Here is a 56,462-nt window from a genome sequence, read left to right on the forward strand (position 1 = left end):
CCACCCCCCCCCCCCCCCCCTCCCCCTCCCCCCCCCCCCCCCCCCCCCCCCCCCCCCCCCCCCCCCCCCCCCCCCCCCCCCCCCCCCCGGGACCGTACCCGTCGTGCCTCGGCACGCCTCAGCTCATCAGGCGAGGCCCGGACCCCGCACCGGAATGCTGGTGAACGTCGGTGCCGGGGCGGGCTCGGTGAAGAAGTCGTTGCCCTTGTCGTCGACGACGACGAACGCGGGGAAGTCCTCGACCTCGATCTTCCAGACCGCTTCCATGCCGAGCTCCTCGTACTCGACGACCTCGACCTTCTTGATGCAGTCCTGAGCGAGGCGCGCCGCCGGTCCGCCGATCGAGCCGAGGTAGAAACCACCATGCGCGTCGCACGCGTCAGTGACCTGCTTGGACCGGTTGCCCTTGGCCAGCATCACCTTGGAGCCGCCCGCCGCCTGGAACTGCGCGACATAGCTGTCCATACGGCCGGCCGTCGTCGGGCCGAAGGAGCCGGAGGCGTATCCCTCGGGCGTCTTCGCCGGGCCCGCGTAGTAGACCGGGTGGTCCTTCAGGTACTGCGGCATCTCCTCGCCCGCGTCCAGCCGCTCCTTGATCTTGGCGTGCGCGATGTCGCGGGCCACGACCAGCGGACCGGTCAGCGAGAGCCGGGTCTTGACCGGGTACTTGGTCAGCTCGGCGAGGATGTCGTCCATCGGCCGGTTCAGGTCGATCCTGACGACGTCACCCGCCTCGTCCAGGTGCTCGTCCGTGGTGTCCGGCAGGAAGCGGGCCGGGTCCTTCTCCAACTGCTCCAGGAACACACCCTCGGCGGTGATCTTCGCGGTGGCCTGACGGTCCGCCGAGCACGACACGGCGATCGCGACAGGCAGCGAGGCACCGTGGCGGGGGAGGCGGACGACACGCACGTCGTGGCAGAAGTACTTGCCGCCGAACTGGGCGCCGATGCCGATCTTCTGCGTCAGCTCGAAGACCTTCTCCTCCAGCTCCTTGTCCCGGAAGCCGTGACCGGTGGGGGAGCCCTTTGCGGGCAGCTCGTCCAGGTAGTGCGCGGAGGCGTACTTCGCGGTCTTCAGCGCGAACTCGGCCGACGTACCGCCGACGACGATCGCCAGGTGGTACGGCGGGCAGGCGGCCGTACCCAGCGAACGGATCTTCTCCTCCAGGAACTTCATCATGGAGGCCTCGTTCAGCACGGCCTTCGTCTCCTGGAAGAGGAACGACTTGTTGGCCGAGCCGCCGCCCTTCGCCATGAAGAGGAATTTGTAGGCGCCGCCGTCGGTGGCGTACAGCTCGATCTGCGCGGGCAGATTCGAGCCGGTGTTCTTCTCCTCCCACATGGTGAGCGGAGCCATCTGCGAATAGCGGAGGTTGAGCTTGGTGTACGCGTCGAAGATGCCGTGCGACAGGGCCGCTTCGTCACCGCCCTCGGTGAGTACGTTCTGCCCGCGCTTGCCCATGACGATCGCGGTACCGGTGTCCTGGCACATCGGCAGGACGCCCGCGGCGGCGATGTTCGCGTTCTTCAGCAGGTCGAGTGCGACGAACTTGTCGTTGGACGACGCCTCGGGGTCGTCCACGATCCGCCGCAGCTGCGCCAGGTGGGCGGGGCGCAGGTAGTGCGAGATGTCGTGCATGGCCTCGGCGGCCAGGGTGCGCAGCGCCTCCGGGGCGACCTTGAGGAACGTACGGCCGTCGGCCTCGAAGGTGGATACACCCTCGGAGGTCACCAGACGATACGGCGTGGTGTCCTCTCCCAGAGGGAGCAGATCGGAGTACGCAAACTCTGGCATTACGGCCATTCCTCACTCGGCAGACAGCGGCTGGCCTCCCTTGGGCAGCGCACCCACCAGGGTAGAACGCCGCGCGGACACCGAAGCTGTGAGGTAAGGCTCAGTCCGGCATCCGCGCGGGAGCGGTGCGGGGGCGACACGGCGGAGGCGCGGCGGGGGCTAGTCGCGATCTATCGCGTTTGGGTACGCTGGGCCGGTGGACCTCGAAAAGCACCCCCAGCAGCCCGTAGCTCCGGCGGAGCCGGCCGGTATCCGCGCCTCCGACGCGGACCGTGACCGGATCGCGGACATCCTGCGCGAGGCGATGGCCGAGGGCCGGCTCACCGCCGAGGAGCACGCCGAGCGGGTCGATGCGGTCTACCGCGCCAAGACCATCGGCGAGCTGGAGCCGCTGGTACGGGATCTGCCTGCCCCCGGGGGCGCCTCCCGCTCGGCCGCCGAGCCCGGCTCGTTCGGCCACGAGAGCCCCACGGGCCCGGCCGAGAACCTGGTGGCGATCTTCAGCAGTTCGACCCGCAAAGGCCGTTGGCGGGTCGGCGGCCGTACGAACGCCTTCGCGCTCTTCGGCAGCGTGGAGATCGATCTGACCGAGGCGCTTTTCGGTCAGAGGCTCACGGTGATCAATGCGACCGCCATCTTCGGAAGTGTCGAGATCAAGGTCCCCGAGAACATCTCGCTGCGTGGCAGCGGCACGGGCGTCTTCGGTAATTTCGAAGTCGCCACACTGGAATCCGCGGACCCCGAAGCGCCAGTGGTGGTCGTCAACGGCTATTCGGTGTTCGGCAGCGTCGAGGCGAAGCCCAAGCGCGGGAAGTTCATTGCGGATCTCCAGGACCGGCTGCGCAAATACCTCGGCTAGGACCCGGCTAGGACCCGGCTGGGAACGGCGTGGTCCGTCCTGCTGCGAACTCTTCCGAACTGCTCTGAACTCCTTCAAGAACAAGCCATATTCCTGACCGGCCGCAATTCCGCAGCCCGGAACCAAGTGCCACTCAGTGCATAGGCGCGCGCACAGCGGGTAGGGAGTGCTGCATCGTCTCTCGCTCGCGAAGCCGCCGTCAGGAGTAGACCGTGCTGCAACTGCCGCATCAGCCCCTGCAGGTCGCCGCCCTCCCTCCCCAGCGCACCCCCGCGCGGGAGGACCAGGCCGGCCCCTGGCACTCGGAGGCGGTGTGCCGCCGGGATGAAGCCGGGCTGTTCTTCGCCCCGTCGAAGGAGCCGACTGCTGCCAGACTCGCGCGCGAGGAGTCCGCGAAGCGGGTCTGCGCGCGCTGCCCGGTGATGGTCGAATGCCAGGAACACGCACTCATGCAGCCGGAGCCGTACGGGGTGTGGGGCGGCCTCACCGCCGCCGAACGCCGCGTGGTGCTCGCCCGTCGCAGACGGCGCGAGATGGAACTCAAGGCATCATCCGCGTCCTCCGCCGCGACGGGCCGCATAGCCGCGGCGGGGTGACCGGCCGACGGGCTGCCGGGGGCCTGAACCGGTGCCCCGCGTCCGTACCGCGAAGAGGCGCCCCCACCGCACACGGGGGGCGCCTCTTCGTGTTCTGCTCCCCGAACCTCGGGGACGGGACCTACTTCGCGCGGTCGAAGTCGATCGCGCTGTAGGCACGCAGCTTCGACAGCCGGTGGGTCGAGTCGATCTTCCGGATGGTTCCGGACTTGGACCGCATGACGATCGACTCGGTGGTCGCCGTCTCCGCGCGGTACCGCACACCGCGCATCAGCTCACCGTCCGTGATGCCGGTCGCGACGAAGAACACGTTGTCGCCGCTGACCAGATCGTCGGTGGACAGGACCCGGTCCAGGTCGTGCCCGGCGTCCAGCGCGCGCTGCCGCTCGGCCTCGTCCTTCGGCCAGAGCTTGCCCTGGATGACACCGCCGAGGCACTTTATGGCGCAGGCCGAGATGATGCCCTCGGGGGTGCCGCCGATGCCCATGAGCAGGTCGACGCCGGTCCCCTCGCGGGCGGCCATGATCGAGCCCGCGACATCGCCGTCGGAGATGAACTTGATCCGGGCGCCGGTCTCCCGGATCTCCTTGACGATGCCGTCGTGGCGGGGGCGGTCGAGGATGACGACGGTGACGTCCTCGGGGGCGGAGTTCTTCGCCTTCGCGACCCGGCGGATGTTCACCGAGACGGGCGCATCGATGTCGACGAAGTCGGCGGCCTCGGGGCCGGTGACCAGCTTGTCCATGTAGAAGACCGCGGACGGGTCGAACATGGCGCCGCGGTCGGCGGCGGCCAGTACGGCGATCGCGTTCGGCATGCCCTTGGCGTTCAGGGTCGTACCGTCGATCGGGTCAACGGCGATGTCGACCTCGGGACCGGTGCCGTCACCGACGCGCTCGCCGTTGAACAGCATGGGGGCCTCGTCCTTCTCACCCTCGCCGATGACGACGACGCCGTTCATCGAGACGGTGGAGACGAGGGTCCGCATGGCCTTCACGGCGGCGCCGTCGGCGCCGATCTTGTCGCCGCGGCCGACCCAGCGCCCTGCTGCCATGGCGGCGGCCTCGGTGACCCGGACCAACTCCAGGGCGAGGTTACGGTCGGGGGCCTCCGGAGAGACCTCTAGCTGAGACGGCAGATGATGCTCGGACATCGGAGCGCACCTTTCTGTACGGCGACGACCGGAAGAGGGTGCTCTGACTCTATCGCCAGGTCGACAGAATGAGCAGACCGGGTCACGTATGAGCGGGCTGCCCCCGGGTCGGGCCCGTCAGGCCCAATGCGAACATGGACCCGTGGCTAGCAAGCGAGGCAAGCAGACAGTGCGGGACATGTTCCTGTCGATGGCGGTGATCTCCGCTGTGGCGGGGCTCGTTTACATCTTCATTCCGCACGACGAGAACGCCAACCCGGTCAAGGCGGTCGACTACCGGGTGGAGCTCCTGACGGCGCGGCGCGCGGCACCGTACCCGGTGGCCGCCCCGGACGGACTGGCCAAGGAGTGGAAGCCGACATCGGTCAGTTACGACCGCCGGGCGGGCAACAGCTGGCACCTGGGCTTCCTGGACCCGGAGGGCAAGTACGTCGCGGTGGAGCAGTCCACGTCCCCGGCGGAGAAGTATGTGACCGAGGTCAGCCAGGACGCCAAGAACACCGGGCGTACGCGGCAGGTCGCGGGCGAGACCTGGCAGCACTGGAAGGGCGAGAAGTACGACGCCCTCGTGCGCCAGGACAAGGGTGCGACCACGGTGGTCACGGGTTCCGCCTCGCCGGAGCGGCTGGCGGAGATGGCCGCCGCACTCAAGTCGTCCTGATGTCCTGTACGGGGCATCTGCCTCGTACAAGGCGTACGGAGGAGGCCCTGGAGCGCTTGATGCTCCAGGGCCTCCTCCGTACGCGTGGCGACGGTCAGACGGTCGTGACGACCTCGTCGTAGGCGAGGCGCGGCAGACGCGGGAACCAGGCGTCCTCGCCCGGCTTGCCGATGTTGACGACCATCAGCACCTTGTGGTCGCCGTCCAGGAACTCCTTCTCGATGCCCGCGGCGTCGTAACCGGTCATCGGGCCCGCGGCGAGGCCGGCGGCGCGGACGCCGATGACGAAGTACGCGGCCTGCAGCGCACCATTGAGCGCGGCGGACGACTCGCGGACCGGGCGCTCGGAGAAGAACGCGTCCTTGGCCTGCGGGAAGTGCGGCATCAGGGCCGGGAGCTCCTCGTGGAACTCGTTGTCGGCGACCAGGATGGCGACCAGCGGGGCGGTCGAGGTCTTCGGCTGGTTGCCCTCGGCCATGTGCTTGACGAGGCGCGCACGGGCGTCGTCGGAGCGGACCAGGACGACGCGCAGCGGCGACTGGTTGAACGCGGTGGGGCCGTACTTGACCAGGTCGTAGATCGCCTGGACCTGCTCCTCGGTCACCGGCTCGTCGGTGAAGGTGTTGGCGGTGCGGGCCTCGCGGAAGAGGAGGTCCTGGGCGGCGGGGTCAAGAACGAGGGACATCTGGCGTTTTACCTTCCGGGCGTACATGTGGATCAAGCAACGCAGGCCACGGTACGGGAGAGGTAGGTTAACTTTCAACTAAAGCTGGAACGGAGTGATCCGTTCCACAGTGAGGGCCTCTTATGCCATTCGCCGACAGGGGATCCGATCGCGGGCGCCCGCCTGCCTCGCGCCCACCTCGCCGTGGCCGGCCTCATCCGAAAAGCCGGGACAACCGGGAAGCCGGGCGAGCGGGGGAGCCGGAAGCCGGGCCGGCCGGGGGAGTCGGAAGTCGGGGAGGCCTCAGCCATTGTCGGCTGTCGTGCCGCCGCCGCTCTCCTGGGGGTCGGCCGGCCCCGCCAGGGCCGCGTCCAGCCGTGCGCGCGCGCCTTCCAGCCAGCGTCGGCACACCTTCGCCAGCTCCTCGCCCCGCTCCCACAGCGCGAGGGACTCCTCCAGCGTCGTACCGCCCGCCTCCAGGCGGCGCACCACCTCGATCAGCTCGTCACGGGCCTGCTCGTATCCGAGCGTGCCCGCGGCATCAGCCGTCGTAGTCCCGTCGTCCGTCATGCGCCCCACCCTACGTTCCGGCCCATCAGGAGCCTCCTACCTCGCCCGTCATCGCTTTCGAGCCGCCTCGGCGCCCGTCCGCCCCCGCACCGAACCCCCGCTCACTCACTCACCCGAACCACGAACTCGCCCCCCGAAACCCGCGCCCGAAGCAGATCGCCCGGCGCCCCCGCGTCCGTGGGAGCCCGCACCACATGGCCGTCCGTCCGCTGCAGCACCGCATACCCGCGCTCCAGCGTCGCCGCGGGCGACAACGCGACCACCCGCGCCCGGGTATGGGCGAGCTCCGAGTCCGCCCGGTCCAGCAGATGCCCCAGCACCCGCCGGCCCCGCCCGATCAGTGCATCGATCTCCGACGCCCGCTCGTCCACCATCCGCTGGGGATGCTCCATCGCGGGCCGACCCAGCGCATGGGCCAGCCCCCGCTCCTCCCGGTCCAGCAGCCCCCGTACCGTCCGCAGCGTACGGTCCCGCAGCTGCTGCACCCGGTCCAGCTCCTCGCCCACATCGGGCACGACCTTCTTCGCCGCATCCGTCGGAGTGGAGGCGCGCAGATCCGCGACCAGGTCGAGCAGCGGGGAGTCCGGCTCATGACCGATCGCCGACACCACCGGCGTACGGCACGCGGCGACCGTACGGATCAGCTGCTCGTCCGAGAACGGCAGCAGATCCTCCACGCTGCCGCCACCCCGCGCCACCACGATCACGTCGACGTCCGGGAGGTCGTCCAGCTCCTTCACGGCCTGGACGACCTGATTCACCGCGTGCACCCCCTGCACCGCCGTGTTACGCACCTCGAACCGCACCGCGGGCCACCGCCGCCGCGCGTTCTCCAGAACGTCGCGCTCGGCCGCCGAGGCCCGGCCGCAGACCAGCCCGATCAGCTGCGGCAGGAACGGCAGCGGCTTCTTCCGGTCGAGTGCGAAGAGCCCCTCCGAGGCCAGCGACTTCTTGAGCTGCTCAAGCCGGACCAGCAGCTCACCGATGCCGACCGGCCGTATCTCCGTGGCCCGCAGGGACAGCTGGCCGCGCGGCGCGTACCACTCGGGCTTGGCGAGCACGACGACCCGCGCTCCCTCCGTCACGACATCCGCGATCCGGTCGAAGACCTGGCGGAAGCACGTCACGCTCACCGAGATGTCCTGCGACGGGTCGCGCAGCGTCAGAAACACCACGCCGGCGCCCGGCCGCCGTGACAGCTGGGTGATCTGACCCTCGACCCAGACGGCGCCGAGCCGGTCGATCCATCCCCCGATGAGCCGCGACACATCACCGACGGGCAGCGGAGCTTCCGCGGACGTTTGGAGAGCCATGCGAGCGAGCGTATCCGCCCCCACCGACAATCAGCCGCCCCCGACAACAGCCACTCCGACTCGCCCCCGCCTCAGGCTGTGCGCCGCCCCCACTGCAGCGCCAGGACCACCAGCCCCACCGCCAGCCAGCACACCCCCACCACCTGAGCGCTCGCGGTCGCCTCCACGATCACCGCGATCAGCACCCCCGCACCCACCACCGGCACCAGCACATGCCGCCACCAGCTGGGCGGCCCCTCCATCCGGCGTACGGCGAACCAGCCGACCACCGACGCGTGCAGCAGCACGAACGCCGTCAGCGCACCGATGTCGACGACCGACACCAGATGGTCGAGACCGTCGGCGCGCCGGGCCGCCCACACCGCCGCCACCATCGTCACCGTCGCGGCGAGCAGGATCGCGACCCGCGGTACCCCGGACCGCGGGTCGACCTTGGACAGCAGCAAGGGCAGCCGCCGCTCCCTGGCCATCGCGAACAGCAGCCGCCCCGCGGCCGCCTGCCCGGCCAGTGCCGCGAAGGCTGCCCCGATCGCCTTGCTGACCGCCACCAGATCGTGCAACCAGGTCCCGACCGCAAAGTCCACCGTGTCGTAGAACGCCGACGCCTGCGCGGCCGGATCGGCGGCCAGCTCCGCCGACGTCATCGGCTCCAGCAGCGCTGCCAGATAGCCCTGCGCCACGAACAGCACACCCGCGAGCACCAGACAGAACAGCACCGCCCGCGCCACCTTCGACGAGCCCCCCGTCACCTCCTCCGCGAACGAGGCGATCGCGTCGAAGCCCAGATACGACAGCACGGCCACCGACACCGCCCCCAGCACCGCCGAAGCGGAGAAGCCGGAATCGCCGGTGAGCGGGGTCAGCCAGCCGCGCTGCGCACCGCCCCGTACAAGAGCCACCACCGCTGACACCAGGAACACCAGCAGTACCGCGATCTCCATCGCGAGCACCGCGAAGCCGACCCGGGCGGCAGCCCGTACACCCCAGAGATTCAGCAGCGTGGTGACGACGACCGCGAGCGCCGTCCACACCCACCGCGACACCGACGGCACGAGCGAGTTCAGCGCGATCCCGGAGAAGAGGTAGGCGACCGCGGGGATCAGCAGATAGTCGAGCATCGCCATCCACCCGGCGATGAATCCCGGTCCTTCCCCGAGCCCCTTGCGGGCGTACGCGAAGACCGAGCCCGCCAGCGGGGCGACCCGCACCATCTGGGCGTAGCTGAAGGCCGTGAACGCCATCACGACCGTCGCCGCGACATAGACCAGCGCGACCGCACCGTCCGATTTCGCATCGAGTGTGCCGAATACGCCGACAGGTGCCATCGGAGCGATGAAGAGGAGCCCGTAGACCACCAGATCCCGGAAGCCGAGTGTCCGCCGCAGCCTGCCTTTCTCCTGGTGCGCCCCCTCCGCCTCCGCGACCCCGCCGCCGCTGCCGCTGCCCGTCCCCGACATGAGCCCTCCGTCGATCGCGTACGCATCAGTCTCGCGACCCCGCCGATCTTCCGCGCGTTCGGCTCGGCCTTACGATGGGACGCATGACTGCTACGACACCCCGCCGCGTCCTGCTCGCCGCTCCCCGTGGCTACTGCGCGGGCGTGGACCGTGCCGTGATCGCCGTGGAGAAAGCCCTGGAGCAGTACGGCTCCCCGGTGTACGTGCGCCACGAGATCGTCCACAACAAGTACGTCGTACAGACCCTGGAGAAGAAGGGCGCGATCTTCGTCGAGGAGACGGCGGAGGTCCCCGAGGGCTCGATCGTGATGTTCTCCGCGCACGGCGTCGCGCCGACCGTGCACGAGGAGGCGGCCGAGCGGAAGCTCGCCACGATCGACGCGACCTGCCCCCTGGTCACCAAGGTCCACAAGGAAGCCGTCCGCTTCGCGCAGGACGACTTCGACATCCTCCTGATCGGCCACGAGGGCCACGAGGAGGTCATCGGCACCTCCGGCGAGGCCCCCGAGCACATCACGCTGGTCGACGGCCCCGAGGACGTCGCGGGTGTCGAGGTGCGCGACCCGTCGAAGGTCGTCTGGCTCTCCCAGACCACGCTCTCCGTCGACGAGACGATGGAGACGGTCGGCGCGCTGAAGGAGAAGTTCCCGCTCCTTGTCTCGCCGCCCAGCGACGACATCTGCTACGCCACGCAGAACCGCCAGATCGCCGTGAAGCAGATGGGCGCGGACGCCGACCTCGTGATCGTCGTCGGCTCCAAGAACTCCTCGAACTCGGTCCGCCTGGTCGAGGTCGCCCTCGGCGCCGGTGCGAACGACGCGCATCTGGTCGACTTCGCCGACGAAATCGACGAGGCCTGGCTGGAGGGTGTCTCCACGGTCGGCGTCACCTCGGGCGCGTCCGTTCCCGAGGTCCTGGTCGACGGTGTCCTGGCGTGGCTCTCGGAGCGCGGTTTCGAGGACGTGGAGATCGTGAAGGCGGCCGAGGAGTCCATCACGTTCTCGCTGCCCAAGGAACTCCGCCGCGACCTGCGCGCCGAGGCCGCGGCGCTCGTGGAGAAGTGACGGCTTCGCGTCGACGGCTTCCCGTTCCGGGAAGTGAGCCGGGCCACCTGCCCGTACCGTGGATTGCATGCAGATCTTCGGCGTGGACATCGGCGGATCCGGGATCAAGGGCGCTCCCGTGGACCTGGACCGCGGAGACCTGGCGCAGGAGCGCCACAAAGTACTGACACCGCACCCGGCCACGCCCAAGGACGTGGCCGATTGCGTGGCCGAGGTGGTCGGTCACTTCGACTGGTCGGGCCCGGTGGGCATCACGTTCCCGGGCGTCGTCACGGGCGGCTGCACACGCACCGCGGCCAATGTCGACGAGAGCTGGATCGACACGGACGCCCGCGGACTGCTCGGCGACAGACTCGGCCTTCCCGTCACCGTCCTGAACGACGCCGACGCGGCCGGCATCGCGGAGATGGCGTTCGGCGCGGGGCGCGGACGCAAGGGGACGGTGATCGTACTGACGCTCGGTACGGGAATCGGCAGCGCACTCTTCATCGACGGCAGGCTCGTCCCCAACACCGAGCTGGGCCACCTGGAGCTGAACGGCCACGACGCGGAGAAGCACGCCTCCACCAAGGCCAAGGAGGACGAGCAGCTGAGCTGGCACCACTGGGCGCACCGGGTGCAGAGGTACCTGACCCATGTGGAGATGCTGTTCTCGCCCGAGCTCTTCATCATCGGCGGCGGAGTCAGCCGCAAGGCCGACAAGTTCCTGCCGCTGATCGAACATGTACGGGCCGAGATGGTGCCGGCGGAGCTGCAGAACAACGCGGGCATCGTGGGAGCGGCGATGGCGGCGGCGAACACGGCGTAGGGCTCACCCGGCTGCCCCGCCCCGCCCTGCGGCCCCCGGCCACCGCTGGGGCGACGGGCCCGCCGTTTTATCGGCCCCGGTCAGCGCTGGGAGCGACGGGGCGGTTGGGCGGGCCGCGTCGTCTGCGAGGCGAGCAGCATCCGACGCTGACGTTGCCGCTGCCGCATCAGCCGCACCTTCCGTACGGTCGCGATGAGCCCGGCGATGAGTGTCCCGCCGTACAGCCACCCGGCATGTACGGCGAGCGCGGTGACGACCGCCATGGTCTGGCCGCCGAAGCCGCCCGTGCCGCCGGAGATCGGGATCACGCCGACGGCGAATGCGATCGGCACGATGATCGGCGCGGTCACCAGGTCCGCGGGCCGTACCCACAGCGCGGTCAGCGCGCTGACCGGCAGGAACAGCACCCCGAACACGGTCGATGAACCGTCGAGGACCAGCCGGTCGAGGCACGCCAGCAGGAACATGGAGGCGGCGGCGAAGAGCCCCGCGCCGATGCCGGTCAGCCGGGGATTCGGCAGCCTGCGCAGCGCGAGAACGGCGGGCGGCACCGGTCGGGACCGGCCCTCCGGCTTCGCGTCCATCACCCGATAGACGGCGGCGGCTTCGTCGATGGTGCCCTGCGGGGACAGCGAGGCCTGCCGAGACTGCCTGCGCTGCGGGGGACGTGTCCTGTGCTGCTCCACCGGGACAACGTAGGTCGACGGGCGGGAGGAAGCGGGTGCGGGACACGCGCTTTGGGCGACCTTAGGGGTGAGTTCGATGCCACACGGCCGAACGGGAACCGAATCGACGCCCGACCGGACCCGTGGTTACCCGGTCGCCCCCGCCCGTAAACTGGAGAATCGGCCCACCCGGGCCCGACGCATTTCCGCCCGTCCCACCAACTCCTCCTCCCCCTCCTCACTCCTCAGGAAGTCGCCAACGTGTCGCTCACGATCGGAATCGTCGGCCTGCCGAATGTCGGCAAGTCGACCCTGTTCAACGCCCTGACCAAGAACGACGTGCTGGCGGCCAACTACCCGTTCGCCACGATCGAGCCGAACGTGGGCGTCGTCGGTGTTCCCGACTCGCGCCTGAACAAGCTGGCGGAGATCTTCGGCTCCCAGAGGCTGCTCCCCGCGACGGTCGACTTCGTCGACATCGCCGGCATCGTCCGAGGTGCTTCGGAGGGTGAGGGCCTGGGCAACAAGTTCCTCGCGAACATCCGCGAGTCCGACGCGATCTGCCAGGTCATCCGCGCCTTCAAGGACGAGAATGTCGTCCACGTCGACGGCAAGGTCTCGCCCAAGGACGACATCGAGACGATCAACACCGAGCTGATCCTCGCCGACCTCCAGTCCGTCGAGAAGGCCGTCCCGCGCCTCACGAAGGAGTCCCGCCTCCAGAAGGAGAAGGTCGCGGTCCTCGCCGCGGTCGAGGAGGCCCAGAAGATCCTCGAGTCCGGCCAGACCCTCTTCGCCGCGGGCATCTCCGCGGGCACGGAGAAGGGCAAGCTCCTCCATGAGCTGCACCTCCTCACCACCAAGCCTTTCCTCTACGTCTTCAACGTCGACGAGGACGAGCTGGTCGACGAGGACTTCAAGAACGAGCAGCGCGCCCTGGTCGCTCCCGCCGAGGCGATCTTCCTCAACGCCAAGATCGAGTCCGAGCTGATCGAGCTCGACGACGACGAGGCCCTCGAACTCCTCCAGTCCATGGGGCAGGAAGAGCCCGGTCTCGCCACCCTCGGCCGCGTCGGCTTCGACACCCTGGGCCTGCAGACCTACCTCACGGCAGGCCCGAAGGAAGCCCGAGCCTGGACGATCAAGAAGGGCGCCACGGCCCCCGAGGCGGCCGGTGTGATCCACACCGACTTCCAGAAGGGCTTCATCAAGGCGGAGATCGTCTCCTTCGAGGACCTGGTCGAAATGGGTTCGGTCGCCGAGGCCCGCGCCAAGGGCAAGGCCCGCATGGAGGGCAAGGACTACGTGATGCAGGACGGGGACGTGGTGGAGTTCCGCTTCAACGTCTGATTGGACGTGAATAGCGGCCTGACCTGCGAGAAGGCAGGTCAGGCCGTTGTGCTGTCCGCAGTAGTCCGCAGAACCTGAAGCGGCTACGTGTCGTAGACCGTGGAGCGGTGTCCGACGTGTACGACCCACACCACTAGTTCCCCGTTGTCGATGGTGTAGAAGACGCGATAGTCGCCGACTCGTAGGCGGCGGCGCTCAGGCTGGGATACAAGTGCCGTGGTGTTGAAGCCGAAAGGGTCGCTCTCCAGCTCTGTCAGTTTGGCCAGGATACGAAGCGCCATGTCGCGAGGGATCTTGCGAAGCTCGGCCTGGGCCTCGGGTCGGAACACCGTGCGGTAGTCACTCACTGCGTGCCAGCGTCTCCCTCATCACGTCCTCGATCGGGACGCCGGCGGCCGGGCTCGCCATGCGTTCGTCGATGATGCGGTTGATCTCGCGCTCTTCCCACTCCTGGTACTTGCGCAGCACCTCGATCGAGACCACGGCGGCGACCTGCTTGCCGCGGCGGGTGATGACAGTGGGCATGTCGTCGCGGTCGGCCCGTTCGACGACTTCGGCCAAGTGAGCGCGTACGTCGCGGATGGACTCTATGGGCAGCGGCTGAGTCATGCCCCAAGGGTACCGAGTGTGCCATGTGTACACATGGGTGGCTGATTCCGGGACAGAGCTCCGGGAGCAGGGGCCCGTCATTTCGATGGGCGGGGACGGCTTGAGAAGCAGTGAACGTTCCTGGTCCAGGTTACGACCTCGATCATTCCGTGCGCGGGTACCGGTTCTGTCGGTACAGCGCCTCCGGTGTCACCTGCCCGTACGCGATGCGCACACGCGCGGTCTGCTCGAAACGACAACCCTGAGTGCACACTGGTGCGCAGACTGCCACCACGTCTTAAGGCTCGTTGACACGTCTGCCGAGGGTCACGAAGGCAATCACTAACCTCTATGTTGCTAACATTGTTGTTAGTGTCATGGGTGGAGGTCGACCAGACGTGGTGGATTTTGTAGGACGTCGCCAGGAGCTGGCGACGTTGGAGCGAGAGCTGCAGAAGGTGGCGGCAGGGATCGGCGGGGAGCGGCCCGGTCGGTGCGTGATGTTGCGTGGGCGGCGCCGGGTGGGCAAGTCGCGGCTGGTCGAGCGGTTTGCGGAGCGCTCCGGAGCCCCTTTCTTGTTCTTCGCTGCGACTGGTGCATCCCCCAGGGATGATCTGGCACGGCTGGCCAGGGACGCCCAAGTGTCGACGCTGCCGTTGGCGGGGCTGGTGGCCGCCGCGCGGCCGGAGAACTGGGATGCCGCGTTCGATGTGCTGGCCGCGGCGCTGCCTGCCGACCGGGCGAGCGTTCTGATCATCGACGAAGTGCCGTACCTGATGGATACCGACGGCGCCTTTGAAGGGATGCTGCAACGGGCCTGGGACCGGGTGCTGGAGATCAAGCCGGTGCTGCTGGTCCTCATCGGCTCCGATCTGTCGATGATGGAGGCACTGAACAGCTACGGACGCCCCTTCCATCAGCGCGGCCGGGAGATGGTGCTGGGACCGCTCAACCCCGCCGAGGTGGGGCAGATGCTTGGGCTGGATCCGGCGGAAGCCTTCGACGCCGCACTGGTCACCGGCGGGCTGCCGCTGATCTGCGCAGAGTGGCCGCGCGGCGCAGGGCTGTGGGACTTCCTCGGCGAGGCGCTGAGCGATCCGGTCTCGGCCCTGCTGGTGTCGGCCGAGCGTTCGCTGGCCGCCGAATTCCCCCCGCAGGTACAGGCGCGCAAGGTGCTGGCGGCCATCGGGAGTGGCGAGCGGACCTTCACCAATATCGCCCGTGCAGCCGGCGGGATCGGGGCCACGCCGCTGCAGCGAGCTCTGGAGCTGCTTACGGACAAACGGATCGTCGCCGGCGAGCTGCCTGTATCGCTGCGCCCGTCGAAGGACCGCCGCTACCGGGTGACAGATCCGTACCTGCGGTTCTGGCTGCACCTGCTCGGCCCGTCGATGGAGGAGATCGAGCGGGGGCGGGGCGATCTGACCTTGGCGCGCATCCGGGAGAACTGGACCAGCTGGCGTGGTCGGGCCGTCGAGCCTCTTGTCCGTGAGGCCCTGGCGCGGATACTGCCCGACGACCGGCTGCCCGCGGCCCCCGCAGTGGGCGGCTACTGGACCCGCACCAACGACATCGAGATCGATATCGTCGGGGCCGACCGCGCCCCCATCGCCAAGGAGCTGTTCTTCGTCGGCTCCATCAAGTGGCTGGAGCAGTCGCCCTTCGACCGGCATGACTTGGCCGCTCTGCATCGGCACCGGGCTGCCCTCACCGACGAACCTGTTCCAGTCGTGGCGGTTTCGCGTAGTGGAGTCGACTGTCCGGGGCTCGACGCCACCTACGGCCCCGGCGATTTGCTGACCGCCTGGCCGCTGTGAGTGGCGGATGGCAGGCGCGGCAAGGGAGTTGGGGAGCGCGATCAGGCTGAACAGGCGTTGCGGAGAAGTCCCTCGAACCTCGGCCCCTCGCTGGCGCTGTTGTGTAACGTTGGCGAACCTGAGCCCTCTCGTACTTTGTCGCGAATCCCGTGCTGGGATGGTGCTGGGATGGCGTCGCATTTCCGCAGGTCACGTGGGTTGTGGTGGAGTTCGCTTCAACGTCTAATACGTTCGGTGAAAGGCCGTCTGACCTGCGGCGGAGTGGGTCGGGCGGCCTTTGCGGTCCGCGCGGAGTCCGCAGCGTGCTGGACGGGTCCGGCACGCGGGGGAGCGGTTACGCCGCTTCGTCGACCTGTGGCTGGGCATCGGCGGACCGGTCCGCGTACGCCTTGTCGACGGCGGCCCGGGTCCGCTCTTCGGAGTCGGGCCACAGGTGGGTGTAGATGTTCAGCGTCATGGCCGCGTTGGTGTGGCCGAGGCGCTCGGAGACCGTCTTCACGGACTCGCCGTGCTTGATCAGCAGGCTGGCGTAGTGGTGCCGGAGGGCGTGGGGTCCGGTGCCCTTCGGTATGCCGGCCTTCGCGCAGGCGGGCCGCCAGGACCCGTCCATGAAGTGCGTGTAGACCACCGGCCCGCCTTGCGGCGCCTTGAAGATCCAGCTCTCGGGCCCATCGGCGGGGAAGTCCCGCAGGTGGGCCTTCATCGCCTCCACCGCTATGCGGGGGAGTGGGACCGTGCGGTGTGATCGAGCGGTCTTGGGCGGGCAGACGTACACGCCGTGCTTGGCGGTCTGCTGGACCTGCTGCTCGACCGAGACGGTGGCGTGCAGCAGGTCCACGTGTTGGAGCTGGAGGCCGAAGAGCTCGCCGGGGCGGAGCCCTGTGCAAGCGCCCAGCAGGACCAGGCCCCTGTAGCGGCCGGGTATCTCCTCGGCCAGCGTCCGCACTTGCTCGACGGCCAAGGGCACGACCTTTTTCCTCGGAACTGAGGGCAGCTTCGCGTCGGTGCAGGGGTTGTGCGGAATCATGCGGTCGCGGACCGCTGCCCGGAAGACGGCGTTGACCGTGTTGAAGACGGTGCGGGAGGTGCTCGCGGCGAGCTTGTGGGTGGTCGTCAGGCTGGTGATCCAGCTCTGCACGTCACCGGGCTTGATCGCGCCGAGTGCCCGCTTCTCCCATACGGGGTAGGCGTAGCAACGCAGGTGCTGGGCTACGGCCTTGGCCGTCGACGGCCGGTGCGGCTGGCTGGCTCGCCACTCCTCCGCGTACTCCTTGAAGGGCTTCTTCGCCGAGCGCGGGTCGACGTACTGACCGGTGACCACGCTGGTCGTGACTTCGTCGAGCCAGCGCTGGGCGTCGAGCTTCCGGTCGAAGTGGCGGGCGTGTTCCTTGCCGTCGAGATCGCGGTAGCGGGCGCGCCATTTGCCGTTGGGTCGCTTCTGGATGTTCGCCAAGTGGCTTCTCCTTCGTGCTGGTTGTCAGTAGTGGCCGCCGTCCTCGATATCGCTGGTGAGGGTGCGAGCGTCCCGCTCGTCGCCCATGAGGCGGAGGCACTGCTCGTTGATCGCGCGTGAGCTGTCGGGGTGGGTCTTGATGTGGTCGGCGACGGCGACCACGGCGCGATGCAGGCGGTCGCGGGCGTCGCGGGTTTCGTAGAACGCTTCGACGGCTTCCTGGACGAGCCGTCGGCTGTCGATGTCGAGCCCTTCCAAGGGCGGTGACATCAGCTCTTCGAGGGGGAGTTCGAAGACGCGGGAGAAGGCGAGCGCCTCATCGAGGTTGATCCGCCGGCGGGGCGAGCCGTTCTCGATGCGCCACACAGCTGTCTGGTTCATCTTCACGCCGGCTCTGGTCACCCGTTCGGCCAGCTCGGTCGTGCTCCACCCTCTGACCTCACGCTCCAGGGCCACGCGGCCCGCCACGTTGCCTTCGCTGTAGAGCAGCGGCACCTCGCTGCCCTCGGCCTTCTCGCCTGCCATCGAACCTCCATCACGACCATCGTTATCCAAATTGAAACATGAGCTTCCCGGTTTGGCTAACCGCCGATCATGGGGTACTGATTATGCAGATCGAATCGAAAGCTAGCCGAATGGGAACGCATGCGATACCTGACCACCTCCGAGGTCGCCGAGCGCTACCGCACCGCCGAGAGCACCGTCCGCTACTGGCGCCATCTGGAGAAGGGACCGCGCGGCATCAAGATCGGCAAGCGGGTGCTCTACCCCGAGGCCGAACTGCTGCGCTACGAGCGCGCGCTGATCGACGGCGGAGAGGACTGGGGCCTGGCCACATGAGCCGCCGACCCGTCCGGACACAGCTACGGCCCTCGGCGCGCCTACGCCGAGGGCCGGAGATTCCCCTGCACGTCGCCCATCCCTGAACGAACGAACCGGTGAGAGGCGAGGCTTTGCCCGTCTCGCCCTCCACCCGAGAGGAACGTCTATGAAGGACCCTACGTCCCCCGCAGCCTCGAACGCATCCGGTGTTGTCTGGCCACCGATCGCGGTCCCGGGCCAGGGTCTGCCTCGGAACCGCGAGCAGCGGACGGGACCACGCCCCGACACGGGAGGCGCGACCTCCGATGCTCAGAATCGGAGCACACCCGGTTCGCGACCTGCTCCGGTCAGCGCCCCGGCGACCGCGTCGGACAGCGCAGTCGATCCTGCTCCAAGCGGACCAGAAACCCAGGACGGCGGCGGGGCGGCAGGAGAAGGCACCGCGCTGCTGGACGACCTCCGCACGGCGATCGGGCGGTACGTCGTTCTGCCGAGCGACGAGGCCCTGACCGCCGTCACGCTCTGGGTCGCGGCCTCCCATATCCAGCCCGGCCTCCAGCACGCGCCGCGACTGGCGGTGGTCGGGCCGACCAAGGGGTGCGGCAAGTCCCGTCTTCTGGACGTTCTCTACGAGACCGTTCACCAGCCGATGATGACGGTGAACACCTCCCCGGCGGTCGTTTTCCGCGTCATCGGCAAGAACCCGCCGACGCTGCTGGTGGACGAGGCCGACACAATCTTCGGCCCCAAGGCGGGCGACAAGGAGGACCTGCGCGGCCTGCTGAACGCCGGGCACCAGCGCAACCGGCCCGCCTGGCGGATCTCCGGGCCGGAGCACAAGCCGACCGCGTTCCCTACCTTCGCGATGGCGGCGCTGGCCGGCATCGGTGACCTGCCGGACACGATCATGGACCGGGCGATCGTCATCCGCATGCAGAAGCGTAAGCCGGGTGAGCGAATCACCCCGTTCCGATCTCGGTACTCCGTGCCGGAACTGCACGCGCTTCGCGATCGGCTGGCCGACTGGCTGGTCCCGCAGCGCGGCATCGTCGCGGGCGCGGTGCCGAAGATGCCCGTCGAGGACCGCGCCGCCGACACATGGGAGCCGCTCGTCATCGTCGCCGATCTCGCCGGCGGGCACTGGCCCGCGCGGGCACGTGCGGCCTGTCTGGCGATGACGCGCAACGAGGTGGTCCAGGACGAGCAGACGACGCTGAAGACGCGGCTGCTGCGTGACATCCGCCGCGTCTTCGATCAGGAGGGCGGCAGGGAGGCTTTGCGCAGTCAGGACCTGCTCGCCGTGCTCATCCAGGACGCCGAGGCCCCGTGGGCGGAGTACGGCGAAGGGGCTCAACGCCTACCACCTGGCGAACTTGCTGCGCGACTTCGGTATCAGCCCGGCCAACTACCGTTTCGAGAAAGGCAGGCAGGCCAAGGCGTACGCCCGTAACCAGTTCGTGGACGCCTGGGCCCGATACTGCCCTGCCCCCGCCCCATCGGTACCCACCGCCGGGGTCCCGGCACGTCCGACCCAGGGCAGGCCGCTCGCCCCTCCGTCCGGGACGCTGCCCACCGGCACGCCGGGAGGGCCCGCAGGCCCCAGGCCCACGCGCTGACACCAGGTCCGCATCAATCCGTCGCATCCGTCCCCGCGCAGGTCAGCGCGGGGACGGATCTCCTCGGCGTTACGGATCACTCCGTACCTGCGGCTCTCTCCGTACCTGTGCTGACCAGCCACGCGACGGATGCGACGGATGCGACGACACCACCCCTCACGACTGACGGAGCACCACCATGCCCGAATCGAACGCTGACGACACCACCTCCCGCCGCCGCAGGAAGCTGTTCAGGCTCACCCGACGACCAGCAGCAAGCTGGAGCGAACGAGCCTCTAACGAGGCTTCGTCCGCGCTTGCCCCCACCCCAGGGGTGGCGGAGGACAAGGCCGAGCGCCAGGGGGCGCCCGAGCTGGAGGAGGGGGTGGCTGAGGGCTCCTGCCAGCCCGCAGCCGACTCCGTAGGTCCCCGCAATCCCCCGGCCGATGTCCCATCGCTCGTCGAGCAGCCCTCCTGGCGGGATCTCGACGCCCCCGTCCTGCCCGCGCAGATGAACCGCAAGCGCACCGTGGAGAAGCGCGACCAGGAGAAGACCATCCGCTTCACGCGCACCGCGGTCCAGGTGATCAGCGCCGCCGCTCACCAGCGCGGTCAGAGGTTCGCCGGGTTTGTCGGGGACGCGGCCCTGGCTGCTGCGCAGGGCAAGGCGGGGATGGTCGGCAGTCCGGAGGATGATCCTCTGCGCCCGCTGATCGAGGCCGTCGAGGCGCACACGGTCGCGCTGAACCGCATTGGCGGCAAACTCAACCAGATCACCGCAGCCATCAATCGAGGAACCGTGCCCGAGCATGCCGAGGCGGTTCTGGACCGCGTCGAGCAAGCAGCACAGAACAGTTTCCATCTCATCGACCAACTCCTGGCGGACGGCACGGCTCATGGTTCCTGACATCTCCACCGGTTCCGACAGCCGCGGGCTGATCGCCTACCTCTTCGGTCCCGGCCGCCGCGATGAGCACACCAATCCCCACATCGTCGCCGCCTGGGACATGGCCGGCGCCCCGGACCCCGGCCGCGACTCGGCAGCCACTTACTCCCAGCTCGCCAGGCGACTCGACCACCACGTCGAGCTCCGCACCCGCGAGCTGGGCGGCAAGAAGCCACCGCAGCACGTCTGGCACTGCCCGGTCCGCACCGCGCCCGGTGACCGCTACCTCACCGACGCCGAGTGGGCCGAGGTCGCCCGCCGCGTCGTGCACGCAACGGGCATCGCCCCCGAGGGTGACGAGAGGGCATGCCGATGGATCGCGGTCCGTCACGCCGACGACCACATCCACATCATGGCCACCACCGTCCGCGCCGACGGACGCCGCCCACGCACCCACCAGGACGGCCGTCGGGCCCAGGCGGAGTGCCGCAGGATCGAGACCGAGTTCGGCCTACGCCGTTTGAAGTCCGGTGACCTCACGGCCCCCCGAACCCCACCGGCGCCGAACGCGCCAAGGCCGAGCGCCAGGGCCAGACGGTGACCGCATGGCAGTGGCTGCGCGAGCGGGCGTACGCGGTCGCCGCCGCCGTGCACACCGAGGCCGACTACTTCACCGTGCTGCAGTCCCTCGGCATCAAGGTCAAGACGCGCCTCGGCCCCGAGAGCGGTGACGTGATCGGCTACAGCCTCGCCGCACCCGGCGACACGAACAGTGCCGGCGAACCGGTCTGGTACGGCGGCTCGAAGCTCGCACCCGATCTCTCGATCAACCGCCTCCGCGAACGCCTCCCCGACCAGGAGGTAGCCGACCACCCCCGGTATGCGGCGGACCCTGCCGAGCAGTGGCAGCACGCCACCGCCGCCATGTTCAAGGCACGGACCACCCTCGATTCCGACGACGATGCCGCCGCCCAAGGCCACCTCGCCGCCTTCGGAGAAGCCCTCTACAACATCGCCAGCGCCACACCCGGCCCGCACCGAGCAGAGCTACGCGCAGCGGCCTCGGCGTTCAACCGCGCCCGCCGATCCGCCACTCGCGCCGACCACGACGCGGCCACCGCCCTGCGCCAAGCCGCCAAGGAACTCGCCTACGCCTCCAATGAACCCGGCGGACTCGCCATCGCCCTGCTCTTCGCTACCGTGCACCTGGCGCGCGCAGCCGCCAAGTGGCACGAACAGCGCGGCCACGAACAGCAGGCCGCAGCAGCCGACGAAGCCTTCCGCCACCTCCAGGCCGGCTACCAGCAGGCCGCCGCACCCGTCCTGGCGGACTTGGCCCACCGCGCACCACGAGCCGCAACCGCCCACCGCTTCGAGCAGGACGTTCGCGCGGCCCTCCCCGACCACGCCGACCGGATACTCGCCGACCCCACTTGGACTGCCCTGACCACAACCCTCGCCCACGCCGAAACCGCCGGCCACAACCTCCGACGCCTCTTGGCCGAAGTGGGCACCCAGCGGGAACTCGACAGCGCGGAGTACCCCGCCGAGGTCCTCAACTGGCGCATCATGGCTCAGCCGGGCAAGCGCGTTCAGGCAGCACGCAGGCGAAGCACCGTCACCGGCACATCGTCCATGCCCGCCGCGCCACACCTCTCAGCCACGCCAATGGCCATGAAGCCCGAAGAACGTACTCGGCACCACTGACGGCCAGGGCAGATGCTCTCGCCACGCCCTTTTAGGAGTAGTTCCACTCTTCGCTGGGCAGCGAGTGCCACAGGTCGAGCCAGTCATGGAGCAGGAAGAGCGGTCGGGACAGGACGACGTCGCCAGCTCGCTGGGGCCGGATCGCCAGGCCGAGCTCGGCGAAGACCGGATCGGCGGCGGGGCTGTACATCAGGCTGCCGGGCCGCAGTGTCGTGCGGTGGATGAGCCAGTCCTCCACGTGGGAAGGCGCGCAGCCGGTCAGCGGGGCCGCGTCCAGTCTCACCTGGGGGCCGGTGAGGGCGTCCACGGCGACACACCCCAGGCGGCCTTCATAGAAGAGGGCTCTGACCCCACTCTCGGCGAAGTCGGTGTAGTCGAGCTGTTGGTCTTCGCCGTGATGGGAGTAGGACGAGACTGCCGGTCCTTCGCCGAGGGCACTGGTGATCTCCTCCAAGGTCATCCCGAAGTGCAGGGGGCCGACTCCTACGTACGGAGTGAACGTCCACTCGGCGCGCTCCTCCTCCCTGGTGATTCGCCACGGGCCGCGGTACCCCGTCTCGCTCCCCGAAGTGGCCACGGGCTGCTCCGGTGCCGGCTCGTGCGGAGCAGCCGCTTGTGGGGGCGCGGTCCGGTCCTCACGCCGGCGGCCGAGTCGTTCCGGAGCCGCAGTGTCCTCGGGTTGCTCTTCAAGCCAGCGGATCGCCTGCTCCTGGCCCTCCCCGAAGGGGTCCTCCGCCAGAGCATGTGCCTGGTCCAGGGCGGCGAGGTGTTCCTTCTCTGCGGCGACGAGACCGGTGACGTTCTCGCCCCAGGCCGCCAGGCGCTCCCGAGCGATCCACCGGTAGTGCGAGTCTGCGCTCACGGCAAGGACCGCACGAGCGGCGGGTGCGTACCGGGGGACGGACGAGGCGAGGGCGGGGTCGGCCAGGAGCAGGGCGGTGGCCGCGAGCGCGGCCTCCCCCACCAGTGGATCATCGGCGTCGCAGAAATCCGCGATGCGGTCGTGGAGTATTGGCCGTGCTGCACGGGCGGCGGCCAGATCCTGCGCCGCCCCGATACCGTCCTCGACGTTCAGGCGGGCGATGTCGGCGAATGAAGCCAGCCAATTCAGCAGTTCGGCGCGGAGCGGTCGGCGGCCTGCCCTGCGCTCCCACCGGTCTTCGGCGAGAGTGCGCGGATCGTCGAGAAGACTAGCGACGACCAGGGCCGCCGGGGCGGTTGCTGGAAACACCCGCGCCTGATTGAGGAGCAGCCGGTACAGATCTCCGACCGCCCGCACCCGGCGGGCCGGGTCGGTGGCGAGCACCGCACCGAGGATGTCCGGTGTGTCGGGCACGCCGTGTCGGCCCGTGCAGAAGTGCGGCAGCTCCTCCCAGGCGGTGCCGGCGAGCTCGGCCTGCGCTGCGGGTGGCAGGGAGCTGGCGGGAGAATAGGGAAGGTCCGGGGTTTCGTTGATCACGGCCGCAGTGTTCCAGCCGACTCCGACATCAGGGGTGCCGATCCCTGCCACAGACCGCAGACGGCTCACGCTCGAGCAACACTCTGATGCCCTCGCTGCTCGCGACAGCGAGGGCATCAGTCGTCAGACAGCGCGGGCTGTGGGTAACTGCGAGGCCCATGTCGTGAGTTCGGTCAGGTGCTCAGGTTGCAGCCCGAGATGTGGGTCGGGCTGAACGATGAGGGTCGGCGCTCCCTCGGCGGTGCGCTCCGCCGCCCAGGCGTGGTCAAGGCTGGTGAAGTCGTCGTCGATCCAGACGGCGGGAGCTCTGCCGAGCCAGGTGTCGACGTGGTCGCGTTTCCAGAGGTAGCCGTCGGGGTGGCTGGTGGTGATCTGGGGGCGAGGCAGGTCGAGGTATGGGAAGTCGGGCAGCCCCAGGAGAGGGCCGATGATCGTGGTGGCGTCCCTGCGCCAACTCGTGCACCACACGGGGGTGACGAGCCCGCTGGTCAAGAGGCCGCTGAGAATGCCGCCGTGGCTCGGGTCGAGCCAGATGGGCACGGGGTCGTCGGGGTGCCGGCCGGCGGGCAGGACGGTGTGGCGGACGTGGGTGGGCGGGGTGCTGCCGTCGGCGGCCGGGAATGGGATGAGGACGCCGTCGATGTCCAGGAGCAAGTAGGGCAGGGGCATCATTTCCTCCGGTGGTCAGCTTTTGCGGGCGGTGATCAGGAGGGTGGTGGGCCACGGATCGCGGCGCGGGTGCCGCAGCTCCACCGCCGAGGTGGCGCGCAGGCCCGCCCGGGAGAGGTGAACTCCCCATCGGCGGGCGTCGAACTCCCATCGAGCGAGGGGCAGTCGGGTGCGGTCGGGCATGGTGACGTAGTCCTCGCGCGGACGGTCGTCCGTGGATGGATGTCTTCCGGCCCGTGCCGGGTGAGGGACGGAGAAGGCCAGGACACCACCCGGTTTCAGGCTTCGGGAAATGGCGGCGAGGAGTAGCTCGGGGGCGACGAGGCCAACGGCGCCGAAGACGGAGCGGATCGCGTCGAAGGTCCGGCCGGTGGCCTGCAGGTGGTGCAGTGCGTGACCGGCGGCGAACGTGGCGCCGTCGATGTGGCCGTAGTGGGAGCGGGCCCGGCGTACCTGGAGGCCGACCAGGTCCACCCCGGTGACGCGGGCCTGGTGGTACTTCGCGAGGTGGGCAACGTTGTGGCCGGGGCCGCAGCCCAGCTCCAGGACGTGCTTGCCGCACAGGTCCCGGCCCAGGATCTCGGCGCCGGGACCGATGCCCGCGTGGGTGCTCCACTCCATCCGGGCAGGCGCGGTGAGGGCGTGCGCGGGGGCAGCGGCCGTGCGCTGGGCCGCGTGGGCGTACCAAGGGGAGACCTGGGCGAGCACCTAGACCTCCAGGAGTTGGACCACGTCGTTCAGGTGGCGGCGGACAACGGGGATGTACGCGGGGTCCTTGGCCGGGTCGTTGATCCAGCGGATGGCCTGCTCCATGAACCACTCCACGGCCCACATGCGATGCCAGCCCAGTGCCCATGCCTCGGCTGCCAGGCCGCCCCGGGCTGCGAGGGCGTCCTCATGACCGCCTGCGGTGACGTACTGCTCCAGGAACACCCGCAGTCGGAAGGGGCTCGGCACGTCGGTGGTGCCGTGGTAAGAGGCGAGGTCGATCAGGCCGGGTCCGGTGAAGGCGCGTGCGAAGTCGAGGAGGTGCCAGCCGTTCTCCCCGATGTGGACGCTCGTGGGGTGGAACTCGGAGTGCACCCAGCCGAACGGGTCGAGCGTCGCCCCCTGGACACGCGCCTCGGCCGCGGCGGAGATCTTCCCCAGTGCGGTCTCGATATCGTCGCAGTCCGTCCATCGGTCGGTTTTCCGCAGCCGTTGGAGGTGATCGAGGGCTCGGCCGGGCAGGGCAGAGAGGCCCGCACCGTCGAGGAGGGGCAGACCGCCCGCCGGGCGGGCGGCGTGGAGCATGACGGCGGCGGCGACGCCGTCGAGGTCGTCTGCATCCCGTACGGGGGTGCCGAGGTCGTCCATGAGCATCCCGATCCACTTGTCCTGCATGGCGGTGGCGTGGAGCGCGGGGACCGGGAGCCCGCGCTGGTATGCCCCCCGCAGGGCCTGGGCTTCGCGGTCGAAGGGCTCCTTGGCGTACTTGAAAACGGCCGTGGTGCCGTCGGGGAAGGTGACGCGTTCGACGCCGGACATGCCCCAGACACGAATCTCGGCACGCTCGGGGAGGGGCTTGCCGACGAGGGTGCACAGGTCGTTAAGCAGGGTGACGGACAGGCTCTGATCCATGAGGGTCTCCAGGGGCTGGTGGGCTCCGGGGCTGGCGCGCGCGAGCTGGCCCGCCCCGGAGCCGTACTGGGTGGATTACTCCGCTGCGGTCACGCGGTGGGCGTAGACCTGCTCGATCCAGCCCGCCTTGAACTCGGCCAGGTCGTCACGGAAGTTGGCCATCGAGGCACCGTAGGGCGCGACGACGCCGCCGGACTGGTCCGGCACGGACTGGCAGCCGTGCACGAGCCGGCCTCCGAGCGCGGCGTGGGCCTTGATGGACTCGATCCGGCGGTGCTCGTTGAACCAGCCGCCGTGGTACACCTCGTCCAGCATTCCGCCCGTCGCGTCGTCCAGGTCGAAGACGACGGACGTGGCGGCGGGGAAGAACCAGCACGGGCCGACGTTGGAGATGTGCCCGTCCAGCTCGACCTTGTTGAGCGCCATCAGCGTGGCCGCCTCGCGCAGCATGCGCAGGTGGTCGGCGGTGATCTGCGGGAGACCGAGGCCGGCCAAGTGCTCCTTGCGGAAGAGGTACGAGTACACCCCGTACGCCGTCGCCAGCACGCGGGCCGCGTCGGAGGTGGACTCGCCGTGGTTCTTGATGAAGTCGAGCGCGAGCTGCTCGACCGCGCTCTCGGCCGTCTCGTCCACGTCGAGGAGCTGGGCCTTCACCAACTCCCAGTCGGAGACGAGCCAGGTGCTGGACCCGAAGCGGAAGAAGTACTCGGCCGGGTCGATGGTGATGCGCCGGCCGTCCACGTGGATGCCAGGCAGGCGGTTCCAGCGCGGGTCGAACGCCTCGGGCAGCTCGACCATGATGGTCGCGGTGTCGATGGTGGTCACCGTGTCTCCGTCTCTGATCGTCCGGGCCGGGGCACAGGAATGCCCGAGCCCGGTAGGGCGTACGGAACTTGGGGGCCGCCCGGCCCGAAAGTGGGGCGGCTGTCGATAAGTGAACCGCCCGCTACGCAGAGTGGGTACGGTGTGACCGAGGTCAAGCGGTATACACGGTTTACGGATCCGGAGCGGAGGCGATCGTGCCGACACCGACCAGCGCCAACTCCCGCCTGCGCGACACGATCAACGCCGCCGGGTGCACGTACGACGCACTCGCCAAGGACGTACGCCGCATCGCCGCCGAGAACGGCGAACTGCTCCAGACCAACAAGTCGGCCATCTCCCACTGGGTGGGCGGTGCCCGCACACCGTCCGGCCAGGCAGGCCAGTACCTCGCCGAAGCCCTCTCCCGGCGGCTGGGACGCGTCGTCACCCGAACCGAGGTCGGCCTCCACCCACCCGACACGGAGCCGCCACCGGACACCGACCCCGTCACCGCGGTCACCGACCTCGGTCGCGCGGACGTCGAGCGCCGCCGCTTCCTCGCCATCGCCGCGTTCACCACGGCCGGCGTGGCCATGCCGCTCCTGCACGACCACGAAGCCACCTCGCGGATGCTTCGTGCCCGCACCGCCCGTTCCCTCGTCGGCAGCGACGACATCGACGTCGTACGACAGATCACGGCAGCCTTCAGCGCCGCCGACGAACGGCTCGGCGGCGGGCACGGCCTGACCACAGTCACCGCGTACCTCGCCGACACGGCAGCCCCCATGCTGCGAGGCCGCTTCCCCACAGAAGCCTTACGACAGGCCGCCTTCGGCGCCGTCGCCGAACTCGCCTACCTCGCAGGGTGGAAACACCACGACCTCGGCCACGAAGGCGCCGCCCAGCGCTACTACCAGGTCGGCTATCAACTCGCCTGCGAAGCGGACCCCCACGGCCACGCCGCATGGATGATGCGTGCCCTCGCCCATCAATCCCTCAGCCTCAAGCAACCCCACCATTGCGTGGACCTCGTCAAAGGCGCGCTCGCCCGCGGCCTCGGCCACGTAGACGGCCAGACCGAAGCACTCCTCCACATCACGCACGCCCGCGCCTACGCAACCGTAGGCGAGAACCCATTGGCCGCTCGCGCTCTCCTCGCCGCCGAAGACGCACTCCTGCGCGAAGACGGGCCCCAGCCCAGCTTCTCCCGCGTCAGCGGCCCCGCCGCCGGCACCGTGGCAAGCCACACCGCACGCACGCTGACCGACCTCGCCGACCACATCGGTACGGAACAACAGCACCGCGACGCGCTCACTCGCTGGGACCCGGAGAAATACAAGCGAGTCCACGCCCTCACCCACGCCGACCTCGGCGACAACCTCGCCGCCCAAGCCCGTGCCGACGAAGCCGTTGCCGCCTGGACCCAGGCTCTCGTCCTCATGGAGGGCATGACCTCCGACCGCACCCGCAAGGCGATCACCTCGATCCGCTCGACGCTCGCGATCTACCAGCGCCGCCGCGTCCCCGGAGCCGCAGATCTCGCCCGCCGAGCCCGCGAGGCCCTCACCTAACATGCCCAACAACCTGCCCGACGAAGGGAACCCCGTGGCCCAGCAGACCGACAACCGCCCCCCAGCTCTCAAGCCGGCGCTCGACTCGATGACGTTGCTGGTCGCGGCCGTCATCGTCCACGACAAGGCCACCAACCGCGTCGTGCTCCTCCAACGCAGCGAGAACGCCAAGTTCGCCCAGGGGATGTGGGACCTCCCCGTTGGCAAGAGCGAGCCGGGCGAGCCCATTACCGAGACTGCGGTCCGTGAGCTCTACGAGGAGACTGGCCTCACGGTGAAGCCGGAGGCCCTCAAGGTCGCCCACATCATCCACGGCGCCTGGGGCGTTGAGTCCCCCAACGGCTTCCTCACAGTCGTCTTCGCCACCCACGAATGGACCGGCGAACCCGAAAACCGCGAACTCCGCAAGCACTCCCAGGTCCGTTGGGTCGACGCCAATGCCATCCCCGAAGCCTTCGTCGACACCACGGCCAGCGCTCTCCGTCTGTACTTGAATGGTGGTACCGAGGTCTCCCTGGCCGGCTGGTCAAAAGATTAAGCACGACAGGTCCAGTTCGATACGTCCCCTCGCCCGTACGACAGGCTCCAAGACCAGGACCGATCCGGTTGTCCGTCAGGCTCGACCTTGCACCCGCAGGATCGCCGATGCGCTCACCGGCGCCGTCGCGGCTGGCGAGCGACGGGCTGGAGGGAAGACGTACGCCCGGGTCGACAGTCGCCTGGTCGCTGAGGTGCTGCCAGGTTCCGGGAGGCGCGGGATGCTCACCGCTGCACAGATGCGGCAAGGCGCCTCAATGTGCCAGCCATCACTCTCGGTGCATTAATCGTCGCATACTGTTCCGGGCTCGCTACCCTCCACGTGTGAATGATGAGCGGGGGCAGAGCCCCAACGAAGTGATCATCTGGGGCTACAAGTACACATGCAACATGTGTGATTCACACATGGATGACGAGACTGCAGAAGCCGCAGAAGAACGTCGCGCCGAGCACCGCGAACGAGCACACAGTGGCATGAAGCCCAACGCGGGCGACCTGATCGAGAAGTTTGAACCCGTCGGGAACCAGTACCCGAAGAGTCGTCGAGTGGGGGCGGATGGATCATCCTCGTCATCCTCGTGATCGGCTTTCTGGCCGCCAAACGGTGACCACGCCCCGGCGTAACTGAGGTTCCCTCGGTGTGCGGGAGGTGCTGAGTAGCTGGTCAGAGTGGCCGCGGCCCTTCGGAACCCCCCATATCGAGGTGGCCGCGGCAAGCACCGACACTGTGGAGTAGAGGGAGGGCTGGCTGTGGACTGGCACACTGCCAGTCCGCAGGGCACTCGTAAACGGCCGTCGGGAGCCAACGTATCCCAACGGGAAAGTCCCAGGTCAGGGCCCTGGACGAGGCTCCGCCGCAGGTCAGGATCAGTCCGCAGACATTCTGCTTCAACGTTTAATTGAAGCTTCAACTAAATTGCGCGTCCTGTAAAGCCGCAGGTCAAGAGGGGTCCGTCAATCCGAGACGGGCCCCTTTTGCGTCTCCATCGAAGGCCGGACGGTGCTTTGGTGCTGGATGTTGTCCCGGGAGCGGGGCCTTCTGTGGAGGTGTCAGACGATTTCGAGGTTGGCCATCATTCCCATGTCCTCGTGTTCGGCGTTGTGGCAGTGGAAGAGGTAGCGGCCGCGGTAGCCGTCGAAACGGGTGATGATCTCTGCCGATTCGCCCGGCCGCAACGAGATGGTGTCCTTGAGGCCCGCGTCGTGGCGCAATGGCCGACCGCCGCCGCGTGCGAGTACATGGAAGCCGACCAGATGCAGGTGGACGGGGTGGTGGACGTCGGCGATCAGCCGCCACACTTCGACATCGCCGAATCGGACGGTCACATCGGAACGGGCGGGGTCGAACGGCTTCCCGTCGATCAGCCATCCATGGCCTCCATGCATCCGCCCGGCGCGGAAGGAGATCTCGCGCACCCTGGTGGCGTCCGACCGCCGCCAGGTCGGCAGATCCCTGGAGAGCACGCGCGGGATGCGGCTCCTGTCGGTGACCTTGCGTGCGACCCGGAAGGCCATCACGTCGCGGGTACGCCCGGAGCCCAGCCGGTTGACGACTCTGACGCGGGCACCGACCGGGACGCCGGCGAAGTCGATGATCACGTCGTAGCGTTCGGCCGGTGCCATCGGCAGGAGCCGGTGGGTGACCGGTGCCGCGAGCAGACCCTGGTCGGCGCCGATCTGGACGAGATCGATCCGGCGTCCGTCGTCGGTGAGCACTTCGAGTTCGTAGTGCCGGGCGTTCGAGGCGTTCAGGATGCGCAGCCGGTACCGGGCCGCGTCGACCTCGTGCACGGGCCACGGGGCGCCGTTGACCAGGATCACGTCACCGAGCACTCCAGCGAGATAGGGCTCGCGAACACCCGGCCGGTTGCGCAGGGTTGGGTCGAGGGAGGGGTAGTCGAGGCTGCCGTCGGCGGCGAACGCACGGTCGGCGATCATGAGAGGCAGTTCGTGCCGCCCCGCGGGCAGGCCGAGCGCGTCCTCGGTATCGTCGCGCACGATGTGCAGTCCTGCGAGGCCACGCCAGATCGCGGGGGCGGTGAAGTCCATCCGGTGGTCGTGGTACCAGAGCAGCGTCGCCCGCTGATTCAGCGGGAACGTATAGCCCCGCGTCGGCCCGGTCACCACCGCCCGCGGATCGTGCATGGCGTCCCTGCCGTGCGCGCCCATGCCGCGCCCACTCATGTCGCGCGTGCCCATGCTGTGCCCGCCCTGGCCGGTACGGGTGGCGTCCGGCCATCCCTCGGGCAGGACGAGATCGGTCGGGTATCCGTCGGCGCTTGCCGGGGTCCGTCCACCGTGCAGGTGCACCACCGTCGGCACCGGCAACTCGTTTCGATGCCTCACGGTGATAGGCCGACCGCGGCGCGACTCGATCGTCGGTCCCGGGAAGGTGCCCCCGTACGTCCACATCGGCGTCCTGACACCGGGCAGTATCTCCACGGTCGCCTCGCGCTGGGTGATCTCGTAACGGTTGGCGCTGCCCGCCGTGCTGACCGGCGCCAGCACGGCGGGAATGGGCAACGGCACCTGGAACGCGGGCGGCAGCGGCACGGCACTGCGCAGTTCGTCACCGGTGAACGACGGGCGGCGGGCCAGCGCGGCCGCGGTCGCCAGCCCGGTGGCCGCCGTCAGCCCGAGCGCCCCGCCGATGCCCAGCGTCTGGCGCCTGGTCACTCCACGGGCATGACCGGACCGGCCGTCATCCTGCTCACTCATCGTCATCCCCCTCATGCCCCTCCTGCTTCGACTCCGTCATGGTCTGCACCCGTTCGTGCGGGGAGCGCGGTCGTGGCCGCAGTGGCCGGCGCCATACGGTGATGAACACCACGGCAAGCGCGACGACGGTGGCCACCCCCAGTGGCAGATGCAGCCACAGCGCGCCTTCCATCCCGGCGAAGTACTGCACCGTCTCGGCAGCCACCAGGGCCGACGTGGCAAGGAACGGCCAGATCTGACGCAGCCGAACCCAGACCACGATCGCCGCGATCAGCTGCACGTAGCTGACGGAGGTGGTGACGTTGGCGCCGAACTCGTGCCAGCGCAGGCCGTCGTAGTCACCGCTCAGGAACAAGCCGGCGAATACCGGCTGGCCGAAGATCGCAACCAGATGCACGCTGACGACGGCCCGCAGCACCCACCCGCTGAGCCTTCTCCGATGCGCGCTGCCGGAGGAGACCGGCATGGTCGGGTGGGACTTGTCGACTGCGGTGGCCATGGGCGTACTCCTCACTCTCTTCTCGATTCGGGATCGCCCACGACGCTATGACCAAAGAATCATTCTGTCTAAGATCAATATCGCTATGCAGCTATCTCGCTGGAGGCATGACCTCGGTGCCGCCGCGGTCCAGGACGCGAACGAGGAGGGCCATGGATCTGAACGCACTCAGGCAGTTCCTGGTGGTGGCGCGGCTGGAACACCTCAGCCGCGCAGCCGACGAGCTGCACATCGCCCAACCGTCGCTGAGCCGCACCATCGCCCGGTTGGAGAGCGAACTCGGCACCCCACTGTTCGATCGGGCCGGCCGACTCCGGCTGAACGACACGGGCAAACTCTTCCGCGGTTACGTCGAACGCTCCCTCGGTGAGCTCGATGCGGGAAGGCGAGCCGTCGCCGAGGCCACCAGCGAGGGAGTGGGCGCCGTGAGACTGGCGTCGGAAACATTCCTCACGCTCACCGGGCCGCTGGCGGCCTACAAGCGAGCTCATCCCATCATCGAAGTCGAACTCAAGTGGACGCCGGCCGAGGACATGGCCCGCCGCCTGCGGGCCCAGGACGTGGACCTGTGCCTCGCCTCACAGCCGATCAACGCCGATGGTTTGGAGGCGATCCAGCTACTCGATGAGGCGGTGGGGGTGGCCGCGCCACTCGGTCATCCGCTGGCCGGCCGTACCTCGGTGAGTATCGATGAACTCGCCGAACAGCCCCTCGTCACCGCCCGCAAGGGGCACTGGCAACGACGACTCCTCGACCGGCTCTTCGCCGCCAGGGACCTCAGACCGAAGATCGTCTGCGAAGTCGACGAGCCCAGCGCCATCGCTGACCTGATCGGCGCGGGACTTGGCGTCGGTCTTGTCCCCGCCATCGCGCGGCGTACTGCCACCCGCACCCCTCTCGTCTGGATCACCGTCGACAGCCCCGACTGCCGCCGCACGCTCACCCTGTACTGGGGCGTCGACAGCCACCTCTCAACCGCCGCCCGCCTGATGCGCACCACCATCACCAGCTGGAACTGGAACACCCACGAACCGCAGGAGGAACTCGGGTGATCGCCGGCCTGTCGTCCACGGGCGGCGCCGGCACCGCTGCCGGGAGACCTTGCAGAACGCCATCCGGCCCGCGCCCCGCATAGGCCGCGCAGGGCTGCGGGGATGGCGCCGGAGCCGATGCCGATCAGTTCTGCGCGGGTGTCGTCCGACGGGCCGGTCGAGTCGTCGAGCTGCTGGATGAGTCTCTCGATGTGGGTGGTCATGGGTGGTTCCGGCGCCAGAACGTGGGGAGCCACCAGCAGAGCACCGAGCGGTCGGCGGGCCACGGGGCGCGGTCCTCGGTTGCCCAGTCCTCGAAGGAGTCGCGCGTCAGGTCGATGGGACGCCAGGCGGCGTCGAGCGGCTCGTCCTCGGCCGGCGGGCGGACGTACCGCCGGCCGTGTTCGTCGCAGGCTCCGAAGTCCTGGTAGTTCCGCTGGGCTTCGATCAGGGAGACCTTGTTCGCTCCGCCGTCCATGGTCGGCCAGCGGAACTGGACCCCGTCGTCCTCCCAGAAGCAGACGGGGCAGATCTCGTACGAGCCGGGCATCGCGTCCAGTACGCGGTGTCCGCAGCAGGGACAGGGGTAGAAGTCGCTCGCCTGCGCAGTCTCGTTGCAGGCTCTGCGGGTGCGCCATGGATTTCTCTGCCGCGGCGCCCCCGGCCAGTCCGCAGTCAGTCCGCAGGACACTCGTAAACGGTCGTCGGGAGCCAACGCATGCCAACCAGGAAAGCCCAGGTTAGAGCCCTGTAGGAGGCTCCGCCGCAGGTCAGGTTCAGCCCGCAGACATTCCGCTTCAACGTGTGAGCGGACGAAATAACACCACGTTGGTGGCCTGGCAAACGTGCAGGTCAGGTGGGGTCGGCTCTTTCGGGGGTTGGCCCCTTCCTCGCAGCCCGCTATCACTATTGAAGCGTCCGCTGAGAGTGCCGTGATCCACGAGAGTGCCGTGATCCACGTCTCGGTCGCGGGATTCGATGCCGTCCAGCCCACCGAGGCGGATCTGCCACGGCCGGTCCGGGTAGCCGACGGTCCCGAGCGGGAGCCCTCCTGGGGCGTCGTCCACGCCCTGTCGCGGGCCGCCGATGGGCGTGCCATGTCCGTCCTCCTCACGCCCCACGTCCCACAGCCCGACTGGCCGTCCGGATGGCTCACTGTGACGCGGATGACGGAGGAGGGCCAGGACGAGGTGCGGGCGCACGTCCTGCGGTGCCCGGCGGACGCGCCCGGATCCTGGCGGGGCGTGTACACCCACGAGAGCGTCCCGGCCGAGCGCTTCTTCACCTTCACCCAGGACGCCTTTCCCCGGCTGCTGCTCGCCGACTCCCTGCGCCTGCGGCACTTCAAGGGTTCCTATGTCGAGGAACTGCCCTGGCTGATGCGGCTGCCGGGGGCCCTCGACGACCACTTCGCCCGGACCCTGGCCGAGCGCGGCGGGGACCGGAACCAGGTCATGCGCAGGTTCAAGGTCCTGGACCTGGAGATCTCGCCCGAGAGCCCGAACACGAAGAAGAACGCGAAGGCGTGGGAACAGCGCAACGTCGGCCACGGGGGCCACCTACCGTTGCGAGCGGCACGGAAAGCGACTGTGGGACCGCGACCGGGTGCACTTCTCCCTGCCGGTCCCCGAGCGCGACGACCGGATCCTGGGCGGGATCTTTGTGGGGCATCTGGCGACCTGAAAGGGGACGGTGGCCTCTCTCCGCCGTCGGACACGCGGGTGGTGCGTCGGGCCGTGGCGCTCCGTATGGCAGGTGGGGTGCGGTGCTGAGATGGCGCCCCGTGCTGGGATGGCGCCGGGGAATCTGATCCCTCGTCACCCGTCATCACCCCTGCTCACCTCTACCGTGCCGGGCCGGTGGGGATGCGGTGGTGCATCACGCGGCGCCCAGGGCGCCACAGCGGAAGATGCGGCGGTCCACGGGATTGCCCCGCAGGATCGCCTCGCGCAGATCCTGCAGCTCGCGGCTCAGATCCAACCCCAGCCGCGCGGTCATTCGTGCTCGCGCCGAGGACAGCACTCGCAGCGCATCCGCGCGACGGCCGCACTCGTAGAGAGTGGCCGCACGGAAGGCCAAGAGCATCTCGTGTTCCGGATGGTCCTCGGTGAGCCGCGCGAGCTCCGCGGCCAGCGACCAGTAGTTACGCAGCTTGAACTCCGCCGCGACACGCAGCAGTTGCGCCGAGATCAGCAGTTCGTCGAAAGCGGTGCCGATACCTCGGCGTGTCCGCTCGGATGCGACGTCCTCCAGCACCGCCCCCCGCCACTCGGCCAGGGCGGACGAGGCGAGTCGTGAAACCTCCTGCGGCTCGGTGCCCCGCTGGGCCCGGTTGACCAGCTGAGTGAAGCGGTGCAGATCCACCAGCTGCGGATCGCCGGTCAGGGTGTACGTCGAACCGCTCCGCACCAGCCGCACCGACCCGTCGCATCCGCCCTGGCGAAGGCTCGCCCGCAGCCGGCAGACATTCACATACAGATCGGCCCGGGACCGCGGTCGTTCGTCCTCGTCCGACAGCAGCTCGATCAACCGGTCCATCGGGAGCGGCCGGCCCATCTCCAGCAGGAGCAGACCCAGCAGCAGACGCTCGCGGCGGCGACCGATGGCTCTGGGGCGCCCGTCTACGGTCCACTCAACTCTGCCGAGCACTCGAAAATGCGACCCCGTGGCAAGCATGGCGGCAATGATGCTCAGCTCGTCATGTTCCTGGCAAGGTCTTGGCATCCTCCCGACAGGCCCCATCTATCACACTGCTCTCCCGTGCAACCGCGCCAGGGGGTCGAAACTTGCCTTACGTCATTGCCGGTCTGGTGCTCGTCGGAGCCGTCGCCCTGCTCAACCTCGTCCTGCTCGTGGTCATCCTGCGCCGCTGGCAGGAGCTCGAAGTCGTACGCCGACGCGACGACTTCGCATCCCAGGGGCCGCAATCCGGAGACGGACTCCCGGACTTCACCGCCACCGCGCTCAGCGGCCGGACCCTGACCCAGGACGACTTCCGCTCCGGGGAGCTGCTGCTGGGCGTCTTCTCCCGCGACTGCCCGTCCTGCACCGACAGCCTCCCCGACTTCGCCGAACGGGCCGACCGGGCCCGGGCAGCAGGCGGCCGGGTCCTGGCCCTGGTGATCGGCGCCGAAGCCGGCGAGAGCAGCCTGACCGCCCAACTCGTCGGACCGGCGGACGAGGTGGTACCGGAGCCCGAGGCATCACCACTGTTCCGCGCCCTGCGCGTCCCTGCCTTCCCCACGATCCTCAGCTACCAGGACGGCGTTGTCGCCGCTCCCTCCGCCGCCGGCCGCGAACCGGTATCGGCGGCCTCCTGAACCCCGGTGCGACCGCGGACCGCGGTCGCACCGCGGAGTACGCACATCCCATCCACACAGGAAGAGGAGAACCATGCGCACACTCAAGGCCGGTGCGGGCCGCCTGATCGAGCGGATTCTGCCCAAGGCCGAAGCCGAGGCGGGCTGCCCGCCGGACTGCTGGACCGAGTGGAGCACCAGCGCCCAGCGGTGCCGCCGCTGCTGCTACACGGGCGCGTGCGGGGTCAGCTGCGGCAGTTGGGACTACTGCTGAACAACCACGGGGCGGGCCGCGTGCGGCTCGCCCCGTGCCCGCCGGTCCAGGACCCATTCTTTCGGAGTCACCCTTGTCCGACCTGCTGCTCGTCTGCCGCCTGACCCTGATCTGCGTGCTGGCCGTGGCCGGCCTCGCCAAGCTGCGCGACCGCCGCCGATTCGCCACGGCACTGGGCGACCTCACCTACCTGCCGGCCGCAGCCCGGCCGGCTCTCGCCGTCCTGGTGCCCGTGGCCGAGCTCCTCGCCGCCGTGCTCCTCGCCCTGCCCCGGACGCTCACCGCGGGCCTGGCCGTCGCCGCCGCCCTGTGCGCGGCATTCAGCGCCGTCGCCGTCACCACCATGCGGCGCCGCAGCTCCGCCGGCTGTCCCTGCTTCGGCAGCAGGACCACCGTGCCCATGGGCCCCTGGCATGTCGCCCGCAACGCCACACTCACTGTGCTCGCCCTCCTCGGCGGCGCCATCGCCCTCACCCACGGCACCACCACCCCCCTCAGCGCCCCCGCGCTCGCGCTCGCCGTCGCCACCGCCGGCTATCTCACCGCGTTCGCCGTCTTCACCGACGACCTCGCCTTCTTCTTCTCCGCCCGCACCGGCCAACGCTGAAAGGACGATCACGCAGTGAGCTACGCCATCGCCGGCCTCGCCCTTCTGGCCGCGGTCACCCTCCTCAACGCCCTCCTCACCTTTGCGGTCATCAAACGCTGGCGCGCCACGATAGCCGCCCCCGCCCCGGCCGCCGCGGTCTCGGGCCCCCCGGCCCTTGCCGTACACGAAGGCGACCCCACCCCCGCTTTCACCTTGCACACCCCCCGAGGCGAAGTCAGCGAATCCACCCTGGCCGGGCACCCCGCCCTCATCTGTTTCCTCCGCCCCGACTGCGGGCCCACCAGGGAAAGCCTCCCCGAGATCCAACGGTGGACCGAGGCGAACAGCCCGTCAGGCGCGCATCTCGTCGTCGTCATCAGCGGGCAGCCCGCCGACGCCGGTCCCCTGCTCGAAGCAGTCGGCCCGCACACCGAACTCACCGCCACCGAACCGCCGAACGGTTCCGTCGCCGGCGCCTTCGGCGTACGCCACCACCCCACCTTCGTCCTCCTCGACGCCGACGGGACCGTCACCGGGACAGGCATCGGCCAAGGTTCCCTGCCCGCGCTCAACCTCCTCACCGCATGAGCAGGCAGTCCACCTCCCGGACGGCCGAATTCCTGCGGGGCCTCACCGCCGTACTCGCCCTCACGCTGCGGGCCTGCCCCGGGGCCCTCGCCGTCCGCGTCGCCACCGTCGTCATCGCGGGTACGGCCCCCGTAGCCGCCTCCTGGCTGCTCAAGTACGTGGTCGACAGCCTCACCGCGGACGACTTCCGCGTCGCGGACCTCAACTGGGCCGCGGCCGGCATCGGCCTGCTCACTGTCCTCCTCGCTGCCGGCTCAGCCGTCTCCTCGTACGCCGACGGCCGTATCCGCCGCGCCACCTCCACCCAGGCCCAGAGCGACCTGCTCAAGGCCGTCAACCGGCTCAGCGGTCTGTCCAAGCTCGAACAGCCCGCCTTCCACGACCGCCTCCAACTCGCCATCCAGAGCGCGCAGGGGGCCGAGCGCATCGTCGGCGCGGCACTCCAGGGCACCCAGGGGATCCTCACCATGGCGGGCTTCCTGGGAAGTCTCCTGCTCATCAGCCCCACCCTGGCCGCCGTCCTCGTCGCCGCGGCCGTTCCGGCCCTCTTCGCCCACCTGGCCAACAGCCGTCATCGCGCGGACATGTTCTGGCGCACCAGCAATCTCGCCCGCCGCCAGATCTTCTACCGAGGGCTCCTCACCGACACCCAAGCGGCGAAAGAGATCCGCCTCTACGGCCTCGGTGACTACTTCGCGCAGCGCATGCGCGCCGATCTCGACAGCATCAACGGGCAGGAGGAGCACCTCGACCGCCGCCTCGCCACCTACGAGACGGCCCTCGCCGCCCTCGGAGCCGGCGTCTCCACCGGCGCACTCGTCTGGGGCGTGCACCAGGCCGCCACCCATGCCCTCACCGCCGGTGACGTATCCCTCCTCGTCGCGGCCCTCGCCGGCATGCAGACGGCACTCATCAGCCTGGTGGGGTGCATCGCCCAAAGCCACCAGACGGCCCTGCTGTTCAGCCACTACCTGCATGTCACCCAGGTCCGGGACGACCTCCCCGCCCCGGCCGCCCCGATCGCCCCACCGCCGCTGAGTCGCGGCCTCGAACTCCGGGACGTCTGGTTCCGCTACTCCGACGACGGACCGTGGATCCTCCGCGGCATCAGCCTGACCATCCCGCACGGCACCAGCCTGGCCATCGTCGGTCTCAACGGGGCCGGCAAGAGCACCCTTGTCAAACTGCTGTGCCGCCTCTACGACCCGCAGCGGGGCAGCATCCACTGGGACGGCATCGACCTCAAGGACTTCCCGGCGGACCAGCTGCGCCGGCGAGTCAGCGTTGTCTTCCAGGACCCGATGGAGTACGACCTCACCGCCGGGGAGAACATCGGCCTCGGTGACCTCGGCTCTCTCCACGACCACGGGCGCATCCACGCCGCCGCCGCCGACGCGGACATCCACACCGCCCTCGCCCGCCTCCCACAGGGGTACGACACCATGCTCAGCCGGATGTTCTTCCCCGACGACACCGAAGACACCAGCCCTGGCGTCCAGCTGTCGGGCGGCCAGTGGCAGCGCCTCGCGCTCGCCCGGTCCCTGATGCGTTCCGAACGGGATCTCATGATCCTCGACGAACCCAGCACCGGCCTAGACGCGGTCGCCGAACGCCACGTCCACGACCGGCTCACCTCACTCCGCCAGGGCGCGACGAGCATCCTTGTCTCCCACCGCCTCAACACCGTCCGCGCCGCAGACGCCATCGTCGTCATCGCCGACGGAACCGTGCAGGAGGCAGGCACCCACGAGCAGCTCATGACCGTCCACGGCACCTATGCCGAGCTCTTCACCACGCAGGCCGAGGGCTACGAGGAGACCGTCCGGTGAGCGTCGCGGTCCCGGTGCTCCTCGCCCTCGCGGTACTCCTCTTCCTCGCCGCGGCCCTGACACTGGCGCGTCGGCGGCTGCTGGCCGTGACCGTCCGCGGGCACAGCATGTCGCCGGCCCTCATGCCCGGCGACCGGCTCCTCGTGCTCCGCGGCGCGCGCCGCGTCGCCACGGGCCGGGTGGCCGTCGTCGTCGCCCCCCACCCCGAGCACGGCTGGCACGGCCCCGCGGGCACCACCCCCGACTCCTGGTACGTCAAACGCGTCGCCGCCGTCGCCGGAGAGCCCGTACCGCACTGGGCCGGCCGATGCCCCGGTACCCACGTGCCGCCGGGCATGCTCGTCCTGCTGGGCGAGAAGCCGGGCTCGCGGGACTCCAAGCAGTGCGGCTACTGCCCCGAGGACAAGGTCATCGGGGCAGTTCTGCTCCGTCTGCGGGCCGCTGCGGCTTCTGGTGCACCTTCTTCGCTTCCTTCTTGAGGCCGGGACGTACCGTACTGGGAGGTGCTGGGATGGCCCGCGTCAGAACGACATCTGTGCAGGTGGCAGCTCTGTGCTCGGCATTCCGCTTCGATGCCCGACGCGCTTTGGTCGCGACGGATCGACGATGAGCACCGCCTCGTCCATCTGGTCACGGACAAGGCGACCGTCATCCTCGCCACCCGCTGTCACTACTGACCGCGGAGCGGTTCCGGGTGGGAGGGCGGCGCCCGACCGGTCAGGAAGGCGCGCCGGCCAGGACTTCCACCTTGCCGGTGTCGAGAGAGTAGTAGGCGCCGACCACGGCAAGGGCGCCCCTTCCCACGAGTGGGGCCAGGTCCTGGTTGGAGCGCAGGTCGGCCGCGGTCAGCTTGACCTGGGCGCGGGCCATGGTCTCGACCGGGTCGGCACCGCCTTCCCGGACAGCCTGCTCGTACGCCGGCCGCAGAGCCTTGGCGATCGCCTCCAGGTTGCCGGGCAGCGGTTTGCCGTCACGGATGGAGTTGTACGCCGCCTCGACGGCGCCGCAACGCTGATGCCCGAGGACCACGATGAGCGGAGTGCCACTCGTCATGGGCCCGTACTCCACGGAACCTGTGACCACCGGGCCGACCGCCTCCCCGCCCGTGCGCATCACGTACAGGTCACCCAGCCCGGTGTCGAAGAGGAGTTCAGGCGGCACCCGGGAGTCGATGCACGAAAGGATCGCCCCGAAGGGTTCCTGCTTCTGGGCAACGAACTGGCGCCGGTTCGGATCCCGGTCGGGGTGTCGGAGGTCTCCGCTCACCCAGCGCTTGTTGCCGTCCATCAGTCTCGTGAATGCCGCGGCGGGAGTGGTCGGCCGCGCTTCCGGCGAAGTACTGGTCGCCAATGGGGTGGCGCTCGTCGATGAGCATCCCGCAAGTGCGACCGAGGCGACCACGAGTCCGCCGGCGAGCAGAGTCCTGCGATCCGGATGTCCCGCCCTGTCCATCGGTCGTTCCTCTCAGTCGGCTGAGACGCGTCCGTACGTCCTGACCCGGGTGATTGTTCAGCGCGGTGTGGGAGCCCGACGGCAGGCGCAAGCGGGCGCGGGCTGCTGTGCCACCGACGGCCCACAGAACCGGCCCGGGCGGCGGCATGAGCGCCTGATGTGTGATGTGGGCCTTGCGCAGCGTGAGCCCGCGCCGGCCCCGGCCTGCTTCCGCGCCGGGTGTACTCGTTGCCGGTAACCGGTCAGGTGCGCGCTGTTCCTGGGGGCGCATGGTGCGAAGGGCGGCGGATTCGACTCCCCCCGGCGTGCCGATCGATCCGCCCCTGTGCGCTCGTCCGTCCAGGTGGCTAACCGTCAAGATGCTTGTGTCATATTTCATTTGTGTGGGTCACTTGGGTGACCGAACCGGTGGGCCGCCCATCCCTCTCCGGGGGAACGCGGAACCGTTCTGTTCGCCGACCGTCCATGCGTGACGGACCTCGGCATCGTTTGCTCCGGATGGCCGCGATGGGCGCCCCTGTAGAGGACTTGGATCCGACCAGTCGCCCCTGCCAGGTAGCGGCAGGGGCTGGTGCGACAGCCCCCGGCCTCTGTAAGGGAGCGGTGCGCGAGCCATCCGCGCACACCGAGTACCTCGTCATCGAGGCCACGAGCGTGGCCGCCGGCCGCGGCGTCCGGGGCCCGCGACCCGCGAAACGGCTCATCACGGCTCCAAGCACCCTGCGCGAGCTCGGAGTCAACTCCCTTATTCGGAAGTTCAGTTCAAACACACGGAGGACGACCATGCCAATCAGTCCGAACCAGGGTTCCACCGGTGGCGGTACCACCGTCACCATCACGGGCACCAACCTCACGGGCACCACCGCTGTGCTCTTCGGCACCAAGCCGGCGACCGCCGTCACCAACGTCTCGCCCACCCAGGTCACCGCTGTCTCGCCGTCCGGCTCCGGCACGGTCGGCGTGACGGTGACCACCCCGGGCGGAACCAGCAACCCGATCCCGTTCTTCTATGTCGGCGCCCCGTTCAAGTCCGGTCTGAGCGTGAGCTCGGGCGCCACCGCGGGCGGCAACACCATCACCATCAGCGGCACCGGCCTGTCCACCGCCACGGGGGTGTCCTTCGGCGCCAACACCGCGGTGCCGACGGTGCTGTCGGACAGCCAGATCAGTGTCGTCGTGCCCGCTGGTGCGGCAGCCGGGCCGGTGGGCGTCAGTGTGACGACCGCCGGAGGCACCAACAACGGTCTGTCGTACACGTACATCGACGTCCCGACCGTCACCGGGGTCACTCCGGCTTCCGGGCCGACGTCCGGCGGAACGGCGGTGACCATCACGGGCACCAACCTGACCTCGACGAGCCAGGTCACGTTCGACTCGGTGCCGGCACCGTTCTCGGTCATCAACGCGACGACGGTGTCCGCCGTCACCCCGCCCGGCGCCGCCGGTGCGGTCGACGTCGGTCTCTCCAACCCTGCGGGCACTGCCACGGACGCCGGCGCCTTCACGTACGTGACAGGCCCCGGCATCTGATCCGTCACGGCTGCGGCACCGACTGCCGACGCGCAACAGCGCCGGCGCCGGTACCGCTTCCGGATGCATGACGCCCGCCCCGGTCCGGGTCGTTCCGCGCCCGGCCTGGCGGGCAACCAACAGGCACCACTCGCTCATCGCCGCCCGGCCAGGAGGTCCGGGCGGCGCCCCGATCACCACATTCCGATCTCCGCATCCCGTCCACAACGCCCCGATCGCATCCCGCAGATCACATCACCCGACAGGAGAACGGCTTTGGAGAGCTCCGACAGCGCGATGCCCCGCGCTACGCGACCGTCGGCGGCCGCGGCGGCCCCCGTAATCACCGTGAGCAGTCCTTTCTCGGGGCTCGCCGGAACGGTCGTCACACTGACCGGCACCGGATTCACCGGTGCGACCGCGGTCACCTTCGGCGGTACTCCCTCCGCTTCGTTCACCGTGGTGTCCGCGACCGCGATCACCACGGTCGCCCCGGCCGGCGCGGGCACCGTGCAGATCACGGTGACCACGCCCGGTGGAACCAGCAACGGCGTTGGCTTCAACTACACGATCGCGACGCCCGCGATCAGTTCCGTCGTCCCCAACCAGGGGTCGGTCGAGGGCGGGAACACGGTCACATTGACCGGAACCGACTTCACCGGGGCCACCTCGGTTCGTTTCGGTACCGTGGCCGCCGCGTTCCTTGCCGTCTCCGCGACGCAGGCCACCGCGGTCGCCCCCGCCGCGCCCGTCGGCACCGTCAACGTCACGATCACCACTCCGGGCGGCACCAGCGTTGGGATTCCCTATACGTATGTCGCCGTTCCGGTTCTGAGCAGTGTGACTCCGGCCCAGGGGCCACTCGTGGGTGGGAACAGCATCACCTTGTCCGGGACCGGCTTCACCGGAACGACCTCCGTCCGCTTCGGGGTGAACACGGCGAGTTCGTTCACCTTCGTCTCGGCGACCCAACTGACCGCCGTTGTCCCCACCGGCGGTCCGGGTCCGGTTGCCGTCACGGTCACCACGCCCGGTGGTACCAGCACCCAGGCCGTCTCCTATTACTACCTCGCCGCACCGGTGATCAGCGGCGTCACCGCCGGGTCCGGGCCGGTGGGCGGCGGTATGCCCGTGACGCTGACCGGTGCGAATTTCCTCCAGGCCACGGCGGTTCGCTTCGGTGCGACGGCGGCGACCCCTTACACCATTTTCTCGGCCACGGAGATCAGAACGGTATCGCCGCCCGATGTCTCCGGTACCGTCCCGGTCACCGTCACCACGCCCGGTGGCACGAGCAATGGTGTGGCCTACCTGTATCTGGCTGCCCCGGTCGTCACTGGTCTGGTGCCCAACCAGGGGCCGTTGGCAGGCGGAAACACGTTGACGCTCACCGGCGTCGGACTGACGTATGCCACCTCAGTACTGTTCGGTGCCGTGCCCGCCGGCTTCACCGTGGTCTCCGACACCCAGCTGACAACCACGGCACCGCCCGGCGTGGCGGGCGCAGTCACCATCAGGGTCGTCACCCCCGGTGGCACCAGTGTCGGCGTTCCTTACACCCGACTCGGCCCACCCGGCATCTGAGCGGTCCGGCACGCGACTTGGGGAGAGATGCCGGCCGGTGTGGGCGGGGAAGCGGCTCGACGGGCAGTCCGGTCGGCTCGGCGAACCGGTTCGGTGGGTTTGCGAGGGAGTCCGGCCCATGGACAATCGCGGCCATGAGCGAAGAGTCGATACGGAACTACCTGGTCTCCGTCGAGAGCCGACTGGCGGCCGACGGCTGCGCCCCGCGCTGGGAGGACTGGGCCGGGGTCCCTGTGCTCGTCGGACGGCGGGCCGACTTCCGGATGCGCTGGGCGGCCACCAATCTGCATCTGTTCACCGTGGCCGCCGCCGTGCCCGAGGTCACCGTGCCGGTCATCGACACGTTCACCACGCAGGTGCTCGCGTATGCCAAGAAGAACAAGGGCGGCCTGCCCGTCGGGATGCAGACCGGCGTCGCGTCCTTCCCCGTCCTGGTCAGCGACCGGATCGATCCGGCCGCCATGGCGTGGGCGGAGGAGAAGCAGCGCAATCAGTTCGCCTGCTTCGCGCGGCCGGTCGTCGTCGACAGCGCGCAGGGCTACGTGGGCATGTACCGGGGGAAGCCGGCCCTGGGGCGGGCCTACGCCTCGCACCTGATCGAGAAGGGCGCCCGCTACTTCCAACCGCAGGGCTGAACCGCCGAGGGCGGGGGCGTTTCAGCCGGCTCAGTCATCACGGTCAGGGCTGCAGGACCCTCAACTCCTGTACGCCCACCGGCTTCTCCGCGTCATCCGAAGTGACCGTCAGCCGCACCTGACGGGCCGGCGCCCCCGACCGGTACGGCCGCCAGTCCGTGCCGTTCACCGATGTCTCCAGGCGGTAGGAGGAGAAGCGTGCGTCCGTCCACTCCGGCTCGATCGAGGTCACCGGGGCCGCGCGCCCCAAGTCCACCGTCAGTGCGCCCGACGCGCCGTCCGGGGACCAGGACGTGGCCGGGCTGCCGTCCACCGCCGCGGCCGCGTACAGGCCGGGGGTCTCGGAGGTCGCCGTCGCCGGGCGGCAGCGGGCCGCGTCCGTAGTCCGGGCGAGGTCGGGGCGGCGGGTGGCGAGGGCGAGCGTGCCGGTGAGGAGGCGGGGGCCCGTGGGGGTGTGGACGGTGAAGGGGGCGCCGGAGATCAACCGGACCGTCGTCGTCAGGGGGCCGATCGCGATGTCGTACGTACGGCCCCGGTATCGCAGCCCCGTCAGAGTGACGCCCTTTCCCAGCTGCGGCGGCAGCAACGGATCGAGGCGCACCCCGTCCTCCCGCAGCCGAAGACCCGTCAGACCGTGCGTGAAGACCTGGAGGAATCCGCCCTTCCCGGTGAGGAAGTCCTGGGCGGGGGAGCCCGACAGCGGGTCCTGTGCGCCCGCTTTCGCGCCCCGGGCCTCGCTGAACAGGGCGTACGGGCCGCGCATGAACGGGCGCACGGCACGCTGGAGATAGGTGTACGTTGCGCAGCCGGCCTCCCCGATCATGGCGGCGTCGATCGCATGGACCGAGTCCGTCATCGCCGGGCCGTCCGGATCGGTGCGCGCTGCGTAGTAGTCGAGCGTGGATGCCCGGGCGCCCGGCTCCATCGGCCACTCGAGCGGGTAGATCAGCAGCACCGTGTCGGCCTGTTTGATCGTCGAGCCGTTGTAGCCCGCGTACTCGAGGAAGAGTTTCCGCTTCGGGTCGTACGGGATGCGCAGACCGTCCGCGACCCGCGTCCACTCGGCCGGTGCCGGGTGCCCGAGCAGTTGCGCCGCGCGGGTGGCGTTGCGCAGGGCCGTGGCCGCGACCGCGTTGGTGAAGACCTCGTCGGTGACGCCGTTGCTGTACTCGTCGGGGCCCGCGACGTCCTTCACCGAGTAGCTGCCGTCGCCGTTCGCGGTGGCCCGCGAGGCCCAGAAGTCGGCGATCCCCCGAAGCAGCGGCCAGCCGTGTCCGGCCAGCCAGTCGCGGTCCCCGGTCGCCAGGTAGTACTGCCAGACCGCGAGCGAGACATCGCCCTGGAGGTGGTTCTGGGTGAGGCAGTGCGGGGGGTCCCAGCTCTGGCACTCGGTCCGGAGGTTGCCCTTGCTCGCGCTCGTCCACGGGTAGAACAGCCCCCGGAATCCCAGCTTCTGGGCGTTGGTACGGGCAGCTCCGCGCGTGCGGTAGCGGTACTCGACGACGGAGCGGGCCACTTCGGGGCGGGTGGCGAGCAGCGCCGGGTACATCCAGGTCTCGGCGTCCCAGAACACCAGGCCCGCGTAGTTGTCGCTGGTCAGACCGACCGGAGCGATGCTGTCGCGGGACCCGGTCCGGGTGGAGGCGAGCAGTCCGTACTGCGCCGACCGCAGCCACCTCTGCAGCTCGGGACTGTCCGGTACGGAGATGTCGGCCGACCAGGCCTGTCGCCAGGCGGCGGCGTTCTGGGCGAAGACACCGGACCAGCCGCGCCGGGCCGCGCGCCGGGACGCCTCGCCGGCGGCTGTGCGCGGGGCGGACGAGGTGAGCGCGGTGTCCACTCCGACGTACTTCTCGAAGGTGTACGTGCGCCCGTTGCGTACCCGGACCGTGCTGCGCACCCGGTCGGTGCCGGGTACCTGCGCCGACGTCGATCCGCCGGTGCGCATCGTCTGGACGATCGCGCCCGCAGTTCCGGTGCCCTGCGTGCGGAACGTTCCGTCGTCGTTGAGCGTGATCCGGCGTGCGCCCCGCGGGTCGAGGCGGCCGGTGACGGTCGCCGTACCGCTCCAGTGCGGTGTCATGCGCAGCCGCACGGCGCCGGTGTGCGCATCGGACCGGTCGGCGAGCACCTCGTACGTCAGGTCCGTCGTGCGCCCGTCGGCCGTGGTCCAGCGCAGCGACGTACGCACCAGGCCGCAGCGCAGGAACACCGTCTGGCGGTAGTGCGAGATCCGGCCCGGAGGCGTGGCGGAACCGTAGGTCTCGTTGCCGACGCGTACGTCGAGCGTCGTCCAGCTCGGCAGTGCGGCGATCACCTCGCGGCCGGCGGCGAGGTTCTTGTCACGCCCGAACAGGCCGGAGACGAAGGCGCCGTCGTAGCGCGGAGTGAACAGCGGCCAGCCGGTCTTCCCGCCCGGGGCGGCATAGCCGGTGCCCGTGGCGGGCACTCGATGGGCCAGATATCCGTTGCCGGCATAGGGGTCGTAACCGGCGGCCGCGCCGAACCGGGTGGAGGTCGGCGCCCAGGCGGGGTCGGTGTCCCGGCCGCAGGCCGTGGACGAGGGAGGGAGGGGAGCGGCGGCGTACGAGAGGGGCGGCAGCGGTGCGATCAGGGCGCCCGCGACCAGAGACGTCAGGGACGTGAGGAGACAGAGGCGCGAGAGGCTCACCGTATGAAGGTATGGACGCGCGTGCCGAGCGGCGGTGCACGGCGCGCGGCGCGTGGGTGAACGGCCGCCGGCCCCGTCAGCCGGCGAGGCCCGTTTTCAGGCCTGCGCCGCACAGGGGTACGACGACGCTTTGGTCCGACCAGCCGCCGACCGCAGCCCAGCGGGCGACGCCCGTCGTCTCCACATAGAACCCGCGGGCGGCCAGATCCAGCTGTGCCGTGCGGATCTGATCCTCGGTCACCGTGAGGAAGGTGCCGCCCGATTCCCGTACCGCGGCCAGGATGGCCCGCGCGCGGTGGGCGGGGGGATGGCGATGCCCTCGGCGAGGGTGGGGGCGGCCGCGCCGGCCGGGGCGTCGAGCAGTCCGTCCGCCTCGGCGCGGAAGGCGGCGGCCAGCGGTGACACGGCCTCGGCCTGTACGGCGATCAGCGCCGGGCGTCCGTGACCTGGTCGCGCCCGACGGTTCGGTCCACAACCTGAAGGCGTACGGGACGGGTGGCAGCAGCGACAACGTGGTCACCACCTACTCGGTGAACGCCTCGTCGGAGGTGGCCAACGGCACCTGGAAGCTGCGGGTCAGCGACAATGCGGCGGCCGGCACCGGGAAGATCAACTCCTGGGCCCTGCAGTTCTGATGACGGCTCCGTAAGCCATTGAGTGTGCGGGGCGGCCACATCCGCGGCCGCCCCGCACACCTTGCGCCGGCGCCGGTCGCGGCCCCGGTCGACCGCGGTCATCAGCTCGCCGTCGTCCGTGACGCCCGTCCAGCCCTGACCGTAGAACGGGGGCCGGGGTCTCTCCGGCGGTCGGCGGCGGGATATGCGCGAGGTAGTGATGAATCATCACTTCGGGTGAAACTCTGGCCTGTACTTGCGATTCACAACCGACGGTTGCCAGGCTGTCGCAGACTGTCAATCTGTTGGGAGTGGCCTGTGACTTTCGGTGAGCAGCCCGCCTATCTGCGCGTTGCGAGCGATCTGAGAGAGAAGATCGTCAACGGTTCGCTGCCGCCGCATACGCGCCTGCCGTCGCAGGCCCGTATCCGCGAGGAGTACGGAGTCTCGGACACCGTCGCGCTGGAGGCGCGCAAGGTGCTCATGGCCGAGGGCCTGGTCGAGGGACGTTCCGGCTCCGGTACGTATGTGCGTGAGCGTCCGGTCCCGCGCCGGATCGCCCGCTCCGGCTACCGGACCGGGGCCGGGGCCAGCCCGTTCCGTCAGGAGCAGACGGCGGACGGGGTGCGCGGGACCTGGGAGTCGCGCAGTGAGCAGGAGGGTGCGAGCGGTGAGATCGCCGAGCGCCTCGGCATCGAACCGGGCGACCGGGTGATGCGTACGAGATACACCTTCCGGGAGGCCGGGGAGCCGATGATGCTTTCCACGTCCTGGGAACCCCTCGCCGTGACGGGGCGTACGCCGGTGATGCTGCCGGAGGAGGGCCCGTTGGGCGGCTGCGGGGTGGTCGAGCGGATGGCCGCGATCGATGTCGTCGTCGACAACGTGGCCGAGCAGGTCGGCGCGCGCCCGGGGCTGGCGGATGAGCTCCTGGCGCTCGGCGGCGTACCGGGCCATGTGGTGATGGTGATCGAGCGTACGTATTACGCATCGGGTCGCCCGGTCGAGACGGCGGACGTGGTGGTGCCTGCCGATCGTTTCCGGATCGCCTACCACCTTCCGGTCAGGTGACCGGTACCTGGAGGGCGCCGTCCGGCGTCGGTGACGACAAGTGACGCCCCGTCCGGTCCCGTAACCAGGGGCAGTCACCGGCCGTAACGGCTTGTCATGTACCGCTCCTGTCTTCCCGTTCGCACCCGCACGCCGGAAGGTGAACGGGCCCGTTCTCAGGCCGATGCCGACGGTGCGTACGGCGACGGACCGGGGACGTGACTGCCGCAGGGGGCGCATCCAACCGGGTGCGCCCCTTCTCGATGGCCGGATCGGTATCTCTTTGTGTAATTACGTATCCGTTGAGTGAAGGTCAGGCGTAGGCTCCGGCATATGCGTACTGCGGTTTCCTGGGGATCCTTAGAGACGTGCATGCCGTTCGAGGGAGGGGCGCAATGCTGGGGAGGGGCACGATGAGCGACAACGGTGCCGAGCTCCCTTGGCTGGTGATACGGCAGGACGACAACGGCAATCGCTACCGCGTCGGCAGGTATGCCACACAGGGCGAGGCCCAGAAGACTGCCGACGAGCTCGACACCCACGGCCACAAGCAGCTCTATTGGGTGGAGCGCATCGGGCAGAGTGCCCGGCCGTAGGGCGTCCGCAAGGAGTGGGGCGCGGGCGTTACGCTCCGGCTCATGAATGATCGTGTGGTGGTGGCCGGAGCCGTCTACGACCGGGGTCGCCTGCTGGCCGCGCGCCGCAGCGCCCCGCCCGAGCTGGCCGGCCGGTGGGAGCTGCCGGGCGGGAAGCTGGAGCCGGGGGAGAGCGGCGAGCAGGCGCTCGTACGGGAACTGCGCGAGGAGCTCGGCGTGGAGACGGAACCGCTGGAGCGCATCCCCGGTGAGTGGCCGCTGAAGCCCGGGTACGTGCTCCGGGTGTGGACGGCCCGTCTGGTGTCCGGGGTGCCCGCACCGCTCCAGGACCATGACGAACTGCGCTGGCTCGGGCCCGGTGAGAGCGACGCGGTCGACTGGCTGGACCAGGACCTGCCCGCGGTCGCGGAGGCGATGCGCCGCCTGCCGGACGGTGCGCCCCGCTGACGCGGAACGCTGCGGCGAGCGCTGTCGGCATGGATTCAGGCGTGGATTCCGGTGGCGCGCGCCGATTGCCCTGTGCGCCCCTCTCTCTGTGTACGTCTGTTCGTGCGCGCGGCCCTACACCCGTACGCCCCACGTGTCGATCCTGGCGATAGTTCGCCCCGAATATCGGGTATGTCCTGATTAACCCCCGTAAACAGGACGTTCCCGTTGCTGGTCTTGGGAAGTGATCGGCGTGATCGACACCGAAGGCGACTGCGCCGAGTGGACCTTTCCGGCTGTGCCGGGCGCCGTGCGTTCCGCGCGGCATGCCGTCCATGAGGCGTTGCGCGGCTGGGGGCTCGACGCTGCCGTCGGGGATATGACAGTTCTGCTGGTCAGCGAGTTGGTGACCAACTCCATGCAGTACACATCGGGCCCCATCGGCGTACGGCTGCTGCGCCCTCATCTCAACGGTCACGCCCCCGCCGCCCGTCCCGGGCTGCTCGTGGAGGTCTCCGATCCGCTTCCGGATCCGCCCACCGAACGTATAGCGGGACCCGATGACGAGGGCGGCAGAGGACTGCAGCTGGTGGCCTGTTCTGCTCGCCGCTGGGGGACCAGGCGCGGAAAGACCGGCAAGACCGTGTGGTTCGAGCTGGCCCTGCCTGGTTAGGAGTGGGGTGGGACGCACAGCGATCACCAGAGGTCGGGCAGAACCTGGCTGAAAGGGACTGAGACCGTGCTGTGATCGTGAACGCCGTGTCGGTAGGGGCTGTAGTGCTGAATACTGCGGGCAGGACCGGTCCGGTGTGTGAGCTGGAGGGGACGGTCGCGTGAGCGAAATACCTGGGACAGCGGGCGGCATTGTGTGGCAGAGCAGCCCGCCTGGCTCGATCTATGACTACATCAGGGTCGCCTCCTTCTCGATCGGCCCCGACGGCCTGATCGAGCAGTGGAGCCGGCGGGCCGCCGGCCTCTTCGGCGTTCCCGCAGACAAAGCGGTAGGCATGGATCCGGTCGAGGCGTTCATGCCCGCCGAACTACGCAGGGACGGCCATCGCCGGGTCGGTGAGATCCTCGACGGCAAGGAGTGGACGGGACTCGTCCCCTTCCGGATACCGGGCGAGGACCCGGTGCACGGGATCGCCGAGATCTATGTGATGCCGAGCGAGACGGGGACTGGGGAACGCGCCGCGCTCTGCATCGTCGTGGACGTCCGCGCGTTGCGCCGCATCGAGACGGACCTTGCTGCGTCACAGGCCATATTCGGCCAATCTCCCTTCGGTTTCGTGCTGTTCGGTACGGACCTCACGGTGATACGGGCCAACCAGCGCTTCGCCACCGTCTTCGGCGGCCAGGCCGCCGACCACCGCGGTCGTACGGTCGACGACTACCTCTCCCGCCCCGAGGCCGACCGGCTCACCGCCACGCTGGAGCGCGTTCTGGAGACCGGTGCGTCCGTCACCGATCTCCAGCTCGTCGGCACCGCGCCCGGCGACAGCGACAACCGCCACTGGTCCATGAACCTCTACCGCGTGCACAGCGGATCGGGCCGCCCCATCGGCATCGCCGGACTGGCCACCGATGTGACCCGACGGCACATCGCCGCCCGTGAGGCCGCCAGCGCCCGCCGTAACCTCGCCCTGCTCAACGAGGCCAGTGCCCGTATCGGCAACTCCCTCGACCTGGAGACCACCGCCCGCGAACTCCTCGATGTCGCCGTGCCGGGCTTCTGCGACCTCGCCTCCGTCGACCTCTACCAGGGGCTGCTCACCGGCGACGACGCGCCGCCCGGCAGCTGGGATTCGCTCCGTCAGGAGTCCGTCGGCGGCTCCGCCGAACTGCGCCGCGTCGCCCTTGCCAGCGCCGTGTCGGACGCTCTGCCCGCCACCGCCGTGGACACCGCCGCACCCGGCGGGGACACCGGCCCGCCCGCGCTCGGCGCCGTGCACCGCTTCTCGTACAACTCGCCCTGCGCCATCGCCCTGCGCACCGGTCATGTCGAGGATGTGCCCGGCGACGACCGGGGCTTCGTCCAGTCCACGCTCGCCGTACCGATGGTCGCCCACGACACGGTGGTCGGTCTCGTCCAGTTCTCCCGTACGAAGGGCAGCGAACCCTTCGGCGAGAGGGACCGTGCACTGGCCACCGAACTCGCCGCGCGCGCCGCGGTCTGTATCGACAACGCCCGCCTCTACCGGCGCGAGCACGAGCGCGCACTGATCCTCCAGCGCAGCCTCCTGCCGCCCGGCGACCCCGTGGCCGCCGGCCTGGACATCGCCTGCCGCTACCTTCCCGGCAACACGGCCACCGAGGTGGGCGGCGACTGGTTCGACGTGATCGAACTCCCCGGCCACCGGACCGCCCTCGTCGTCGGCGACGTCATGGGCCGTGGCCTGCGGGCCGCCGTGGCCATGGGCGAACTGCGCACCGCCGTACGGACCCTGGCCCTCCTGGACCTGGAACCCGCCGAGGTGCTCTCCGCACTCGACGAGGTCGCCCGCGGGCTCGGCACCCCCGGCGGCGGCGCCTCCTCATCCGACGGTTTCGGCGGCGGCGTCCAGTGGCCCTCGAGGGCCGCCCACAAGTCCCGTGAGGCAGACCTCTCCGAGGTCTACCTGGCGACCTGCGTCTACGCGGTCTACGACCCGGTCACCCGGCGGTGCACCTTCGCCAACGCCGGCCATCTCCCCCCTGCCGTGGTCGAGCCGGGCGATCCGGCCATGCTGCTCGACGTCCCGCCCGGGATGCCGCTCGGCGTCGGCGGCGAACCCTTCGAGGAGGTCGAGGTCGAGCTGAAGGAGGGCGCCCTGCTCGCCCTCTACACGGACGGCCTCGTCGAGTCCCGCGACCATCCGCTCGACGAAGGACTGGATGCCCTGCGCGGTGCGCTCGTCGAACCGGACCGGCCGCTCGAAGACGTCTGCGACCACGTACTGACCACCCTCGACACCCGGCACGGCGAGGACGACATCGCCCTGCTCATGGCCCGCATCCGGGGGCTGCCGGCCAACGCCGTCGGCGACTGGCGGCTGCCCCGCGAACCCCGGTCCGTCGGCCGCGCCCGCGAACTGGCCCGTGGCCGGCTGCTCGCCTGGGACCTCGAGGACCTGGTGGACACCACCGAACTTCTGGTCAGCGAACTGGTCACCAACGCCTTGCGGTACGGGGAGGGCGAGATCCGGCTCAGGCTGCTGCGCGACCGTACGCTCGTGTGCGAGGTATGGGACGCGGGTCTCGTCCAGCCGCGGCGGCGGCGGGCACGCGACACCGATGAGGGCGGGCGTGGGCTGCAGCTGGTCGGGCTGCTGAGTGTGGCCTGGGGGTCGAGGCGGACACCGCGCGGCAAGACCGTCTGGTTCGAACTGGCGCTGCCCGACGGGGAGCCGGCCGCCGAGCGGACGCTCGAGCAGCTGCTGAGCATGTTCTGAGCGGTCCGGGAGCCCGCCGAGGGCCCCTGCCCGCCATGGCCTCGCCGGCGGCTCCGCCCCGTCATCAGCCCGCCGGGACCGCGGTCACGAGGCCGTTTTCAGCGCGGCGAGACGGGCCTCGACCTCGGTGCTGTCGCCCAGGCTGTCCAACTGCTCGAACTGGGCGTCCAGGGACGACGCGGCGAGCTCCTGCTTGCCCAGCGCCTTCGCCTCCTCGCGCCGTACCTTGTCCTCGAAACGGCTGAGTTCACTGGTCGGGTCGAGCACATCGATGTTCTTGACGGAGTCCATCATCCGGTTCTGCGCCTGGGCGGACTTGGCGCGTGCGACGAGCTCGTCACGCTTGGACTTCAGCTCCGTCAGCTTGGTCTTCATCTGGTCCAGGCCGGACTTGAGCTTGTCCACCACCTCGGTCTGCGAGGCGATGGCCGGCTCCGCGGTCTTCGCCTCCTTCTCCGACTGGAGCTGACGGCCGAGCGCGACCTTGGCCAGGTTGTCGAACTTGTCCGCCTCCACGCCCGCCCCGGCCGCCCGCAGTTCGTCGGCCTTGCGACTGGCGGCGAGCGCCTTGCCGCCCCACTCCTTGGCCGCGTCGACGTCCTCCTGGTGGTCCTGTTCCATCAGCCGCAGATTGCCGATGGTCGCGGCGACAGCCTGCTCGGCCTCCGAGATGTTGGCCGTGTAGTCGCGGATCAGCTGGTCCAGCATCTTCTGCGGATCCTCCGCCTGATCCAGCAATGCGTTGATGTTGGCCTTCGCCAGCTGGGTGACGCGGCCGAGGACGGTCTGCTTGGTCATGGCACCTCTCCTGTGTGTGAATGCGTACGAATGAAGCCCTGAGCCGGTGTCCGTGCCGTCGGCTCAGAAGCGGCCGCCGCCGCCCCGTCGGCCGCGCGTGCCCCCGCCGCCGAAACTGCCCGGCCCGCCGCCCCCTCCGAAACCCCCGCCGAAGCCTCCTCCGTAACCCCCGCCGCCGCGACCGCCCCCGCCGCCCAGGAGTCCGCCGAGGATGATCCCGCCGAGCACCGCGCCGCCGACCCCGCCGCCCCCTCCCTGCATACTGCCCGGACCGCTTCGGCCCCCGTACGACCGCACATCCTGTTCGGCCAGGCTCCGGGCCTGCCCGGCCAGGGAATCCGCCTGCTGCGCCTGGGCCAGTGCACCCTGGGGATCGCCGGTCCCGGCCAGTTCACGGGACCGGTCGAGCCGCCGCTGGGCCTCCGCGAGGCGGGTCCGGGCCTGGCTGCCCACGGCTCCGCGGTTGGTGGTGATGTAGTCGGCTGCGGCGGCGATCGCCGAACGAGTGGTGAGCGTCGCCTGGTCGAGCAGGGAGCGGGCCCGCCGGTCGCCCTGCTCCTGCTCGCGGGCGCCGGCCAGCGCCTCGTCGAGCGCCGCATCGGCCTCCTCCATCCTGCGCAGTGCGTCGATGGGGTCGTACGGACCGGCCTGCATCTCCCCCTTCACGTCACCGAGCACCGACTCCGCGCGCGCGATCCGGCCCCGTAGGTCCGCCGTCGACACACCCTCCGCGGTGCCTTCGAGGAGCCCGCCCGCATCGGCCAGGTCGGTTTCCGTCTCGGTGAGGGCGGCAGGCAGTCTGCCGGCTGCCTCCGCGAGTTCCCGGCTCCGCCGGTCCACGGCATCGACGAGGGTGGTCGCCTGGTCGACAGCGCCCTCAGCTGCCCGCACATACACCGCCGCCGCGGCGTTGCTCCCGCTGTCCACCGACTGCCGGGCCTGGTTGAGGCCGGACGTGGCGAAGACGAGCCGGTCCTTGGCCTGTTCGACGGCGCCCGCGACCGGCGCGGAGGCCGACTCCGCGTACCGGCTGTGCATCGCGGCCAGAGCGGCCTCGGCGGCCAAGACGCGGCCGGCGAGAGCGCGGAAGGCGGTCTCGGCCGTGGTCAGGGCCTGCGGAGCGTTGCGTTCCAGAGCGCGCAGCCGGTCGAAGTCCTCGGACACGGCGTCGAGGCGGCTGTTGGCGTCCGTGCAGCGGCTGATGATCTCGTCCAGCATCCGGCGCCGCGTCGCATCGTCCTCGGGAAAGGCGTCGTCCAGCTGCTGGCGCAACCGGAACGCGGCCGTCAGCTCGCCCTTCGCGTAGGTGACGGCCTCGGTGAAGGGAGCTGCGGCCTCTTCACCGAACTGGGCGGTGGCAAAACCCAGTTCCTCCTCACTGGTGCGGACCGCGTCGTCGGTGTCCACCAGCAACTCCTTCGCACGGGCATCGAGCTCCGGCAACGGAGTCGGTGGCCGGGGCGGCGGGCCCGATGCGGCGGAGCCAGGACCCCAGCCGGTCGCACCGGGCGTGGTGCGGGTCGTGGCCCGCCTCCTGCGCCGGGTGTACGCATAGCCGGCGACCGCTGCCGCCCCGCCGACGACGACCACCGGCAGAATCAGGTCCGTGGCACTCGTCCCGCCGGAATTCCCGGTTCCGGGATCGGCGACGCCAGGCGTGATCGTCGGGGTGGGCACGGCCTTGTCGGCCAGCACCGCGGAGTACCCGTTCGCGGCGCCGATCGCCGCGCCGGCCCAGTCGTGCTCCCTGAGCGCGGGCTCGATCGCCGTGCTCGCCACGTCCTGGAGCTGGGCATCGGTGAGGCGTGAGCCCTGTTCGACGGTGTACGCGTATTGCCGGTCGTGGGTGGCGACGGCGAGCAGGACGTCCTCGCGGCCGAGGCCGTTGCGGTTGGCCGTCTCATCGGCCCAGCTCTGCGCGGACCGGCCGGAGAAGTCACGTACGTAGACCACGAAGAGCTGGATGCGGCGGTCGGCGTACAGCCGGTCGAGCGCGGCCGTGACCTGGTCCCTGCGGTCCCCGAGCGCCCCCACCTTGTCGGTGATCTGCCCGTCCTTGGACAGAGTGACGGGACCGTCGGCGCGTGCGGTCAGCGCGGCGGGAAGGGCCAGCCAGCACACCGTCAAAAGCACGGCGAGAAGGGCCCGGCCCGGTATGGATATCCGGGTACGGCTCACGAGCGGCATCACATTTGTGAGGCTATGTCCACCCTCTGTCACCCGCGACCGGGCGATCGGGCCCGGATTCGGGAACGATGCCGTTCATACTGCGACGGCACACCGGCATCAGGCATTCAGGGGGGACGGACGTGCGGACGCGGACGAAGCGCATGACTCAGGCCGTACGGAACCGGGCGGCCCGGTTCCACTGGAGCGGGCTGTGGAGG

Annotated in this window: 53 protein-coding genes and 5 pseudogenes (1 of these 58 running past the window's edge); 33 read left to right on the forward strand and 25 right to left on the reverse strand. The window is 69.6% G+C overall.

The annotated features are described in order from the left end of the window. Positions 1-126: 126 nt before the first annotated feature. Positions 127-1,794, reverse strand: coding sequence for a fumarate hydratase (locus ACZ7IB_RS03435; protein ID WP_470908816.1), 1,668 nt, complete (start codon positions 1,792-1,794; stop codon positions 127-129). A 196-nt stretch (positions 1,795-1,990) separates the two neighbouring features. Between ACZ7IB_RS03435 and ACZ7IB_RS03440 the strand changes: the two genes are divergently transcribed. After that, entirely contained in the window at positions 1,991-2,653 is a 663-nt protein-coding gene (locus ACZ7IB_RS03440; RefSeq protein ID WP_470908818.1) for a DUF1707 SHOCT-like domain-containing protein, read from the forward strand. A gap of 212 nt (positions 2,654-2,865) precedes the next feature. Then, positions 2,866-3,249, forward strand: a complete 384-nt coding sequence (locus ACZ7IB_RS03445) for a WhiB family transcriptional regulator (protein WP_470908820.1) — start codon at positions 2,866-2,868, stop codon at positions 3,247-3,249. Between the two features lie 121 nt (positions 3,250-3,370). On the opposite strand, the gene glpX is transcribed toward ACZ7IB_RS03445, so the two are convergent. Next, on the reverse strand, positions 3,371-4,402 hold the full coding sequence (gene glpX, locus ACZ7IB_RS03450; protein WP_398632432.1) for a class II fructose-bisphosphatase: 1,032 nt from the start codon (positions 4,400-4,402) through the stop codon (positions 3,371-3,373). 142 nt (positions 4,403-4,544) lie between these two features. Here glpX and ACZ7IB_RS03455 point away from each other — a divergent pair, with 142 nt between their 5' ends. Then, positions 4,545-5,063: a DUF4245 domain-containing protein gene (locus ACZ7IB_RS03455; protein WP_470908823.1), complete on the forward strand. Its 519-nt coding sequence runs from the start codon at positions 4,545-4,547 to the stop codon at positions 5,061-5,063. A 94-nt stretch (positions 5,064-5,157) separates the two neighbouring features. On the opposite strand, the gene ACZ7IB_RS03460 is transcribed toward ACZ7IB_RS03455, so the two are convergent. From ACZ7IB_RS03460 to ACZ7IB_RS03475, 4 genes are all read right to left on the reverse strand, one after another. Then, the gene (locus tag ACZ7IB_RS03460) at positions 5,158-5,748 is read right to left on the reverse strand and encodes a malonic semialdehyde reductase (RefSeq protein WP_470908825.1); all 591 of its coding nucleotides are present in this window, start codon (positions 5,746-5,748) and stop codon (positions 5,158-5,160) included. 282 nt (positions 5,749-6,030) lie between these two features. Continuing rightward, positions 6,031-6,297: an exodeoxyribonuclease VII small subunit gene (locus tag ACZ7IB_RS03465; protein ID WP_470908827.1), complete on the reverse strand. Its 267-nt coding sequence runs from the start codon at positions 6,295-6,297 to the stop codon at positions 6,031-6,033. A 101-nt stretch (positions 6,298-6,398) separates the two neighbouring features. Further along, a complete protein-coding gene (gene xseA / locus ACZ7IB_RS03470) occupies positions 6,399-7,610 on the reverse strand; it encodes an exodeoxyribonuclease VII large subunit (protein ID WP_470908828.1) in 1,212 nt (403 codons plus the stop codon). A 71-nt stretch (positions 7,611-7,681) separates the two neighbouring features. Then, on the reverse strand, positions 7,682-9,067 hold the full coding sequence (locus tag ACZ7IB_RS03475) for an APC family permease (RefSeq protein ID WP_470908830.1): 1,386 nt from the start codon (positions 9,065-9,067) through the stop codon (positions 7,682-7,684). 74 nt (positions 9,068-9,141) lie between these two features. Between ACZ7IB_RS03475 and ACZ7IB_RS03480 the strand changes: the two genes are divergently transcribed. Together ACZ7IB_RS03480 and ppgK are read left to right on the forward strand one after the other, a co-directional pair. Next, a complete protein-coding gene (locus tag ACZ7IB_RS03480; RefSeq protein ID WP_470908832.1) occupies positions 9,142-10,131 on the forward strand; it encodes a 4-hydroxy-3-methylbut-2-enyl diphosphate reductase in 990 nt (329 codons plus the stop codon). 67 nt (positions 10,132-10,198) lie between these two features. Then, positions 10,199-10,939, forward strand: a complete 741-nt coding sequence (gene ppgK / locus ACZ7IB_RS03485; RefSeq protein WP_470908834.1) for a polyphosphate--glucose phosphotransferase — start codon at positions 10,199-10,201, stop codon at positions 10,937-10,939. Between the two features lie 80 nt (positions 10,940-11,019). Here the strand turns inward: ppgK and ACZ7IB_RS03490 are convergent, their stop codons facing one another. Beyond that, on the reverse strand, positions 11,020-11,625 hold the full coding sequence (locus tag ACZ7IB_RS03490) for a DUF6542 domain-containing protein (RefSeq protein ID WP_470908835.1): 606 nt from the start codon (positions 11,623-11,625) through the stop codon (positions 11,020-11,022). 240 nt (positions 11,626-11,865) lie between these two features. On the opposite strand from ACZ7IB_RS03490, the gene ychF reads away from it, so the two are divergent. Beyond that, positions 11,866-12,954, forward strand: coding sequence for a redox-regulated ATPase YchF (gene ychF, locus ACZ7IB_RS03495; protein ID WP_383975171.1), 1,089 nt, complete (start codon positions 11,866-11,868; stop codon positions 12,952-12,954). Between the two features lie 83 nt (positions 12,955-13,037). On the opposite strand, the gene ACZ7IB_RS03500 is transcribed toward ychF, so the two are convergent. Further along, positions 13,038-13,301: a type II toxin-antitoxin system RelE family toxin gene (locus ACZ7IB_RS03500; RefSeq protein WP_072483972.1), complete on the reverse strand. Its 264-nt coding sequence runs from the start codon at positions 13,299-13,301 to the stop codon at positions 13,038-13,040. Continuing rightward, on the reverse strand, positions 13,294-13,563 hold the full coding sequence (locus ACZ7IB_RS03505; protein WP_072483971.1) for a type II toxin-antitoxin system Phd/YefM family antitoxin: 270 nt from the start codon (positions 13,561-13,563) through the stop codon (positions 13,294-13,296). The genes ACZ7IB_RS03500 and ACZ7IB_RS03505 overlap by 8 nt, the downstream gene beginning before the upstream one ends. A gap of 377 nt (positions 13,564-13,940) precedes the next feature. On the opposite strand from ACZ7IB_RS03505, the gene ACZ7IB_RS03510 reads away from it, so the two are divergent. After that, positions 13,941-15,359 (forward strand): ATP-binding protein, encoded by a 1,419-nt coding sequence (locus ACZ7IB_RS03510; protein ID WP_470909494.1) that lies wholly within the window; start codon positions 13,941-13,943, stop codon positions 15,357-15,359. A 334-nt stretch (positions 15,360-15,693) separates the two neighbouring features. Here ACZ7IB_RS03510 and ACZ7IB_RS03515 read toward each other — a convergent pair whose 3' ends face one another. Next, positions 15,694-16,812, reverse strand: coding sequence for a tyrosine-type recombinase/integrase (locus ACZ7IB_RS03515; RefSeq protein WP_266800513.1), 1,119 nt, complete (start codon positions 16,810-16,812; stop codon positions 15,694-15,696). A 24-nt stretch (positions 16,813-16,836) separates the two neighbouring features. Further along, complete coding sequence (locus tag ACZ7IB_RS03520) at positions 16,837-17,337, reverse strand: helix-turn-helix transcriptional regulator (RefSeq protein WP_405684868.1); 501 nt, start codon at positions 17,335-17,337, stop codon at positions 16,837-16,839. Between the two features lie 120 nt (positions 17,338-17,457). On the opposite strand from ACZ7IB_RS03520, the gene ACZ7IB_RS03525 reads away from it, so the two are divergent. The 4 genes and pseudogenes from ACZ7IB_RS03525 to ACZ7IB_RS03540 all read left to right on the forward strand — a co-directional run bounded on the left by ACZ7IB_RS03525 (position 17,458) and on the right by ACZ7IB_RS03540 (position 21,822). Further along, entirely contained in the window at positions 17,458-17,652 is a 195-nt protein-coding gene (locus tag ACZ7IB_RS03525) for a helix-turn-helix transcriptional regulator (protein ID WP_405684866.1), read from the forward strand. A 148-nt stretch (positions 17,653-17,800) separates the two neighbouring features. After that, positions 17,801-19,250 (forward strand): annotated as a pseudogene (locus ACZ7IB_RS03530) (DUF3631 domain-containing protein). Between the two features lie 313 nt (positions 19,251-19,563). Then, positions 19,564-20,136: a hypothetical protein gene (locus ACZ7IB_RS03535; protein WP_470909496.1), complete on the forward strand. Its 573-nt coding sequence runs from the start codon at positions 19,564-19,566 to the stop codon at positions 20,134-20,136. Then, positions 20,126-21,822 (forward strand): annotated as a pseudogene (locus ACZ7IB_RS03540) (relaxase/mobilization nuclease domain-containing protein). Before ACZ7IB_RS03535 ends, ACZ7IB_RS03540 begins: the two are co-directional and overlap by 11 nt. Positions 21,823-21,853: 31 nt before the next feature. Here the strand turns inward: ACZ7IB_RS03540 and ACZ7IB_RS03545 are convergent. From ACZ7IB_RS03545 to ACZ7IB_RS03565, 5 genes are all read right to left on the reverse strand, one after another. Then, positions 21,854-23,281 carry a hypothetical protein gene (locus ACZ7IB_RS03545; protein WP_470908839.1) on the reverse strand — a complete coding sequence of 476 codons (1,428 nt, stop codon included), beginning with the start codon at positions 23,279-23,281 and terminating at the stop codon, positions 21,854-21,856. A gap of 123 nt (positions 23,282-23,404) precedes the next feature. Then, positions 23,405-23,950: an HAD domain-containing protein gene (locus ACZ7IB_RS03550; RefSeq protein ID WP_405691851.1), complete on the reverse strand. Its 546-nt coding sequence runs from the start codon at positions 23,948-23,950 to the stop codon at positions 23,405-23,407. 15 nt (positions 23,951-23,965) lie between these two features. Then, positions 23,966-24,658, reverse strand: coding sequence for a class I SAM-dependent methyltransferase (locus ACZ7IB_RS03555; protein WP_470908841.1), 693 nt, complete (start codon positions 24,656-24,658; stop codon positions 23,966-23,968). After that, positions 24,659-25,570 carry a phosphotransferase family protein gene (locus ACZ7IB_RS03560; protein WP_470908843.1) on the reverse strand — a complete coding sequence of 304 codons (912 nt, stop codon included), beginning with the start codon at positions 25,568-25,570 and terminating at the stop codon, positions 24,659-24,661. A gap of 75 nt (positions 25,571-25,645) precedes the next feature. Beyond that, positions 25,646-26,395 carry a hypothetical protein gene (locus ACZ7IB_RS03565; protein WP_470908845.1) on the reverse strand — a complete coding sequence of 250 codons (750 nt, stop codon included), beginning with the start codon at positions 26,393-26,395 and terminating at the stop codon, positions 25,646-25,648. Positions 26,396-26,589: 194 nt separating this feature from the next. Here ACZ7IB_RS03565 and ACZ7IB_RS03570 point away from each other — a divergent pair, with 194 nt between their 5' ends. The 3 genes from ACZ7IB_RS03570 to ACZ7IB_RS03580 all read left to right on the forward strand — a co-directional run bounded on the left by ACZ7IB_RS03570 (position 26,590) and on the right by ACZ7IB_RS03580 (position 29,064). Beyond that, positions 26,590-27,945 (forward strand): tetratricopeptide repeat protein, encoded by a 1,356-nt coding sequence (locus tag ACZ7IB_RS03570; RefSeq protein ID WP_470908847.1) that lies wholly within the window; start codon positions 26,590-26,592, stop codon positions 27,943-27,945. 1 nt (position 27,946) lies between these two features. Further along, positions 27,947-28,483, forward strand: a complete 537-nt coding sequence (locus tag ACZ7IB_RS03575; protein WP_405684855.1) for an NUDIX domain-containing protein — start codon at positions 27,947-27,949, stop codon at positions 28,481-28,483. A 323-nt stretch (positions 28,484-28,806) separates the two neighbouring features. Continuing rightward, a complete protein-coding gene (locus ACZ7IB_RS03580; protein ID WP_405684853.1) occupies positions 28,807-29,064 on the forward strand; it encodes a hypothetical protein in 258 nt (85 codons plus the stop codon). 468 nt (positions 29,065-29,532) lie between these two features. Here the strand turns inward: ACZ7IB_RS03580 and ACZ7IB_RS03585 are convergent, their stop codons facing one another. Both ACZ7IB_RS03585 and ACZ7IB_RS03590 read right to left on the reverse strand, forming a co-directional pair. Then, positions 29,533-31,200 (reverse strand): multicopper oxidase family protein, encoded by a 1,668-nt coding sequence (locus ACZ7IB_RS03585; protein ID WP_266800510.1) that lies wholly within the window; start codon positions 31,198-31,200, stop codon positions 29,533-29,535. Further along, positions 31,193-31,699, reverse strand: coding sequence for a hypothetical protein (locus ACZ7IB_RS03590; RefSeq protein ID WP_393697206.1), 507 nt, complete (start codon positions 31,697-31,699; stop codon positions 31,193-31,195). Before ACZ7IB_RS03590 ends, ACZ7IB_RS03585 begins: the two co-directional genes overlap by 8 nt. A 152-nt stretch (positions 31,700-31,851) precedes the next feature. On the opposite strand from ACZ7IB_RS03590, the gene ACZ7IB_RS03595 reads away from it, so the two are divergent. Beyond that, a complete protein-coding gene (locus ACZ7IB_RS03595; RefSeq protein ID WP_266800506.1) occupies positions 31,852-32,751 on the forward strand; it encodes a LysR substrate-binding domain-containing protein in 900 nt (299 codons plus the stop codon). A 199-nt stretch (positions 32,752-32,950) separates the two neighbouring features. Here the strand turns inward: ACZ7IB_RS03595 and ACZ7IB_RS03600 are convergent, their stop codons facing one another. Beyond that, positions 32,951-33,724 carry a CPCC family cysteine-rich protein gene (locus tag ACZ7IB_RS03600; RefSeq protein WP_470909498.1) on the reverse strand — a complete coding sequence of 258 codons (774 nt, stop codon included), beginning with the start codon at positions 33,722-33,724 and terminating at the stop codon, positions 32,951-32,953. On the opposite strand from ACZ7IB_RS03600, the gene ACZ7IB_RS03605 reads away from it, so the two are divergent. After that, positions 33,663-34,502 carry a hypothetical protein gene (locus tag ACZ7IB_RS03605; RefSeq protein ID WP_470909543.1) on the forward strand — a complete coding sequence of 280 codons (840 nt, stop codon included), beginning with the start codon at positions 33,663-33,665 and terminating at the stop codon, positions 34,500-34,502. The genes ACZ7IB_RS03600 and ACZ7IB_RS03605 overlap by 62 nt on opposite strands. 106 nt (positions 34,503-34,608) lie before the next feature. Here the strand turns inward: ACZ7IB_RS03605 and ACZ7IB_RS03610 are convergent, their stop codons facing one another. Further along, the gene (locus tag ACZ7IB_RS03610; protein ID WP_470908850.1) at positions 34,609-35,406 is read right to left on the reverse strand and encodes an AfsR/SARP family transcriptional regulator; all 798 of its coding nucleotides are present in this window, start codon (positions 35,404-35,406) and stop codon (positions 34,609-34,611) included. A gap of 110 nt (positions 35,407-35,516) precedes the next feature. On the opposite strand from ACZ7IB_RS03610, the gene ACZ7IB_RS03615 reads away from it, so the two are divergent. The 7 genes and pseudogenes from ACZ7IB_RS03615 to ACZ7IB_RS03645 all read left to right on the forward strand — a co-directional run. Next, positions 35,517-36,050: a redoxin domain-containing protein gene (locus tag ACZ7IB_RS03615; RefSeq protein ID WP_470908851.1), complete on the forward strand. Its 534-nt coding sequence runs from the start codon at positions 35,517-35,519 to the stop codon at positions 36,048-36,050. Positions 36,051-36,123: 73 nt separating this feature from the next. Beyond that, positions 36,124-36,303, forward strand: a complete 180-nt coding sequence (locus tag ACZ7IB_RS03620) for a hypothetical protein (protein ID WP_327273156.1) — start codon at positions 36,124-36,126, stop codon at positions 36,301-36,303. Between the two features lie 73 nt (positions 36,304-36,376). Next, positions 36,377-36,910, forward strand: coding sequence for a MauE/DoxX family redox-associated membrane protein (locus ACZ7IB_RS03625; protein WP_470908853.1), 534 nt, complete (start codon positions 36,377-36,379; stop codon positions 36,908-36,910). Between the two features lie 15 nt (positions 36,911-36,925). Further along, positions 36,926-37,480 (forward strand): TlpA family protein disulfide reductase, encoded by a 555-nt coding sequence (locus tag ACZ7IB_RS03630; RefSeq protein WP_470908855.1) that lies wholly within the window; start codon positions 36,926-36,928, stop codon positions 37,478-37,480. Further along, positions 37,477-39,309: an ABC transporter ATP-binding protein gene (locus ACZ7IB_RS03635; protein WP_470908856.1), complete on the forward strand. Its 1,833-nt coding sequence runs from the start codon at positions 37,477-37,479 to the stop codon at positions 39,307-39,309. The genes ACZ7IB_RS03630 and ACZ7IB_RS03635 overlap by 4 nt, the downstream gene beginning before the upstream one ends. Beyond that, positions 39,306-39,788, forward strand: coding sequence for a S26 family signal peptidase (locus ACZ7IB_RS03640; RefSeq protein ID WP_470908858.1), 483 nt, complete (start codon positions 39,306-39,308; stop codon positions 39,786-39,788). The genes ACZ7IB_RS03635 and ACZ7IB_RS03640 overlap by 4 nt, the downstream gene beginning before the upstream one ends. A 108-nt stretch (positions 39,789-39,896) precedes the next feature. Beyond that, positions 39,897-39,986, forward strand: a pseudogene (locus ACZ7IB_RS03645) (type II toxin-antitoxin system YoeB family toxin); the annotation flags it as partial. Positions 39,987-40,026: 40 nt separating this feature from the next. Here ACZ7IB_RS03645 and ACZ7IB_RS03650 read toward each other — a convergent pair. Continuing rightward, entirely contained in the window at positions 40,027-40,761 is a 735-nt protein-coding gene (locus tag ACZ7IB_RS03650; protein ID WP_470908859.1) for a carbonic anhydrase, read from the reverse strand. A gap of 783 nt (positions 40,762-41,544) precedes the next feature. Here ACZ7IB_RS03650 and ACZ7IB_RS03655 point away from each other — a divergent pair. The 3 genes from ACZ7IB_RS03655 (at position 41,545) to ACZ7IB_RS03665 (ending at position 44,489) form a co-directional block, all read left to right on the forward strand. After that, positions 41,545-42,291, forward strand: a complete 747-nt coding sequence (locus tag ACZ7IB_RS03655; RefSeq protein WP_470908860.1) for an IPT/TIG domain-containing protein — start codon at positions 41,545-41,547, stop codon at positions 42,289-42,291. Positions 42,292-42,618: 327 nt separating this feature from the next. Beyond that, the gene (locus ACZ7IB_RS03660) at positions 42,619-43,854 is read left to right on the forward strand and encodes an IPT/TIG domain-containing protein (protein ID WP_470908862.1); all 1,236 of its coding nucleotides are present in this window, start codon (positions 42,619-42,621) and stop codon (positions 43,852-43,854) included. Positions 43,855-43,988: 134 nt separating this feature from the next. Beyond that, positions 43,989-44,489, forward strand: coding sequence for a levansucrase (locus ACZ7IB_RS03665; protein ID WP_470908863.1), 501 nt, complete (start codon positions 43,989-43,991; stop codon positions 44,487-44,489). A gap of 43 nt (positions 44,490-44,532) precedes the next feature. Here ACZ7IB_RS03665 and ACZ7IB_RS03670 read toward each other — a convergent pair whose 3' ends face one another. Further along, complete coding sequence (locus ACZ7IB_RS03670; RefSeq protein WP_470908864.1) at positions 44,533-47,160, reverse strand: discoidin domain-containing protein; 2,628 nt, start codon at positions 47,158-47,160, stop codon at positions 44,533-44,535. Between the two features lie 76 nt (positions 47,161-47,236). Next, positions 47,237-47,598: pseudogene (locus ACZ7IB_RS03675) on the reverse strand (pyridoxal-phosphate dependent enzyme); the annotation flags it as partial. A 5-nt stretch (positions 47,599-47,603) separates the two neighbouring features. Here ACZ7IB_RS03675 and ACZ7IB_RS03680 point away from each other — a divergent pair. From ACZ7IB_RS03680 to ACZ7IB_RS03705, 6 genes and pseudogenes are all read left to right on the forward strand, one after another. Next, positions 47,604-47,795: pseudogene (locus tag ACZ7IB_RS03680) on the forward strand (proprotein convertase P-domain-containing protein); the annotation flags it as partial. Positions 47,796-48,092: 297 nt separating this feature from the next. Beyond that, positions 48,093-48,845: a GntR family transcriptional regulator gene (locus tag ACZ7IB_RS03685; protein WP_470908866.1), complete on the forward strand. Its 753-nt coding sequence runs from the start codon at positions 48,093-48,095 to the stop codon at positions 48,843-48,845. Between the two features lie 392 nt (positions 48,846-49,237). Beyond that, positions 49,238-49,420 carry an SPOR domain-containing protein gene (locus ACZ7IB_RS03690; protein WP_470908867.1) on the forward strand — a complete coding sequence of 61 codons (183 nt, stop codon included), beginning with the start codon at positions 49,238-49,240 and terminating at the stop codon, positions 49,418-49,420. 42 nt (positions 49,421-49,462) lie between these two features. Continuing rightward, entirely contained in the window at positions 49,463-49,867 is a 405-nt protein-coding gene (locus ACZ7IB_RS03695) for a (deoxy)nucleoside triphosphate pyrophosphohydrolase (RefSeq protein ID WP_093896846.1), read from the forward strand. 223 nt (positions 49,868-50,090) lie between these two features. After that, positions 50,091-50,519 (forward strand): ATP-binding protein, encoded by a 429-nt coding sequence (locus ACZ7IB_RS03700; RefSeq protein ID WP_470908869.1) that lies wholly within the window; start codon positions 50,091-50,093, stop codon positions 50,517-50,519. 193 nt (positions 50,520-50,712) lie between these two features. Next, entirely contained in the window at positions 50,713-53,277 is a 2,565-nt protein-coding gene (locus ACZ7IB_RS03705; protein ID WP_470909499.1) for a SpoIIE family protein phosphatase, read from the forward strand. A gap of 84 nt (positions 53,278-53,361) precedes the next feature. Here ACZ7IB_RS03705 and ACZ7IB_RS03710 read toward each other — a convergent pair whose 3' ends face one another. Next, positions 53,362-54,075 (reverse strand): PspA/IM30 family protein, encoded by a 714-nt coding sequence (locus ACZ7IB_RS03710; RefSeq protein ID WP_470908871.1) that lies wholly within the window; start codon positions 54,073-54,075, stop codon positions 53,362-53,364. A gap of 63 nt (positions 54,076-54,138) precedes the next feature. Next, a complete protein-coding gene (locus tag ACZ7IB_RS03715; RefSeq protein ID WP_470908873.1) occupies positions 54,139-56,253 on the reverse strand; it encodes a TPM domain-containing protein in 2,115 nt (704 codons plus the stop codon). Between the two features lie 152 nt (positions 56,254-56,405). Here ACZ7IB_RS03715 and ACZ7IB_RS03720 point away from each other — a divergent pair, with 152 nt between their 5' ends. Then, a protein-coding gene (locus ACZ7IB_RS03720) for a glycoside hydrolase family 18 protein (protein WP_470908875.1) crosses the window boundary here: on the forward strand, positions 56,406-56,462 show its 5' portion. It continues 993 nt past the right edge of the window; only the first 57 of its 1,050 coding nucleotides appear in the window; the start codon lies at positions 56,406-56,408; its stop codon lies off the right edge, out of view.

The sequence above is a fragment of the Streptomyces sp. NPDC037301 genome (genome assembly GCF_055602785.1).

Excerpts from the sequence above, each read along its gene's own strand:
- ACZ7IB_RS03435 (WP_470908816.1), bottom strand. The coding sequence starts at position 1,794 with ATGCCAGAGTTTGCGTACTCCGATCTGCTCCCTCTGGGAGAGGACACC.
- glpX (WP_398632432.1), bottom strand. The coding sequence starts at position 4,402 with ATGTCCGAGCATCATCTGCCGTCTCAGCTAGAGGTCTCTCCGGAGGCC.
- ACZ7IB_RS03460 (WP_470908825.1), bottom strand. The coding sequence starts at position 5,748 with ATGTCCCTCGTTCTTGACCCCGCCGCCCAGGACCTCCTCTTCCGCGAG.
- ACZ7IB_RS03465 (WP_470908827.1), bottom strand. The coding sequence starts at position 6,297 with ATGACGGACGACGGGACTACGACGGCTGATGCCGCGGGCACGCTCGGA.
- xseA (WP_470908828.1), bottom strand. The coding sequence starts at position 7,610 with ATGGCTCTCCAAACGTCCGCGGAAGCTCCGCTGCCCGTCGGTGATGTG.
- ACZ7IB_RS03475 (WP_470908830.1), bottom strand. The coding sequence starts at position 9,067 with ATGTCGGGGACGGGCAGCGGCAGCGGCGGCGGGGTCGCGGAGGCGGAG.
- ACZ7IB_RS03480 (WP_470908832.1), top strand. The coding sequence starts at position 9,142 with ATGGGACGCATGACTGCTACGACACCCCGCCGCGTCCTGCTCGCCGCT.
- ppgK (WP_470908834.1), top strand. The coding sequence starts at position 10,199 with ATGCAGATCTTCGGCGTGGACATCGGCGGATCCGGGATCAAGGGCGCT.
- ACZ7IB_RS03505 (WP_072483971.1), bottom strand. The coding sequence starts at position 13,563 with ATGACTCAGCCGCTGCCCATAGAGTCCATCCGCGACGTACGCGCTCAC.
- ACZ7IB_RS03520 (WP_405684868.1), bottom strand. The coding sequence starts at position 17,337 with ATGGCAGGCGAGAAGGCCGAGGGCAGCGAGGTGCCGCTGCTCTACAGC.
- ACZ7IB_RS03525 (WP_405684866.1), top strand. The coding sequence starts at position 17,458 with ATGCGATACCTGACCACCTCCGAGGTCGCCGAGCGCTACCGCACCGCC.
- ACZ7IB_RS03550 (WP_405691851.1), bottom strand. The coding sequence starts at position 23,950 with ATGCCCCTGCCCTACTTGCTCCTGGACATCGACGGCGTCCTCATCCCA.
- ACZ7IB_RS03560 (WP_470908843.1), bottom strand. The coding sequence starts at position 25,570 with ATGGATCAGAGCCTGTCCGTCACCCTGCTTAACGACCTGTGCACCCTC.
- ACZ7IB_RS03575 (WP_405684855.1), top strand. The coding sequence starts at position 27,947 with ATGCCCAACAACCTGCCCGACGAAGGGAACCCCGTGGCCCAGCAGACC.
- ACZ7IB_RS03585 (WP_266800510.1), bottom strand. The coding sequence starts at position 31,200 with ATGAGTGAGCAGGATGACGGCCGGTCCGGTCATGCCCGTGGAGTGACC.
- ACZ7IB_RS03590 (WP_393697206.1), bottom strand. The coding sequence starts at position 31,699 with ATGGCCACCGCAGTCGACAAGTCCCACCCGACCATGCCGGTCTCCTCC.
- ACZ7IB_RS03595 (WP_266800506.1), top strand. The coding sequence starts at position 31,852 with ATGGATCTGAACGCACTCAGGCAGTTCCTGGTGGTGGCGCGGCTGGAA.
- ACZ7IB_RS03610 (WP_470908850.1), bottom strand. The coding sequence starts at position 35,406 with ATGCTTGCCACGGGGTCGCATTTTCGAGTGCTCGGCAGAGTTGAGTGG.
- ACZ7IB_RS03620 (WP_327273156.1), top strand. The coding sequence starts at position 36,124 with ATGCGCACACTCAAGGCCGGTGCGGGCCGCCTGATCGAGCGGATTCTG.
- ACZ7IB_RS03635 (WP_470908856.1), top strand. The coding sequence starts at position 37,477 with ATGAGCAGGCAGTCCACCTCCCGGACGGCCGAATTCCTGCGGGGCCTC.
- ACZ7IB_RS03650 (WP_470908859.1), bottom strand. The coding sequence starts at position 40,761 with ATGGACAGGGCGGGACATCCGGATCGCAGGACTCTGCTCGCCGGCGGA.
- ACZ7IB_RS03655 (WP_470908860.1), top strand. The coding sequence starts at position 41,545 with ATGCCAATCAGTCCGAACCAGGGTTCCACCGGTGGCGGTACCACCGTC.
- ACZ7IB_RS03665 (WP_470908863.1), top strand. The coding sequence starts at position 43,989 with ATGAGCGAAGAGTCGATACGGAACTACCTGGTCTCCGTCGAGAGCCGA.
- ACZ7IB_RS03690 (WP_470908867.1), top strand. The coding sequence starts at position 49,238 with ATGAGCGACAACGGTGCCGAGCTCCCTTGGCTGGTGATACGGCAGGAC.
- ACZ7IB_RS03695 (WP_093896846.1), top strand. The coding sequence starts at position 49,463 with ATGAATGATCGTGTGGTGGTGGCCGGAGCCGTCTACGACCGGGGTCGC.
- ACZ7IB_RS03710 (WP_470908871.1), bottom strand. The coding sequence starts at position 54,075 with ATGACCAAGCAGACCGTCCTCGGCCGCGTCACCCAGCTGGCGAAGGCC.